The sequence below is a fragment of the Synechococcus sp. A15-44 genome (assembly GCF_014280115.1).
Taxonomy (GTDB): domain Bacteria; phylum Cyanobacteriota; class Cyanobacteriia; order PCC-6307; family Cyanobiaceae; genus Parasynechococcus.
Genome location: NZ_CP047938.1, coordinates 386,560 through 438,703 on the forward strand (window position 1 = coordinate 386,560; position 52,144 = coordinate 438,703).

66 protein-coding genes, 5 tRNA genes and 2 rRNA genes (2 of these 73 running past the window's edge) are annotated in these 52,144 nt (G+C 60.8%); 24 read left to right on the top strand and 49 right to left on the bottom strand.

Going from position 1 to position 52,144, the window contains the following annotated elements:
* A protein-coding gene (locus tag SynA1544_RS02030; RefSeq protein ID WP_186515406.1) for a ribonuclease D crosses the window boundary here: on the top strand, positions 1-50 show its 3' portion. 595 nt of this gene lie to the left of the window's left edge; the window shows 50 of its 645 coding nt (coding positions 596-645); the start codon falls outside the window, past its left edge; the stop codon is at positions 48-50.
* A 9-nt stretch (positions 51-59) separates the two neighbouring features.
* On the opposite strand, the gene SynA1544_RS02035 is transcribed toward SynA1544_RS02030, so the two are convergent.
* Both SynA1544_RS02035 and SynA1544_RS02040 read right to left on the bottom strand, forming a co-directional pair.
* On the bottom strand, positions 60-317 hold the full coding sequence (locus SynA1544_RS02035) for a hypothetical protein (RefSeq protein WP_006850096.1): 258 nt from the start codon (positions 315-317) through the stop codon (positions 60-62).
* A 19-nt stretch (positions 318-336) separates the two neighbouring features.
* Entirely contained in the window at positions 337-1,557 is a 1,221-nt protein-coding gene (locus SynA1544_RS02040; RefSeq protein ID WP_186515407.1) for a lipid-A-disaccharide synthase-related protein, read from the bottom strand.
* A 54-nt stretch (positions 1,558-1,611) separates the two neighbouring features.
* Between SynA1544_RS02040 and SynA1544_RS02045 the strand changes: the two genes are divergently transcribed.
* A tRNA-Cys gene (locus SynA1544_RS02045) sits at positions 1,612-1,682 on the top strand.
* Between the two features lie 11 nt (positions 1,683-1,693).
* Here the strand turns inward: SynA1544_RS02045 and SynA1544_RS02050 are convergent.
* Positions 1,694-2,152: a hypothetical protein gene (locus SynA1544_RS02050; RefSeq protein WP_186514655.1), complete on the bottom strand. Its 459-nt coding sequence runs from the start codon at positions 2,150-2,152 to the stop codon at positions 1,694-1,696.
* A gap of 14 nt (positions 2,153-2,166) precedes the next feature.
* Positions 2,167-2,325, bottom strand: a complete 159-nt coding sequence (locus SynA1544_RS02055) for a hypothetical protein (RefSeq protein WP_186514656.1) — start codon at positions 2,323-2,325, stop codon at positions 2,167-2,169.
* On the opposite strand from SynA1544_RS02055, the gene SynA1544_RS02060 reads away from it, so the two are divergent.
* Positions 2,324-3,340 (top strand): aldo/keto reductase, encoded by a 1,017-nt coding sequence (locus SynA1544_RS02060; RefSeq protein ID WP_255477680.1) that lies wholly within the window; start codon positions 2,324-2,326, stop codon positions 3,338-3,340. The two genes, SynA1544_RS02055 and SynA1544_RS02060, sit on opposite strands and share 2 nt — an antisense overlap.
* A 9-nt stretch (positions 3,341-3,349) precedes the next feature.
* On the opposite strand, the gene SynA1544_RS02065 is transcribed toward SynA1544_RS02060, so the two are convergent.
* On the bottom strand, positions 3,350-3,982 hold the full coding sequence (locus SynA1544_RS02065; protein ID WP_186514657.1) for a histidine phosphotransferase: 633 nt from the start codon (positions 3,980-3,982) through the stop codon (positions 3,350-3,352).
* Between the two features lie 118 nt (positions 3,983-4,100).
* Complete coding sequence (purM, locus tag SynA1544_RS02070; protein WP_186514658.1) at positions 4,101-5,138, bottom strand: phosphoribosylformylglycinamidine cyclo-ligase; 1,038 nt, start codon at positions 5,136-5,138, stop codon at positions 4,101-4,103.
* Between the two features lie 322 nt (positions 5,139-5,460).
* Between purM and SynA1544_RS02075 the strand changes: the two genes are divergently transcribed.
* Positions 5,461-6,000 (top strand): septal ring lytic transglycosylase RlpA family protein, encoded by a 540-nt coding sequence (locus SynA1544_RS02075; protein WP_186514659.1) that lies wholly within the window; start codon positions 5,461-5,463, stop codon positions 5,998-6,000.
* The gene (locus tag SynA1544_RS02080) at positions 5,997-7,514 is read left to right on the top strand and encodes a bifunctional pantoate--beta-alanine ligase/(d)CMP kinase (RefSeq protein WP_186515409.1); all 1,518 of its coding nucleotides are present in this window, start codon (positions 5,997-5,999) and stop codon (positions 7,512-7,514) included. Before SynA1544_RS02075 ends, SynA1544_RS02080 begins: the two co-directional genes overlap by 4 nt.
* Here SynA1544_RS02080 and SynA1544_RS02085 read toward each other — a convergent pair.
* The 9 genes from SynA1544_RS02085 to SynA1544_RS02125 all read right to left on the bottom strand — a co-directional run bounded on the left by SynA1544_RS02085 (position 7,498) and on the right by SynA1544_RS02125 (position 13,093).
* Entirely contained in the window at positions 7,498-7,977 is a 480-nt protein-coding gene (locus tag SynA1544_RS02085; protein WP_186514660.1) for a low molecular weight protein-tyrosine-phosphatase, read from the bottom strand. The genes SynA1544_RS02080 and SynA1544_RS02085 overlap by 17 nt on opposite strands.
* Positions 7,974-8,615: a HEAT repeat domain-containing protein gene (locus SynA1544_RS02090; RefSeq protein ID WP_186514661.1), complete on the bottom strand. Its 642-nt coding sequence runs from the start codon at positions 8,613-8,615 to the stop codon at positions 7,974-7,976. The genes SynA1544_RS02085 and SynA1544_RS02090 overlap by 4 nt, the downstream gene beginning before the upstream one ends.
* Positions 8,616-8,617: 2 nt before the next feature.
* Positions 8,618-9,454 carry a HEAT repeat domain-containing protein gene (locus tag SynA1544_RS02095; RefSeq protein ID WP_370594085.1) on the bottom strand — a complete coding sequence of 279 codons (837 nt, stop codon included), beginning with the start codon at positions 9,452-9,454 and terminating at the stop codon, positions 8,618-8,620.
* A 111-nt stretch (positions 9,455-9,565) separates the two neighbouring features.
* Complete coding sequence (gene cpcA / locus SynA1544_RS02100) at positions 9,566-10,054, bottom strand: phycocyanin subunit alpha (RefSeq protein WP_186514662.1); 489 nt, start codon at positions 10,052-10,054, stop codon at positions 9,566-9,568.
* Positions 10,055-10,097: 43 nt separating this feature from the next.
* Positions 10,098-10,616, bottom strand: coding sequence for a phycocyanin subunit beta (locus SynA1544_RS02105; protein WP_186514663.1), 519 nt, complete (start codon positions 10,614-10,616; stop codon positions 10,098-10,100).
* A gap of 173 nt (positions 10,617-10,789) precedes the next feature.
* Positions 10,790-11,566, bottom strand: coding sequence for a phycoerythrobilin:ferredoxin oxidoreductase (locus tag SynA1544_RS02110; protein WP_186514664.1), 777 nt, complete (start codon positions 11,564-11,566; stop codon positions 10,790-10,792).
* Positions 11,563-12,270 carry a 15,16-dihydrobiliverdin:ferredoxin oxidoreductase gene (locus tag SynA1544_RS02115; protein ID WP_186514665.1) on the bottom strand — a complete coding sequence of 236 codons (708 nt, stop codon included), beginning with the start codon at positions 12,268-12,270 and terminating at the stop codon, positions 11,563-11,565. The genes SynA1544_RS02110 and SynA1544_RS02115 overlap by 4 nt, the downstream gene beginning before the upstream one ends.
* Positions 12,270-12,881 carry a phycobiliprotein lyase gene (locus SynA1544_RS02120; RefSeq protein ID WP_255477681.1) on the bottom strand — a complete coding sequence of 204 codons (612 nt, stop codon included), beginning with the start codon at positions 12,879-12,881 and terminating at the stop codon, positions 12,270-12,272. Before SynA1544_RS02120 ends, SynA1544_RS02115 begins: the two co-directional genes overlap by 1 nt.
* Positions 12,881-13,093, bottom strand: coding sequence for a hypothetical protein (locus SynA1544_RS02125; RefSeq protein WP_186514666.1), 213 nt, complete (start codon positions 13,091-13,093; stop codon positions 12,881-12,883). Before SynA1544_RS02125 ends, SynA1544_RS02120 begins: the two co-directional genes overlap by 1 nt.
* A gap of 382 nt (positions 13,094-13,475) precedes the next feature.
* Between SynA1544_RS02125 and cpeB the strand changes: the two genes are divergently transcribed.
* The 3 genes from cpeB (at position 13,476) to SynA1544_RS02140 (ending at position 15,352) form a co-directional block, all read left to right on the top strand.
* On the top strand, positions 13,476-14,036 hold the full coding sequence (gene cpeB, locus SynA1544_RS02130; RefSeq protein ID WP_186514667.1) for a class 1 C-phycoerythrin subunit beta: 561 nt from the start codon (positions 13,476-13,478) through the stop codon (positions 14,034-14,036).
* A gap of 54 nt (positions 14,037-14,090) precedes the next feature.
* Positions 14,091-14,585: a class 1 C-phycoerythrin subunit alpha gene (cpeA, locus tag SynA1544_RS02135; RefSeq protein WP_006042151.1), complete on the top strand. Its 495-nt coding sequence runs from the start codon at positions 14,091-14,093 to the stop codon at positions 14,583-14,585.
* A gap of 137 nt (positions 14,586-14,722) precedes the next feature.
* Complete coding sequence (locus tag SynA1544_RS02140) at positions 14,723-15,352, top strand: HEAT repeat domain-containing protein (RefSeq protein ID WP_186514668.1); 630 nt, start codon at positions 14,723-14,725, stop codon at positions 15,350-15,352.
* On the opposite strand, the gene SynA1544_RS02145 is transcribed toward SynA1544_RS02140, so the two are convergent.
* Entirely contained in the window at positions 15,340-16,236 is an 897-nt protein-coding gene (locus SynA1544_RS02145) for a HEAT repeat domain-containing protein (protein WP_186514669.1), read from the bottom strand. The two genes, SynA1544_RS02140 and SynA1544_RS02145, sit on opposite strands and share 13 nt — an antisense overlap.
* Positions 16,237-16,313: 77 nt before the next feature.
* Between SynA1544_RS02145 and SynA1544_RS02150 the strand changes: the two genes are divergently transcribed.
* Positions 16,314-16,739, top strand: a complete 426-nt coding sequence (locus SynA1544_RS02150; RefSeq protein ID WP_186514670.1) for a DUF2656 family protein — start codon at positions 16,314-16,316, stop codon at positions 16,737-16,739.
* 4 nt (positions 16,740-16,743) lie between these two features.
* Here SynA1544_RS02150 and SynA1544_RS02155 read toward each other — a convergent pair whose 3' ends face one another.
* A complete protein-coding gene (locus tag SynA1544_RS02155) occupies positions 16,744-16,995 on the bottom strand; it encodes a hypothetical protein (protein ID WP_186514671.1) in 252 nt (83 codons plus the stop codon).
* Between the two features lie 167 nt (positions 16,996-17,162).
* Between SynA1544_RS02155 and SynA1544_RS02160 the strand changes: the two genes are divergently transcribed.
* The gene (locus SynA1544_RS02160) at positions 17,163-18,446 is read left to right on the top strand and encodes a HEAT repeat domain-containing protein (RefSeq protein ID WP_255477682.1); all 1,284 of its coding nucleotides are present in this window, start codon (positions 17,163-17,165) and stop codon (positions 18,444-18,446) included.
* Here SynA1544_RS02160 and SynA1544_RS02165 read toward each other — a convergent pair.
* From SynA1544_RS02165 to SynA1544_RS02220, 12 genes are all read right to left on the bottom strand, one after another.
* Complete coding sequence (locus tag SynA1544_RS02165; protein WP_186514673.1) at positions 18,436-18,747, bottom strand: CpeR family transcriptional regulator; 312 nt, start codon at positions 18,745-18,747, stop codon at positions 18,436-18,438. The genes SynA1544_RS02160 and SynA1544_RS02165 overlap by 11 nt on opposite strands.
* Positions 18,748-18,768: 21 nt before the next feature.
* Positions 18,769-19,380: a chromophore lyase CpcT/CpeT gene (locus SynA1544_RS02170; protein ID WP_186514674.1), complete on the bottom strand. Its 612-nt coding sequence runs from the start codon at positions 19,378-19,380 to the stop codon at positions 18,769-18,771.
* 15 nt (positions 19,381-19,395) lie between these two features.
* Entirely contained in the window at positions 19,396-19,932 is a 537-nt protein-coding gene (locus tag SynA1544_RS02175) for a phycobiliprotein lyase (protein ID WP_186514675.1), read from the bottom strand.
* Between the two features lie 293 nt (positions 19,933-20,225).
* Entirely contained in the window at positions 20,226-20,966 is a 741-nt protein-coding gene (locus SynA1544_RS02180) for a phycobilisome rod-core linker polypeptide (protein ID WP_186514676.1), read from the bottom strand.
* A gap of 46 nt (positions 20,967-21,012) precedes the next feature.
* Entirely contained in the window at positions 21,013-22,632 is a 1,620-nt protein-coding gene (locus tag SynA1544_RS02185) for a phycobilisome rod-core linker polypeptide (protein WP_186514677.1), read from the bottom strand.
* Between the two features lie 115 nt (positions 22,633-22,747).
* Positions 22,748-23,632 (bottom strand): phycobilisome linker polypeptide, encoded by an 885-nt coding sequence (locus SynA1544_RS02190; RefSeq protein WP_006042138.1) that lies wholly within the window; start codon positions 23,630-23,632, stop codon positions 22,748-22,750.
* 131 nt (positions 23,633-23,763) lie between these two features.
* Positions 23,764-24,447: a pentapeptide repeat-containing protein gene (locus SynA1544_RS02195; protein WP_186514678.1), complete on the bottom strand. Its 684-nt coding sequence runs from the start codon at positions 24,445-24,447 to the stop codon at positions 23,764-23,766.
* A gap of 4 nt (positions 24,448-24,451) precedes the next feature.
* Entirely contained in the window at positions 24,452-25,207 is a 756-nt protein-coding gene (locus SynA1544_RS02200; RefSeq protein ID WP_186514679.1) for a phycobilisome rod-core linker polypeptide, read from the bottom strand.
* Between the two features lie 71 nt (positions 25,208-25,278).
* On the bottom strand, positions 25,279-25,854 hold the full coding sequence (locus SynA1544_RS02205; RefSeq protein ID WP_186514680.1) for a phycobilisome polypeptide: 576 nt from the start codon (positions 25,852-25,854) through the stop codon (positions 25,279-25,281).
* Positions 25,851-26,276: a hypothetical protein gene (locus tag SynA1544_RS02210; protein WP_186514681.1), complete on the bottom strand. Its 426-nt coding sequence runs from the start codon at positions 26,274-26,276 to the stop codon at positions 25,851-25,853. Before SynA1544_RS02210 ends, SynA1544_RS02205 begins: the two co-directional genes overlap by 4 nt.
* A gap of 19 nt (positions 26,277-26,295) precedes the next feature.
* Positions 26,296-26,898: a chromophore lyase CpcT/CpeT gene (locus SynA1544_RS02215; RefSeq protein ID WP_186514682.1), complete on the bottom strand. Its 603-nt coding sequence runs from the start codon at positions 26,896-26,898 to the stop codon at positions 26,296-26,298.
* The gene (locus SynA1544_RS02220; RefSeq protein WP_186514683.1) at positions 26,895-27,551 is read right to left on the bottom strand and encodes a TVP38/TMEM64 family protein; all 657 of its coding nucleotides are present in this window, start codon (positions 27,549-27,551) and stop codon (positions 26,895-26,897) included. The genes SynA1544_RS02215 and SynA1544_RS02220 overlap by 4 nt, the downstream gene beginning before the upstream one ends.
* Before the next feature lie 119 nt (positions 27,552-27,670).
* Here SynA1544_RS02220 and SynA1544_RS02225 point away from each other — a divergent pair, with 119 nt between their 5' ends.
* Complete coding sequence (locus SynA1544_RS02225) at positions 27,671-28,111, top strand: hypothetical protein (RefSeq protein WP_255477683.1); 441 nt, start codon at positions 27,671-27,673, stop codon at positions 28,109-28,111.
* Here SynA1544_RS02225 and SynA1544_RS02230 read toward each other — a convergent pair whose 3' ends face one another.
* The 11 genes from SynA1544_RS02230 to psbB form a co-directional block, all read right to left on the bottom strand.
* Positions 28,112-28,351: a hypothetical protein gene (locus SynA1544_RS02230; RefSeq protein ID WP_186514685.1), complete on the bottom strand. Its 240-nt coding sequence runs from the start codon at positions 28,349-28,351 to the stop codon at positions 28,112-28,114.
* A 22-nt stretch (positions 28,352-28,373) separates the two neighbouring features.
* Positions 28,374-28,446: transfer RNA gene (locus SynA1544_RS02235), tRNA-Phe, on the bottom strand.
* Positions 28,447-28,476: 30 nt separating this feature from the next.
* Positions 28,477-29,121 (bottom strand): ComF family protein, encoded by a 645-nt coding sequence (locus SynA1544_RS02240; protein WP_255477684.1) that lies wholly within the window; start codon positions 29,119-29,121, stop codon positions 28,477-28,479.
* Positions 29,122-29,175: 54 nt separating this feature from the next.
* Positions 29,176-29,451 (bottom strand): DUF2470 domain-containing protein, encoded by a 276-nt coding sequence (locus SynA1544_RS02245; protein ID WP_011363472.1) that lies wholly within the window; start codon positions 29,449-29,451, stop codon positions 29,176-29,178.
* Positions 29,452-29,631: 180 nt separating this feature from the next.
* Positions 29,632-30,870, bottom strand: coding sequence for an FGGY-family carbohydrate kinase (locus tag SynA1544_RS02250; protein WP_186514686.1), 1,239 nt, complete (start codon positions 30,868-30,870; stop codon positions 29,632-29,634).
* A 4-nt stretch (positions 30,871-30,874) separates the two neighbouring features.
* Positions 30,875-32,110 (bottom strand): methionine adenosyltransferase, encoded by a 1,236-nt coding sequence (metK, locus tag SynA1544_RS02255; protein WP_114987395.1) that lies wholly within the window; start codon positions 32,108-32,110, stop codon positions 30,875-30,877.
* Between the two features lie 23 nt (positions 32,111-32,133).
* Positions 32,134-32,907 (bottom strand): HAD family hydrolase, encoded by a 774-nt coding sequence (locus SynA1544_RS02260; RefSeq protein ID WP_186514687.1) that lies wholly within the window; start codon positions 32,905-32,907, stop codon positions 32,134-32,136.
* 5 nt (positions 32,908-32,912) lie between these two features.
* Positions 32,913-34,004 carry a 30S ribosomal protein S1 gene (locus SynA1544_RS02265; RefSeq protein ID WP_186494608.1) on the bottom strand — a complete coding sequence of 364 codons (1,092 nt, stop codon included), beginning with the start codon at positions 34,002-34,004 and terminating at the stop codon, positions 32,913-32,915.
* A 158-nt stretch (positions 34,005-34,162) separates the two neighbouring features.
* The gene (gene nrdR, locus SynA1544_RS02270) at positions 34,163-34,645 is read right to left on the bottom strand and encodes a transcriptional regulator NrdR (protein WP_186515413.1); all 483 of its coding nucleotides are present in this window, start codon (positions 34,643-34,645) and stop codon (positions 34,163-34,165) included.
* A gap of 213 nt (positions 34,646-34,858) precedes the next feature.
* Positions 34,859-34,954 carry a photosystem II reaction center protein T gene (locus SynA1544_RS02275; protein ID WP_011128841.1) on the bottom strand — a complete coding sequence of 32 codons (96 nt, stop codon included), beginning with the start codon at positions 34,952-34,954 and terminating at the stop codon, positions 34,859-34,861.
* Positions 34,955-34,975: 21 nt separating this feature from the next.
* Positions 34,976-36,535 carry a photosystem II chlorophyll-binding protein CP47 gene (gene psbB, locus SynA1544_RS02280; RefSeq protein WP_186514688.1) on the bottom strand — a complete coding sequence of 520 codons (1,560 nt, stop codon included), beginning with the start codon at positions 36,533-36,535 and terminating at the stop codon, positions 34,976-34,978.
* Between the two features lie 182 nt (positions 36,536-36,717).
* On the opposite strand from psbB, the gene SynA1544_RS02285 reads away from it, so the two are divergent.
* Positions 36,718-37,194, top strand: coding sequence for a 2Fe-2S iron-sulfur cluster-binding protein (locus tag SynA1544_RS02285; protein WP_186514689.1), 477 nt, complete (start codon positions 36,718-36,720; stop codon positions 37,192-37,194).
* 59 nt (positions 37,195-37,253) lie between these two features.
* Complete coding sequence (gene psbM, locus SynA1544_RS02290; protein WP_025362091.1) at positions 37,254-37,358, top strand: photosystem II reaction center protein PsbM; 105 nt, start codon at positions 37,254-37,256, stop codon at positions 37,356-37,358.
* Position 37,359: 1 nt separating this feature from the next.
* On the opposite strand, the gene SynA1544_RS02295 is transcribed toward psbM, so the two are convergent.
* Positions 37,360-38,208, bottom strand: coding sequence for a universal stress protein (locus SynA1544_RS02295; RefSeq protein WP_186514690.1), 849 nt, complete (start codon positions 38,206-38,208; stop codon positions 37,360-37,362).
* 82 nt (positions 38,209-38,290) lie between these two features.
* On the opposite strand from SynA1544_RS02295, the gene SynA1544_RS02300 reads away from it, so the two are divergent.
* From SynA1544_RS02300 to SynA1544_RS02320, 5 genes are all read left to right on the top strand, one after another.
* Positions 38,291-38,695 carry a thioesterase family protein gene (locus SynA1544_RS02300; RefSeq protein ID WP_186514691.1) on the top strand — a complete coding sequence of 135 codons (405 nt, stop codon included), beginning with the start codon at positions 38,291-38,293 and terminating at the stop codon, positions 38,693-38,695.
* Between the two features lie 109 nt (positions 38,696-38,804).
* Positions 38,805-39,821: a DNA-processing protein DprA gene (locus tag SynA1544_RS02305; protein WP_186514692.1), complete on the top strand. Its 1,017-nt coding sequence runs from the start codon at positions 38,805-38,807 to the stop codon at positions 39,819-39,821.
* Complete coding sequence (gene prmC, locus SynA1544_RS02310; RefSeq protein ID WP_255477685.1) at positions 39,818-40,705, top strand: peptide chain release factor N(5)-glutamine methyltransferase; 888 nt, start codon at positions 39,818-39,820, stop codon at positions 40,703-40,705. Before SynA1544_RS02305 ends, prmC begins: the two co-directional genes overlap by 4 nt.
* A gap of 28 nt (positions 40,706-40,733) precedes the next feature.
* Positions 40,734-41,333: an L-threonylcarbamoyladenylate synthase gene (locus tag SynA1544_RS02315; protein WP_186514694.1), complete on the top strand. Its 600-nt coding sequence runs from the start codon at positions 40,734-40,736 to the stop codon at positions 41,331-41,333.
* On the top strand, positions 41,330-41,503 hold the full coding sequence (locus SynA1544_RS02320) for a hypothetical protein (RefSeq protein WP_170951286.1): 174 nt from the start codon (positions 41,330-41,332) through the stop codon (positions 41,501-41,503). Before SynA1544_RS02315 ends, SynA1544_RS02320 begins: the two co-directional genes overlap by 4 nt.
* A gap of 9 nt (positions 41,504-41,512) precedes the next feature.
* Here the strand turns inward: SynA1544_RS02320 and SynA1544_RS02325 are convergent.
* From SynA1544_RS02325 to ctpZ, 7 genes are all read right to left on the bottom strand, one after another.
* Positions 41,513-41,584: transfer RNA gene (locus SynA1544_RS02325), tRNA-Thr, on the bottom strand.
* Positions 41,575-41,829 carry a helix-turn-helix transcriptional regulator gene (locus SynA1544_RS02330; protein ID WP_186509837.1) on the bottom strand — a complete coding sequence of 85 codons (255 nt, stop codon included), beginning with the start codon at positions 41,827-41,829 and terminating at the stop codon, positions 41,575-41,577. Before SynA1544_RS02330 ends, SynA1544_RS02325 begins: the two co-directional genes overlap by 10 nt.
* Positions 41,826-42,134: a cell division topological specificity factor MinE gene (gene minE, locus SynA1544_RS02335; RefSeq protein ID WP_006851856.1), complete on the bottom strand. Its 309-nt coding sequence runs from the start codon at positions 42,132-42,134 to the stop codon at positions 41,826-41,828. Before minE ends, SynA1544_RS02330 begins: the two co-directional genes overlap by 4 nt.
* Positions 42,135-42,138: 4 nt before the next feature.
* Positions 42,139-42,951, bottom strand: a complete 813-nt coding sequence (minD, locus tag SynA1544_RS02340; RefSeq protein WP_006849989.1) for a septum site-determining protein MinD — start codon at positions 42,949-42,951, stop codon at positions 42,139-42,141.
* A 56-nt stretch (positions 42,952-43,007) separates the two neighbouring features.
* Positions 43,008-43,646, bottom strand: coding sequence for a septum site-determining protein MinC (gene minC / locus SynA1544_RS02345; RefSeq protein WP_186515414.1), 639 nt, complete (start codon positions 43,644-43,646; stop codon positions 43,008-43,010).
* A gap of 7 nt (positions 43,647-43,653) precedes the next feature.
* Complete coding sequence (locus tag SynA1544_RS02350; protein ID WP_186514695.1) at positions 43,654-44,919, bottom strand: HD domain-containing protein; 1,266 nt, start codon at positions 44,917-44,919, stop codon at positions 43,654-43,656.
* Positions 44,916-46,193: a carboxyl-terminal processing protease CtpZ gene (gene ctpZ, locus SynA1544_RS02355; RefSeq protein WP_186514696.1), complete on the bottom strand. Its 1,278-nt coding sequence runs from the start codon at positions 46,191-46,193 to the stop codon at positions 44,916-44,918. Before ctpZ ends, SynA1544_RS02350 begins: the two co-directional genes overlap by 4 nt.
* Positions 46,194-46,260: 67 nt before the next feature.
* On the opposite strand from ctpZ, the gene petB reads away from it, so the two are divergent.
* Together petB and petD are read left to right on the top strand one after the other, a co-directional pair.
* Positions 46,261-46,917, top strand: coding sequence for a cytochrome b6 (petB, locus tag SynA1544_RS02360; protein ID WP_011363493.1), 657 nt, complete (start codon positions 46,261-46,263; stop codon positions 46,915-46,917).
* 39 nt (positions 46,918-46,956) lie between these two features.
* Positions 46,957-47,439: a cytochrome b6-f complex subunit IV gene (gene petD / locus SynA1544_RS02365; RefSeq protein ID WP_006851144.1), complete on the top strand. Its 483-nt coding sequence runs from the start codon at positions 46,957-46,959 to the stop codon at positions 47,437-47,439.
* A gap of 76 nt (positions 47,440-47,515) precedes the next feature.
* Here the strand turns inward: petD and SynA1544_RS02370 are convergent, their stop codons facing one another.
* On the bottom strand, positions 47,516-48,973 hold the full coding sequence (locus tag SynA1544_RS02370; RefSeq protein WP_186514697.1) for a glycoside hydrolase 100 family protein: 1,458 nt from the start codon (positions 48,971-48,973) through the stop codon (positions 47,516-47,518).
* A 683-nt stretch (positions 48,974-49,656) separates the two neighbouring features.
* Between SynA1544_RS02370 and SynA1544_RS02375 the strand changes: the two genes are divergently transcribed.
* The 4 genes from SynA1544_RS02375 to SynA1544_RS02390 form a co-directional block, all read left to right on the top strand.
* Positions 49,657-51,142, top strand: a 16S ribosomal RNA gene (locus SynA1544_RS02375).
* 184 nt (positions 51,143-51,326) lie between these two features.
* Positions 51,327-51,400, top strand: a tRNA-Ile gene (locus SynA1544_RS02380).
* 9 nt (positions 51,401-51,409) lie between these two features.
* Positions 51,410-51,482: transfer RNA gene (locus tag SynA1544_RS02385), tRNA-Ala, on the top strand.
* A gap of 433 nt (positions 51,483-51,915) precedes the next feature.
* Positions 51,916-52,144 (top strand): 23S ribosomal RNA (locus tag SynA1544_RS02390) (it continues 2,639 nt past the right edge of the window).
* Together the 16S and 23S rRNA genes with 2 tRNA genes alongside form the textbook arrangement of a ribosomal RNA operon.

The window sequence follows — 52,144 nt, forward strand, 5'->3', positions numbered from 1 at the left end:
TGGTAGCCGAGCTGGATCGGCTGCGCTTTCACCAGATCTTTGAGCACTGAGGTTGGGGCTCAGTCTTCCAGCATGAAATTGCCGTCGCCTTCGCTGTTCTCGAGCAACGCGTCCAGCTGACGGGCGTGGTCACCGTTGTCCTTATCGAGGGCGGCCAGCATGGATTCAGCCATGGCTCGCCGTCCCTCCACATCGCGATGTCCTTCTCGGGCCGCGGCTTGTTCCACCTGGCGCCGGGCACTGGCGAGGCTGATGCTCAGTCGACTCGCCAACTGGGCACAAAGTTTGACGAGGGTGGGGTCTTGAATCGCGGCCATCGCAACCAACCGAAGATCTTCAGTATCCGTTGAAGCGATCCAGGATCAGGCGTGCCAGCTGATCGCTTCCCCCTGCTGGCCCCATCCGCTGCGTGCCGATCCGTCCCAGGTGGGAGCGGAGTGTCGGGTCGTCCAGGAGAAATTCGAGCCGTCTCGTGAGCTCGGATTCATCAGAGCAGGGACGAACCGCACCCCCCAGCAGGCGGCTTTGACGGCGAGCGAAGCCCGGCTTGAACTGCGGTCCTGGTCCCGGCAGGGACAGGGCCGGAATGCCCAGCCCCACCAGTTGTTCCGTCGCCGTTCCGGCGGTGGCGATGCCGGCTTCTGCCCAGCCGGCCCATTGGTCAAAGCAACCTCGCCCGATCAGCACCAGGCAGGCTCCTTTCACCCAGCAGGCTTCGGCACCCAGTTGGTCCGAAGGCGGAAGGCTGCGTCGAAACCCCAGTTGCTGAAAACTGTCGTTCAGGGCTGTTGCGTCGGGTTGGGCGCCTACGGCCACGAGCAGTGCCATCGGCACACGGCTGGGCAGGGCCATGGCACTGCGCACCAATCGCTGCAGGTTTCGCTGGGCCTCCGGCATGCGACTTCCGCAGAGCAGAAGCACCCGGCGGCAGCGGTCCAGAGCCGATGGCAACGGTTGGATCCGCAGCCCATCCATCATCGGATTGCCCGGCGCCAGGGCATCCACCCCCTTGCGTTGCAGGCCACGGGCCGTGAGGCGATCACGCATCGCCACCAGCCGACAGCGCCGCGAGTGCATCAAGCGCCATTCCCAGGGATCCCACTCACTGCCTTTGAGCCGGTGGTAGCAGTCGCTTTTGCTCCGTCCGGGTCCGCTGAGCCAGGTGTAGTCGCTTTTGGGAGTGCCGATGAAGCCGAAGGGGGCGCCACTGCTCCAAGCCATGAGCAGCGGCAACAAATCGCCGACGGCAACGATGGGTTGGTGTTGATGCCCCAGGCGGCGCACCAACCGCCATTGGGCCCAGCTCAAGCTGGGGAGGCCGGCACCGACGTCTGCCAGCAGGCCTCTCAGGCTTTGGTTGCTGAAGCCACCGCTTGGCAAGGCCGCTTTCGGCCCCATGCGCTTCAACCATCCTTGCTGAACAGCAGCATCAAACACCCGGCCTGTACCCACCAGGGGAAGCACGGTGAGGGGGCGTCGCGGCTCACGCCGATGCACGGCTTGGATGATCCGCAGGGTGATCAGGTCTTCGCCGTGGCCGTTGCAGAGAAACAGCAGAGAGCCAGGGGCATGGCTGATACGATCCTCTGATGGGAGCGGCTGTTCCCCGGCGGCGGCATGGCCAAGTGGTAAGGCAGAGGATTGCAAATCCTTTATCCCCAGTTCGAATCTGGGTGCCGCCTTTGAATCCTCATCACAGTTGAGCCTCCGCGCTCAAATTGGGAATGTTGCGTGAGTGACTCTCGCAGCCGATGGTCTCTGCATCAATCCAGCAGCGTCCTTGGGCGGTGCGGGTTGCCGGAAGGCCCTTGGGAAGTCCTCGGTCATCAAAGCGGACCCATGACGTGCTGAGCAGAGATGCGCTCCAGCTGCGGCGATCCAATCGGCAGCCTGAGCGGTCACAGCGGAGCGGACTGTCTTGGTCTCCTTTGAGGCTGACGAAGCTCAGCTGATAGCTCCCCCCTGTTTTCGCATCGTCTCCGATGAAGCGAAGCCTCAGCCCGCTGCTTCCGTTCATCGCGATCTCGAGCCGTTCGCAATCCAAGGATTTGCTGTCGACCACGATGCGGCAGCTTGAAGGCCTGTGTTCCAAGCGGCCAAAGGCCAGGGTTGGGTTGGTCGTTGCCGGCACGGCGAGCAGCAGTGAAGCCATCAACAGCTGGATCATCAGTAATCGCTGTCGGCGACGCACATGCCCAGGCAGCGAATGCCGTTGCTGGCAGTCCTACGGCAGTGGTTGCAGAGGATGCGTTCCTCGTCTGCAGTCGATCCCTCCGCCCTCTGATCGGTCGATGTCGCAGGTTCCTTGGCGGGGGATGCGGTCATGACGCAGCAGGACGGGACGAAGGCGATCATGGCTGGAAGCAGCATCGCCCTGTTGAACGGCATCGGTTTTGGCACCTGGGCCTGGGGCAACAAGGCGGTCTGGGGATACGACGCCCAGCGGGATGACGCTCGACTTCGCGCCACATTCCGACAAGCCCTCAGCTCGGGGATCAACTTGATCGACACCGCTGATTCCTACGGAACGGGGAGCCTGAATGGACGCAGTGAGGAGCTTCTGGGCGAATTCATTGCCGAGTTGCCAGCCCTGCGGCGATCACAGTTGACGGTGGCCACGAAGTTGGCCCCTTTCCCCTGGCGATGGGGCCGTCGGGGTTTCGATGCCGCCTTCGAGGCCAGTCGAACGCGGCTCAAGGGGCAGCTCCGGCGCGTGCAGTTGCACTGGAGTACAGCGCGTTATGCCCCGTGGCAGGAGGCAGGTCTTCTCGATGGCTTGGCAGATCTTGTGCTGTGTGGTCGGGTCGATGAGCTGGGGCTCTCCAACCTGGGTCCCCAAAGCTTGGCGTTGATCCACGGTCGCCTGGCAAAGCGTGGTGTTCCTCTGCGCAGTGTTCAGGTGCAGTGTTCACTTCTGGCGCCTGCGGATGATCAGCTGCTCGAGTTGATTGCCGTCAGCAGGGACCTTGATGTGGAGGTGTTGGCCTACAGCCCTCTGGCCTTCGGCGTTCTTGGTTGTGCTCCTGGGGCTGAAGAGACGCTTCCTGCCACGTGGTTGAGACGCCGCCTGTTTCGGCGACTGCTGCCGGCCAGCCTTGAGCTGCGCTGTGAGATGCAGGCCATCGCGATCGAGCGAGGGGCATCGATGGTGCAAGTTGCCTTGAACTGGTGCAGAGCTCTGTGCACAACGCCGATCCCAGGACTGCGAACTCCTGATCAGGCCAGGGATGTCGCGGCTGCACTGCAGTGGTCGATGTCGTTGCAGGAACGTCAGCGGTTGAATGAGGCCCGATGCCGCTGCCGCGAGCGAATGCCAGCCAATCCCTTCCAGAGTCGCTGAGCGAGCTGCTCAGGCCTCCGAGGCGGATTCAGGGGCGGGGCTCACCACCACCGGGAGGCTGTCACTGTCGTTGCGAATCGGGACGACTTTGTCTTGCGAGGGTTCCAGGCGAGTGGGGGCTGGGGCAGTGTCCTGTTGCTGGGCACAGGCGGCGAGGGCTTCCTGCAGCAAGGAATCAAAGGTTGCCCCAGGCAGTCGATGCCGGGCGACCTCCAGAAAGGTGCGCGGAAGCGATTCGCCAGCAGCGCTCCTCAGAGCGGGGTTGTTCTGGCGATGTTCCTGCTCGTCCTGAATTGCCCGGATGAACCTGCGTGTGACATCGCGCTTGGTGGACGCCTTGATCAGGGTGTCGCGCTCCTGAGGACCATGACTGAGCTCCTGCTCCATGTCTTGAATCCGCCGTTCGAGGCTTTCCAAAACCTCCTGGGCTTCCTTGCCGATGTGAGCCAGTTGCCCATCCGAAAGGTGGGGCATGTCGGCCACGAACACCTTGCCGTGATCCCGGAGCGTGAGAAAAGTTGGTCGTGGACCCTGCCTGTAGCCCTGTTGCCTGTCTTGGCCTGAAGGCAAAGGACGCCTTGGAGGAACCGGACCTGCAGAGGATCGACGGCGCGTAATGCGCTGGGGCTTATCAAAAGGCATTGAAAAAAGATGTATTGACGCCGCTATCGGAAAAGGTTCCGATGTGCTTCCGGGCAGCCTATTCGATCCCGCTTGGGCTGTCGGTCTGATGCAGGGAACCCGTCTGAAACTGACGCAATCAGGCGGGAATCCCTTCCAGGTTTGGGGTGCTGCCAGGGGCGTTGGAGGTCACCGTGCCAATCACCCAGGCCTGATGTTGCTTGATGCGGCACTGCTCGATCACAGCGTCTTCATTGCCCGCCGGCACCACCAGGCAGAAGCCGATGCCGAGGTTGAACGTGTGCCAGAGGTCCCGTTCAGGAATGTCTCCTGCCTCCTGCAGCCAACGGAACAGGGGTGGTCTCGTCCAGCTGGTGGCATCGATGCGAGCCGAACAGCCGTCCGGCAGGCACCGCGGCAGGTTTTCCGGTAGCCCTCCGCCGGTGATGTGGGCCATGCCATGGAGCTCGCATCCGCTCTGCAGCAGGTGTTGCACCAGGTCGGCATACAAGGTTGTTGGTGCCAGCAGATCGCGAATCAGCGGTCGCTGGTCGTCGCCATACACGGTGTTTGCATCCGCATTGGCCCGTTCCAGCACCTTGCGCACCAGGCTGAAGCCATTGCTGTGCACGCCGCTGCTGGCCATGCCGATCACGCTGTCGCCGGGCTGGATCCGCTGGCCATCAATGAGCTCGTCCTCCTCGACGACAGCCACACAAAAACCAGCGAGGTCATAGCGACCCTCGGGGTAGAACCCTGGCATCTCAGCCGTTTCGCCGCCGAGCAGGGCGCAACCGCTTTGCCTGCAGCCATCGGCGATTCCCTCCACCACCTCGGCCATCGCTGACGGCGCCAGTGCGCCGGTGGCCATGTAATCCAGAAAAAAGAGGGGCGCTGCTCCTGAGGTGATCACGTCGTTGACGCACATCGCCACCAGGTCGATGCCCACGCCGTGATGGCTGCCGTGTTCCTGAGCCAGTTCCAGTTTGGTTCCAACGCCATCGGTGCCTGATACAAGCAGGGGTTTGCGAAGTCCTGTTGGAAGACGCATCAGTCCCCCAAAACCACCAAGGCCGCCGATGACCTCCGGTCGGTGGGTGGCTTCCACAGACGCCTTGATGCGCTGCACGAACGCGCGCCCGGCCTCAACGTCAACTCCAGCGCTCTTGTAATCCATGGAACGAATCCGGTTCTCTGATCCTGCAATGCCGCGGAACCTGTTCCGCTTGGGTTGCCGGCACAAATTCTGATTGGTTGCGCTTATGAGCTATCGGCTCGCGGCTTATGCATTGGGGCTTGCGTTTCGGCGTTGATCCGCCAGTTGGAGCGGGGTTTGATGGCGCAGTTGGGTTTGGGATGTTGTGCCGATCATGCTGATGGGCCCCGTTTTTATCTTCAACCGTTTTTTTTAAGTTCATGAGGAACTTTTCTTTTGATAGGTCACCTGGCGTTCGAAACCTGAGAGTTCAGGTTCGAAACCGTTGGGCATGCCGCTATGCATGCGAGTCCTTCTGACGGTGGCGATGCTCTCCGGAGCGATTTCAGGCAGTGCAGCGCTGTTGCCCGTCGTGGCCAGTGACTTCCTGTCCCTCGATGGGGCAGAGCCGATTGATCCTCTCGATTTGGTGATCGAACCCACGGCCCCTGAACTTCAGGCAACGCTTTCTTCTGACGAAGTCAAGTCTGTCGTTGCGCCGCCCGCCGCTGAACTGCCTAAGCCGAAGCTGAAGGTCGTTCCTCAGGTGGTGAAGGTCATCACTGGTGAAGCCAGCTGGTACGGACCTGGTTTCTACGGCAACCGCACGGCCAATGGCGAGGTCTACAAGCCCGGCACGATGACGGCGGCTCACCGCACGCTTCCCTTTGGAACGAAAGTGCGCGTCACCAACCTCTGGAATGGCCGCACGGCCGTGATTCGCATCAATGACCGCGGGCCTTTTGTGGATCACCGGGTGATCGACCTCGGCCATGGAGCCGCTTCTGATCTTGGCTTGGTCGCCTCTGGAATCGCCCAGGTCAAGCTTGAGGTGTTGCGCTGAGCCTCGTTGTTCTTTCAACGCAGGTTGAGCTGGATTGCTTCCGGGCCAGCCTCAATGGACCGCTGCAATTCGTCCCAACGATGGGCGGCCTGCATGAGGGCCACGGTGAATTGATTCGCCTGGCCTCAGAGCGGGGTCCTGTTCTGGTGAGTGTGTTCGTCAATCCACTCCAATTCGGGCCCACTGAAGATTTTGATCGCTATCCGCGAACCCTCGAAGCGGATCAGGTCTTGGCCGAACGCTGCGGGGCTGATGCCCTATGGGCTCCGGCTGTCGACGCGGTCTACCCCGGCGGATGCCAGTCAGCGGTGTCGCGCTCAGCACCGACAGACCTGCAGGCTCATCTTTGCGGAGCCTCCCGTCCAGGTCATTTTGATGGTGTGGTCACGGTCGTGGCCCGCCTACTTCAGCTCGTGGAGCCGGCCTGTCTCTGGCTGGGCGAAAAGGATTGGCAGCAGCTGGTGATCCTGCGCCGGTTGGTGGCCGATCTTGATCTGGAGGTGGCGGTACGGGGTGTTCCCACCGTTCGTGAACCCGACGGTCTGGCCTTGAGTTCCCGCAACCAATACCTCTCAATGGCTGATCGCGCTCGAGCCGCTGCTCTGCCGGTGGCGTTGCGCTCTGCGAAGCCAAACGATCCTGAGGCATCGGTGCGCAGGAGCCTCCGTGATGCAGGGCTTGAGGTGGAATATGTAGAGAGGGTCGACCCCTTCACGCTTCAGCCCTGTGGCTCTGCAACAGCCATCTCGTTGTTGGCCGCGGCAGTGCGCTGCGGGACGACCCGTTTGATCGATCATGTGTTTCTGATGACCCGCCAGCCTCTCGTTGCCATCGATGGCCCTGCCGGTGCTGGCAAAAGCACCGTCACCAGAGCCTTTGCTGAGCGGATGGGGCTGGTTTACCTCGACACCGGCGCGATGTACCGGTCGGTGACCTGGTTGGTGCAACAGAACGGTGTGGACCCCCAAGATGCAGCGTCGATTGCGCCGCTGTTGAACGAGCTCGACCTTCAGCTTCGGTCGTTGCCCGGTGGCGGCCAGCAGGTGTTGGTCAATGGGCAGGACGTGAGTGAAGCGATTCGCTCGCCTGAGGTCACAGCTTCGGTTTCGGCTGTGGCGGCCCACCGTTGCGTCAGGCAAGCGCTGACTGCTCAACAGAAAGCAATGGGTGCCAAGGGTGGCTTGGTGGCGGAAGGTCGCGACATCGGCACCGCTGTTTTCCCGGATGCTGATCTGAAGGTGTTCCTGACGGCCACGGTGGGTGAACGGGCCCGGCGCCGTGCTCTGGATCTGGAGCAGCGGGGATTCCCGGTGCCTGAGCGATCTGAGCTCGAAGCCCAGATCGCTGAACGGGATCATCTCGACAGCACGCGCGAGGAAGCCCCCCTGGTCCAGGCGGAAGATGCGGTGGAGCTTGTGACCGATGGCATGAGCATTGAGGCTGTGATCGATGCCCTGGTGGCGCAGTTCCGCTCTCGGGTGGCCGAAGAAGCGTGGCCTACGCCGGCGGGCTGAGCTCGTCCAGCAGGTTGGAGCAAGCGTCTTCGAGCAGGTCGAGCACATGCTCGAAACCCGCCTCGCCCCCGTAATAGGGATCAGGAACCTCCGTTTCAGAGAACCGGCGGGCGTAGCTGAGCATCGGTTTGATGCTGGCCGTTGCTTGTGCCCCAGCTTCCCTGGCCAGTCCTTGCACGGCGGTGAGATTGTCGTCGTCCATGGTCAGCACAAGATTGAAACTGGAGAAATCGTCGAGGCTGATCTGCCGTGCGCGGCTGGGCAGCTGAATGCCGCGGCGGTTGGCTGCAGCCTGCATGCGTTGGTCTGCTGGATTGCCCACATGCCATCCACCCGTTCCGGCGGAATCCACCACGAACTGATCACTGAGCCCACGCTCTTCAAGCAGATGCAGGAAGACGCCTTCGGCCGCTGGTGAGCGGCAGATGTTTCCGAGGCAGACGAACAACAGTTTCTGGGTCATCCGGCGTTGAGGCGTTGGAGGGCCAGTGCGGCCCGAAGGCGCACCACCTTGACATCTTCCTTGGCGTCCGAATTCAGCTGTTCAAGAGCTTCAAGGCCAGCGTTGCGCAGCGCATCCGGGCAATGCTCGTCGTTGAGCCGGCGTTCCAGGCCAACCGTCACGGCGTAACGCACAATCCATTCGCCATCACCTGTGGCTTGGATCAGCCCCGACAGGCAGCGCTGTCGTTCTGCATCAGCTTGCTCAGCATCACTGAGTTTCAGGTTCCCGAGACCGCAGGCGGCTGCTCGACGCACGCTTGGCCCAATGTCTGCGGCGAGAGCCCGCTCGAGCACAGATAGGCCTCGGCGATCACCGATGCCCGCGAGGGCCCGCACCGACCAAGCCCTGGCTCCGTAGTTGTAGCCATCCAGGTTGTCGAGGATGGTGTCGACAACCGGTTCGCCGATCGCGATCAGCCCATCAACGGCGGCAACTGCCGCACCGGGATTGTTGAAGCCGAGGATTTCCAACAGGCAGGGTGCACTGTCCGGATGGCCTGTGGCGGCAAGAGCTTCGGTGGCCTCCAGCAGTCCATCGGAGGTGTCTGCCCTGACCACTGCATCGATCAGGGTCTGAATTTCAGGGGGAGTGGTCATCGTCAGAGCAGGGCGTCCATGGCATCCAGTACGGCTTCATCGGGAGCTGGGTTGTCCGCTTGTTCGGCGAGACCTCGCAGCGCAATCAATTTCAGGCTGTTCTCCGCCAGCGTGTTGCTGATCGCGTCCAGGGCCGGGTACCAGCCGGTGGCACCAAGATCCATCAGGGCCGCTCGGCGGACCTGCAGCTGGTCGTGGTGCAGCAACGCAACCATCCGCTCTCCCCATTGGGATTCACCCGTGAGTTGGAGCAGAGCCCTGCAGGCGGAACTGCGCACCACAGGACGCTCGTGGTCGAGGAACAGATGCAGCACCTGGAGCACCTGATCTTCAACTACACCAATGTCCCCCAAGGCTTCAAGCAGGGCATCGCAGGGTTCCTTCAATCGTGGCGTGCCTTCCTCTCGGGCTCCAGCCACAGCAGGCCCACTGGCCAGCCGTGCCACAAGAAGTGGAACGGCTGCTGTGGCGTTCAGCTGTCCGAGTGAGCGAGCTGCTGCTTCCCGCAATCCATGGTCGTCGTCGTTGAGGGTCTCCAGCAGATCGGGAATCGCTGGAGCGGCGATCGGACCAAGCTTCCCAAGGGCGCGAGCGGCGTTGCGAGCCACCGCGTTCTCCTCCACATCGTCTCCCAGTTGCCGCGGCCGACGTTGCTGAAGCGCTTTCCTCAACAGGATCACCGCTTGGGGAAGCTGGCTGCGTTGACGACCCAGCCACCAGGCGGCGTAGTACTGCGCTGAAGGATCGTCATCCAATTGCAGACGCCTGAGGGCCTCAGGTTCATCGATCGGATCGCCCGCGCCGCTTTGCGTGGCATCGGCTCCCGGTTGCATCGCCATGGCGGAGCTGGTCTTCAATGTTGATGGTGCCATTGGCATGGCAAAAGAAAGGCCCCCCTTGCGGGAGGCCTGAACTTCACTGGCATTCAAAGCTGCCAGCTGATCGTTCGATCAGACCAGAGCGTTGATGGCGTAGTCGAAGTAGTTGTTGGCTTCGGTGGCAGCCTCACCACTCAGGCCATGGTTGGCCTTGATGTACTTCAGAGCTTCCACGTACCAGGAGGGGGAGAGCTCGAAGGTGCGGTTGATCTCATCGAGACCAGCGATCAGGTAGTCGTCCATGGGACCGGTGCCACCAGCGACCAGGCAGTAGGTCACCATGCGCAGGTAGTAGCCGATGTCACGGGAGCACTTGGCCTTGCCTTCCGGGGTGGAGGCGTAGGTCGGTCCCTGCATCTGGGTGGTGTAGGGGAACTTGCTGTACACGGCCTGTGCAGCACCGTTCACCAGGGTGTCAGCCTTGGTGGTGAGGGCCTTGGCAGCCTCGAGAGCAGCCTTGGCGCGGTTGAAGCGACCGAAAGCACCCTGGATTTCGGTGTTGCTGAGGAAGCGACCCTGGGAGTCGGCGGCGGCAACCGCTTCGGTGAGGGGGGTTTTCATGAGTCTGAAAAAGGTGGTGTGAACGTCTGAAACCGGGTCGCGATCAGGCGACGGCGGCGGCAGCGCGGTCGAAGTAGGTGCCGATCTCGCTCATCAGCGCGGTGCAGTCACCGTTGGTGATGCCGGCCTTGTCGTTGGCGATGGAGATGGCGGCGTCCTTCATCAGGTTCACGCCGGCAGCCACTGAAGCACCGGGGGTGCCCAGAGCCAGGTAGGTCTCACGCAGACCGTTCAGGCAGCGGTCTTCCATCACGGAAGCGTCGCCGGTGAAGATCGAGTAGGTGACGTAACGCAGGATGATCTCCATGTCGCGCAGGCAAGCAGCCATGCGACGGGAGGTGTAGGCGTTGCCGCCGGGGGCGATCAGGGCAGGCTGCTGAGCGAACAGCTGGCGGGCTGCGTCGGCAACGATGCTGGAAGCGTTGCTGGTGATGCGGTTGACGGCATCCAGGCGCTTATTGCTTTCGGAAACCATCGCGGCCAGGGCGTCGATTTCGCTGGCGTTGAGGAATTGGCCCCGGGCATCGGCCTGGGCGACAACCTTGGTGAAGGCGTCGAACATGTTGGTGCTCCTGTGGACTACGTCTGGAGAAAGTCTTCAGACAGGGATGGGTGCCGGGAGGCAGGTCGCATCCCGTCGGAAGAGATTCTGACCAACGGCTCGAGACGCCCTCGACAGCTGTTCATAATGCTTAACTCCGCTGCAACAACAAGGAAGTTGAGCGTTCATTTCGATCAGAGATCGAAGAGCACGTCGTGGATGTACGCCTCGGTCCACTCACTTCCGTAGAAGCGGCTGAGCATGCCGCGGGCCGGATCCTTTTCGGCGCGATAGGCCGTGTAGCGCTTCTGGCCTCCCAGGAGCAGGTCCGCGCGGGCATCGTCCACAGGCTGTGCTTCGTCTACGAGTGAGAGATAGAGGTTGAGGTATTCCTCGAAGGCCGGACGAATCACCGCTTGGATCAGGGCATCCCCTTCATCTCCAAGGGGGATCCTGGTCCAGAGAAAGGCGGGTGAGAAGTAGGGCTTGGCTTCATCGGGGATGGGACCTCCATCCGGCAACTCTGCCTTCCATCGATCAAAGATCGGCATCAGCCGATGCCAAACCGCTTGCGTGTGGGCGTCGTCTTCTTTCAGAGCTGGTTGCAGATCGAGCGCTAGCAGATGGCCATTGGGCAGTGTCACCAGATCGGCCCCGAAAAAGGGGAGGTCGTAGCGGCAGCTGGGATTGATCACAAAATTGAGCACGGATGCGGACGCACCGGCTTCAACGCAGGCCGCTCTCACCTGCCGAAGCTTTTGTGTGGAACAGGCCCAGGTGGCGGTGGTCACCGGAACTGGTTTGGCTTTGGATCCGGTGGTTCCGTGCTTCTCGAGAAAATCCGTTGGCACCGGATAGGCCTCGGGTGTCAGCGGTTCCAGAGCTGCGATGGCCTGATCGAGGAAGGGTTGCCAGCGCCAACCGTCGATGCGAACGGGGGCAAGGCTGTCGCTGCGGGTGGAGGCGGTCATGCGGGCTGGCTGGCAGGGAAGAGGAAGTCGTGGAGGAAGCGGTCCGACCAGTCTTTGCCGAAATGGCTGGTGAACAAGCCGTGGGCTGGATCCCGTTCAGCGCTGTACACGTCGTAGGCCTGCTGAAGCTTCAGCACGCTGTCTGGCTCAAGAGCACTGCTGCTCGCTTTGGCTTGATCATGCAGCGACCAGTACGCCGCTAAAAACGGCGTGAACGCTTTGGGCAGTGAGGTTTCAGCCTGCTCAGCACCGCCCCGGCAGAACAGCAGCCATGGGGAGAAGTATTGATTGGGGTCAAACGACCGCATCGTCTCTTCTCCGCTCAGATCAGGGAACTGATCGTGCAGTGCTTTCAGGCCGTTGTAATGACGATCGAAATAGGCGGGTTCCTGGGATAACGGCTGGAAGTCGAGGACGGCCACCAATTTCTGGCGCGCTCCGAACCACAGCAGATCGATGCCCAGCAGCGGGTGATCGTGATCCGGTGATGGGTAGGCAACGGAATTCAGCACCTGGAGGCTGTCCCCGGCATCGAGCCGCGTGACTCTCCAGCGCCGGAAACCGGGCACTTGCCAGAGCCAACTGTTGATGTGGCTCCCGGTTTTTGTGGATTGCTGATGGGCAAGCCCTTCAGGCACGGCAATGGGCTCACCACCTCGGCTGCGGATGCCGTTCTCCAGTTCCTGCAGGAAGGGGTCAAACATCAGCCGGGCTCCGTTGCATCGTTGTCTGCCTGCAGGGCTTCAGCTTGCTGGCGCAGTGCTGTGAGGTCGTCGGCTGAGGGGCAGCGAAATTCCGTGCAATAAGTCGTCATCGAGACGCCATCCAGGCACTGCACGGAGCTCACCCGCATGCGCAGGTCATCGGTGACGAACCAGCAGCGTTCGATGCCCACATTGGTGTCGTAGCGGGTTGTGATCGTGAGCACCCCGTCATCGGCGAAGGCGTACGTGCTCACCACCGATTGCTTCTCCACATAACCCTTGTCGCGCAGCAGGAATCCTCGGCGGGGGTCGTCTTTGTGTGGCGCGTCAATCAGCACGGCCGCGTGGTCGTCGCTGCGGGCCCCTTCTTTGAGATTGCTTTCCCACCAGAACCGCGCCCCACCTGCAGCGTCTGACGTGGCGACCCCGAGATTGGAGCAAATCTGCGTCAGCACAGGGTCGCTGCTGTCGAACGGTTCGATCACGAGGTTGGAGTCAGCGAATTCGTCGTCCTGGTGATCCAGATGGTGCACGGCCCGGCGGGTCATCCAGGTGCCGCGACTGGCGGCGAAGAAATCCGCCATGCACATCGGTGGGGTCAGTTGAGGCATCAGCTCCCCTGCTGTGCGATCTGATCCTGCAGTTGCTGAAGGATGCCTTCGATGCGTTGCAGTTCGGGGTGGTCGGCCAGGGTGGCGTCGATTTTCTTCTGGGGCAGCTTCAGTTTTTGACCCATGCCGATCACGTCTTGCTTCAGGCGATCGCGGTAGGCGGTGAGCTCCTCAATGGATTCCTTGAGTTCCTGGGCGGACGCGTCGGTCATGGTTTGGGCAGGAATTTGTGGAGCCTACGGGCTGCAGAACAGCCCATTAAATAGATGGGTCAAAGATGAAGTGAATTGGAAGATCCCGTTGTTTTGTTCTCGGGCTGCGCGATAGAGGGGACGGGAACTTCACTGCTTTTTGAGTGGAGCACTGGAGTCTGCAATGTCTTTGTCTCTTCCATGACGAAGCTTTGCGTGATCGGCCCTGCATGAGGGGATCGGCTGGAGAAGCGGATTAATTTTGCTGTGCGCCGGACCTTCCGAGGTCCAGCACGAAGCCACCAAACCTTCGACCCTCGGGTTGAAGCCAATGGCCAGAGCTCCTGAACGGGTCCTGACTGCTGGATTGGCGGCTACCAGCCCCTAAATGTCCTGCTTTCCAATGCTCGACGCATTCTCCCGCGCCGTCGTTAGCGCCGACGCTAAAACTGCTCCCATCGGTGGCGGTGAACTGGCTTCCCTGAAGGGCTTCGTTGCCGAAGGCAACAAGCGCCTCGACGCTGTGAACGCCATCACCTCCAATGCCTCCTGCATCGTTTCTGATGCTGTGACCGGCATGATCTGCGAGAACACCGGCCTGGTCCAGGCTGGCGGCAACTGCTACCCCAACCGTCGCATGGCTGCTTGCCTGCGTGACGGTGAGATCGTTCTCCGCTACATCTCCTACGCCCTGCTGGCTGGCGACGCATCCGTGCTGGATGACCGCTGCCTGAACGGCCTCAAGGAGACCTATGTGGCTCTGGGTGTGCCCCTTCAGTCCGCTGCTCGCGCTGTGGCCATCATGAAGGCTTCCTCCACGGCTCACATCAACGAGACCAACACCACCGGCACCAACCCTGTGGAGACCCGTTTCCGCAAGATGGAAACCGTCCAGGGTGACTGCTCTGCTCTGGTTGCAGAAGCTGCTTCCTACTTCGACCGCGTGATCAGCGCCCTCAGCTGAATCAGCGAGAGATAACTCTCTTTTTCAAAGCACACTTCAACTAAGGGTCTCATCATGAAATCCGTTGCAACAACCGTTGTGACCGCCGCTGACGCAGCTGGTCGCTTCCCTTCCCAGAACGACCTCGAAGCCGTTCAGGGCAACATCCAACGTGCCGCTGCCCGTCTGGAAGCCGCTGAGAAGCTGGCTGCCGGTCTGGACGCCGTCACCAAGGAAGCTGGCGACGCCTGCTTCAACAAGTACCCCTACCTCAAGCAGCCCGGTGAGGCTGGTGAGAACCAGACCAAGGTGGACAAGTGCTACCGCGATCTGGGCCATTACCTGCGCCTGATCAACTACTGCCTCGTGGTTGGTGGCACCGGCCCTCTGGACGAGTGGGGCATCGCCGGCGCTCGTGAGGTGTACCGCACCCTGCGTCTGCCCACCGCTCCCTACGTGGAAGCTCTGACCTACACCCGCGACCGCGCTTGCGCTCCTCGCGACATGAGCCCCCAGGCTCTGAACGAGTTCAAGGCTTACCTCGACTACGCCATCAACGCTCTGTCCTGATCAGGTTCTGATTCAGTCGAACGTTGAAAGGAGGCCTTCGGGCCTCCTTTTTTTTGTCTTGTTGAGATCATGGGCTTGGCAAGTCCGAGCCCTGATCTGCGTTTTAGGGTCGCGTCTTCATCGCTTGAATCGCGGACATGGGTGCTGAACACGACGCCGTGCCCGACCTCGATCGGTTGTTCGCCGATCTGGCTCACCCCAATCCCTACATCCAGACCGAGGCCTTCACGGCGATGGCGGAGCATTGGCAAGCCGAAGCCATGCCGCGTTTGATTGCTCTGTTGGACCAGCCCGATGTGTCGCTGCGGCGGGCTTCCGTACGGGGGCTTGGTGCATTCGGCGAATGTGCCATGCAACCCATCGCCGAATGTTTTCGCTCCAGTGCTGATGGCACCGTGCGGGCCAGTTGTGTGAAGGCCTATGCCCAGTTGGCCTCCAACTACCCCGGGCTTCCCTTCAGCGAGGAGGCGATGCAGGTGCTTCGCGATGGGCTTCAGGACAGCTCACCGGTGGTTGCTGTTGCTTCGGTGATGGCTCTCGGTCAGGTGGGGCAGCAGGCCGTTTCGTTGCTGTTGGAGATCAGTCGCGGTGACAATCCGGCCCAGGGTGTTGCTGCGGTGAATGCCTTGGCTGAGATCAACGACCCTGCTGTTGAACAAGGGTTTGAAGAGCTGCTCGCCGACCCAGGGATCGATGGCTATGTGCGTGAAACACTCACCTCCGCTTTGCTGCGTGTGCGCGATCTCAAGGCGCGTCAGCCGTCCTGATCCAGCTGGTTGATGGCGAGTTGAAGCACCGCTTTCACGTCGGCTTGTTGTTCCCGTTCCAGTTGCTGGGACAGGTTTGCGATGCTGCCCTCCGCCTGCAATTTCATCAGGGAGAGGGCCGCATTTTTACGGACCTGACCTTGTGGATCGCTGAGTAAGGGTTCCAGTCGGGGGACGGCCCAATCGGGGCTGTGCAATTTGCCCAGCAGGGTGGCCGCTTCAGCGCGAACGTCGGTTTCGGCATCGGTGAGCGCATTTTCCACCAGCTCTCGGGCGGCATCGTCCCCCAGGGCTTGGATCTGATCGCCGAGGGCTGCAATCGCAGCACAACGAATTTCCGCATGCTCTGATGTGGCGGCCTTGCGCAGTGCCTCCGGCGCACGGGCCCCCACGAAGGCCAGCCCCCAGCTGGCCAGACCCAGCTGCATGGCGGTGCTGCTGGGATTGATCAGAATCTCGAGCATTCCATCAATGGCTTCTTCCCCCACGGCGGCCATCGCTCCCACGGCGGACCCCTGCACCACCGGATCCGGATCCTGCAGCAGGGCCTTCTGCAGCACGGGGAGTGCCCGGGGGTCTTCGATCAAGGTGAGTGTTTTGGCTGCTGCGCGCCGCACCGTGACGCTTTCATGCTCAGCCAGGGCTCGACACAACGACGGCACGGCAGCCTTGCCCACCACGCCAAGGCTCTCGGCAAAGGTGAGACGCATCAGGCCGCGGGGATCACCCAGACCGGCCACCATCCGCTCGATGCTTTCACCATCGGCAGCAGGCACCTCGCCGTTCCGCAACTGCTGCTTCAGTTCTTTCGCCAGTTCACTGGCTTCGTCTTCGTTCAGCTGTTGGCTTTGCCCGTTAACGGACAGAGACGGAAGGTCACTCATGACCGTTGCGCACCGGTGGCCATGAATTATCGAACTTTGTCCTCTCGCTTTAGGGTCTTCGTCACAGAGCTAGAGCCATGACCTGCTTCGTCCTTTCCCACAATTTGCAGGTGCAGTCTGAGAATTTACCGGCCTTGTCTGCTGCTGAACTGGCTGCCGGTTTGCAGGCCAATGGCAATTGGATCAGCACGGTTGAACCGCTTGATCACCCCCATTGGTTGGTGAAGCTGGAGGCAGAGGGCAGTGCCGATGAGCTGGCCGATGCTTTGGTTCGCACCTGGCGGTCCTTCCGCAAGGCATGCGGACACTCAGAGGATCACAACCTGCTGGCCCTTGGTGGCCGCAAGGACACTGCTGGTGCCCCTGGTTCACCGCTTCAAGAGGGCAGTTGGGGCGTGGATGTGGTGGAAACCATCGATGGCCCTGCTTTCCTGCAGGCCATCAACTGGGAGGGTTTGAAACAGGGTCGCCCAGCTGATGGCGTGTTTGAACGACGCGCCTAGGGCGTCACTTTTTGTTCCGGCGTCTCCGCTTGGACGTTTCTTTGGCTGGGCTAGCGGCCTCTGCCGAGGGGGTTGGCTGGACCTCTGCCGTTGCCGTGTCTGCAGCCTGTGCCCGCACCGACAAAATCTGGATGCCGCGTTGATGCATCAGCTGAAAGTTGCGGCTGAGCAGGTTGAAGGGCACACGTTGCTGCCGCGCGCTGCGCAGGGGCGTATCAACGCCGATGCCCGTGGCCACGTGCAAGGAGTTCGCCAAGGAAGGCCCCATTTTTGTGCTCGAAATGACTTGTGTCAGGTTGCCCTGACTTAGTGATTGTTTCCAGCGCATGGACACTTCTTAATGCAAGCGCCACTGCGGCCATCGGCGCTGCAGAGTCGTGGTCTGTTTCTGCTTGGGCGGGCGCTGCCGCCGGGATTATTTTCGTGAGCCGCTTCGACAACATCCATCAGGGCTTGTCCCACGAGGAAGCTCTGCGCATTCTCACGTTGCCGATCGATCAATTGGATTCCGCCAGTGACTACTACATGGCGGTGTCGCACCTGATCAACTTCCCGGGTGAGCCCACCCAACGCGCCCTGATTGAGCTGCTGAACGACCCGGATGAGCAGCAAGCCAAAAAGCTGGCGCGCCGCAAAGCCGTTGAAGTGTTGGGCCGGCTGAAGGTGGACGAGGCAGCTCCTGCCATTGGCCGCTGCTTGGACAGTGATGACCCCTACCTGGTGGAGAACAGCGCCTGGGCGTTGGAACAGCTCGGGAGTGCATCAGCAGCCCTGCATGAGCGCATGACTGCGTTGTTGCAGGACCCTGCACAGAACAGGCGTGTGCTGATTCAGAGCTTGGCCGGGTTGAAGGTCACGGCGGCGTTGCCCGCGATTGAAGCGCTGATCGATGACGACGTTCCTGGGGTGCGCGGTGCCGCACGCTCGGCGTTGGCGCGGTTGACGGGGCGGGTGGATCAGGTGGCAGCCCTGGAAGACCACCTCACGCTGCCCAACCAAATGGACCGGCATGCCGCCATTCAGGATCTGATCGATTGTCAGGCCGTTCAGTGGCTGCCCAGCATCCTCCAGGCCCCGGTTTCGCCGGTGTTTCGCATGCGCGCGCTTAATGCGCTCTGGCCCGAGGCTGCCCTCACCTGCGAAGGGCTCGACCTCGTCGAAGCTGTTGATCGCCTGTTGCTGGATCGTCCGGATGATCTGGTGTTGGTGCATCGCTACGACGCCACGCCGGCCGATGATTTCCTGATTCAGGAATTTTTCGGCACGGATTTCAGCCGCGCTTACCTCGGGCTGACCACGGTTCGTTCCCGGCCAGCCCTGTTGCTCTGGCCGTTGCTGAAGCAGCGCTGGGTCGACGAGGCTCACAACGATTACGGCGCCCACTATTTCTTCATCCGCTTGTTCACCGCGGTGCGCGACTGGCCGGACGATGCCCTGAAGACCATCACAACGTGGTTGCTGGAGGCGGTGGACACGCGCCGACCCCAGTTCATGAAGTCCAAGCCCGCGGCACTGCTCGGCTTGGCAGCCCTGGCTCCAGAGGTGTGCCGACAGCACCTCAGCCGTTGGTTGGATCCTGAAGCCACATCCTTCTGGGAGTGCCGCTATGCCGCCGTGATGGCCATGGATCAGCTGGGTGTTGTGCCTGACTCGGATGCCGATCCGCATCCGTATGTGTCGGCCCGTTTGGCCCGTGTCAAGAACTGATCTCTGAGTAGCGGGTTTTGTTGGCCCCGCGGCTGGCCCAGTACTGCACCAGTTCTTCCCCGCCGGGGCGGGGAACACTGGCGATGGCGCGCAGAATCTTGAAGGAGCGGTTGGGACCCATGGGCCAATTGCCCACAGCCTTCACTTCACGAACACGGCCTCCCATCGATCCCAGGCAGCTCTCGAAGCGTTCGAGTTGGGCCTGATCAACGGTTTCGAAGATGAAGTCGGTGCCCTGACAGATCAGATGCTGGGATCGGATCCAGGTTCTCAGTTGTTTTTCGGCAGAGCTTGCAGGCATGGTTCAACAAAATTGCCTGGCTCAGTCGTTGAGCCCCTTGAGCCAATCTTCATTCAGATCGTCGGCCAAGGACGCGACCCGTTGAAACTGCAGCATGCCGTGCTCTGACCCCCAGACCAGGTCATCGCTGTCTGGATCGAAGCCTCGGTCACGGCTGCTCCAGGAGTGCGCATCCACTCGCACTTCACTCACCAGATAGGTCAACCGTCCATCCCGAGGAACCAGGCATCCTTTCCCTGGCTCAACCCGGCCTTCATAAGCATTGTCTCCACAACTGTGGAAGTGCATTGCGCAGCCGCAGCGCGCTTGAAGCGTGTCGGGCTGGATGGCCGCCAGCAGGGCGGGGTGTTGGGGCGCACCGGCGACCCGTTCCGGTTGCGCCATGCCGAAGTTCTCCACCACGTGAACGCCGTTGTTGCCTGCGCGCAGCCGGTGCACGCCCTGGCGATAGGGGCGCCAGGGATCATGGTCATAACTCTGCTCTGAATAGAACCCGGGACCCTTCAGCACATCCCAGGGCAGCGGCATGAAGAAGATGTTGATGTGCGCGAATTTGCTCGGGTCGTTCTGGGCTTGTTCCCGGTTGCTGTAGTGGCCGCAGAGTGTGCGTGCGAAGAGCAGGGAAGGATGCATCGGTACCAGGCAGGCTCAGGCAGACAACCGCCTCACCTCGGAGGCGAAGGAGGTTTGCAGCACCCCGGATCCTTCGGAGGTGCGCAGCACTGAGGAGCGGCAACGCACGTGTTCGGACACAAACCAGATGCGCTCTTCAGCGATCGACTGCCCGTAGCGGGTGTTGAGCACGAAGGTGCCATCCGAGAGGAAGCGATAGCGGGAGATCGCCTGTTCTGCTTCGGCGTAGCCCACACTGCGAAGCAGTTGCCCTTCCGTGTCGTTGTCAGGCACCGGAACGAGGATGCAGGACCCCGCCGAGACCTCGGACGGATCATCGGGCTCCCAGTCGCTTTCGGCATGCCACTCCATCAGGAACGGCGCTTCGGGTTCTCCTGAAAGGGCAGCCGTCTGCTCCTGAATCAACTCCTGAACGCGTTCGTCGTCGAGCTTGAGCCGCTGGATGCTGATCTGGCTCAGCACCTCTTCAAATTGCTGAAAAGCGAGGGAATGGCCGCTTCGCATGGAGCGCCATTGACCCTCGCTGCGTTCGACGAACGTCGCAAGATTCATTGAGGACAATCAGCCTTTGATTTCCGTGTTCGCATTGGAATCGGTGCGCGCTGTTTGCACCATGTGCACCATGGATTCCACCATCATCGACATCGCCATCGGCACGCTGGCGGTGGATGGCCCGTTGGTCTGGCCCGGCCGTTCGTTGTGGTTGCTTTGACGAAGCAGGGGCATAGGACCAATCGAGGGTGGGTCGTCTCGACCCGGACAGAACTAAAAAAGCCCGGAAGCTTGGCTTCCGGGCTTGATCATGCAATGAATTGCAGGCCTGTTGGGGCTGAAGGCCTCAAGGATTAAGTGTTCGCAATAGAAAGAATGCGACCACCACGCTTCTGAATGGCCTGGATGCTTGTGGTGAGGGAGCTGTAGGGAGCCGAGGTGCGCTGCACCGAACGGCGACGCACACCCACAGGGGATGCCGTGGTCCAGGTGATGGTGTAGCGCTTGCTGTCCCGGTTGCCGGGGCCAGGGGTCTTGGGTCCGGCAGCAGGGGCAGCATTGGTGCCGATGCTGGAAACCAGAATCGAAGACGTGCTGCCGTCAAAGCCTGCGAAGCCGGAGTCCATCGCCACGGAGCGGGTGTAGCTCACGTTGCTCTGCCCCAGTTGGCTGCTGTTGCCGCGCATGGCGGGAACATCGTCGACACCGAAGGCGTCGAGGTACTCGTGGCTGTAGGTGTAGCTGTTGATTTCAGCTTCGTAACCCTCGATGGCGAGGCGCTGAACGTGCTCACTCAGCTCGGCCTGGCTGTGGGGGGCACGACCCAGGAGGTGCTTGAAGTTGAGCTCAACGAAGCGATAGGGGCCGTTCTTGTCCAGAAACAGACGGCGGTAGGTGTCCGACTGGGCGAAGGCGGTGACCAGGCCCTGAACAGTGAGGTCGCCATTCACGTAGAGGCTTTCGGCAGAGCTGCAGCGCTCTTCATCCATCAGGTGGGCGTTGCCGAATACCTGGCGGTAAGCCGCGCGGATCACGGCCTGCGCATCAGCCTGGCGCAGGTCGGAATTCGCGGTGTTCACAGTGGCTTCAGTCATCAATCGACGTGGTGTAGGGGTAAAGGAGAGGGTTGATGAACAGTGATCAGATCACTTCGGTGATCGACACGATCCGGCCACCGCGGCGGTGGATGTAGCCCAGCTGGGATGTCATGTCCTTGCCCGACACGAGGTAGCTGGCATTCGGCGTGCGCTGACGGCCACCCGCCGGCTGGGCTTGAACCACGATCCGGTAGCGCTTGCCGGTGGGCTCGGTTGTGCCGGATGCAGCGCCGATGCGGTTGATCCGCTGGGTGGTGCTGTTCCAGTTGTTGGGGGAGCTGTTCGTTGCAACCGAGGTCACAAGGGTGGAGCTCGACTGGACGGTGTCGCTGGAGGCGTAACCCTGGGACAGCGCCAGGTTGCGGTTGAAGGCCACCTGGGAGCGACCGTTCTCGGTGCTCACGCGCTGGAAGGGAATCGTGTACTCCCCAAAGGCTTCCTGATACTCGTTGCCATCGAGGTAGCTGTTGATCTCAGCTTCGTAGCCTTCGTTGGCCAGACGCTGGATGTGCTCGCTCACCTCGGCTTGAGACACGGGCGCGCGTCCGAGCAGGTGCTTGAAGTTGAGCTCAACGAAGCGGTAGGGGGCGTTGCTCTCGAAGAAGCGACGGCTGTATTCCGCAGAGAGGGCGATGGCGCGGACAAATTCACGGGTGCTGAGGGTGCCCTCGGTGAATTTGCTTTCAGCGGTGAGGCTGCGCTCGCTTTCCATCAGATGGGGGTTGCCCATCACCTGGCGGTAGGTGGAGCGGATCAGGGCGTTGATCTGATCAGCGGAATCGCCCTCGCAACGTTCGAAGGTTTCTTGAACCCGCTGGCCAAGGCCAAAACCGACGTAGAGGTCTCCCCGCATCGGAGCGTTGTCACCACCATCAGCGGTGCTGCGCTTCACCGGTGCAAAGACACCGCGTGCGCTGCCGCTGCCGGTGAAACCACCAGCCACGGACGAACCGCTGCGGTACACCTGAGCCGGCGGGTTGATGCGGATGCTGTAGCCCTGGGCCAGGTTGCTCAGCAGCTGACTGCGGCTGCCGATGGCCGTATCGCTGCCAGCAAAATTTTGCTCGAGGGCGGCGATGCGGTTGAAGCTGGCCTGGGGCTGACCGGCCTGGCTGTTGAAGCTGCTCGGGTAGGGAACGGTGTCTTCCCCGAAGGTTTGGATGTACTCGTCGGAATCCAGGATCCCGTCGATGGCGGCATCGAAACCACCGTTGGCCATCAGCGTCACCTGGGCGGTGATTTCCGCTTCGTTGACGGGGCCGCGGCCCAGCAGATGCTTGAAGCTCAGTTCAACAGCACGGTGGGGGCCAACCGCCTCGAAGTAGCGGGACCGGTAAAACTCAGATTTGGCGATGGTGCGGACGAACTCGCGCACACTGATGTCGCCGTTGCGGAGCATGGATTCGGCGCTGGTGGCACGCTCGCTCTCCATGGGTTGCACGTTGCCAAACACTTGGCGGTAAGCAGCCCGCACGGTGGCGGCAAAAGCGGTTTCGTCGTCTGCAGCAAAGAAATCGACGGAACCCTTGGTGCCCTGATTGCGGAAGTCGCCGTTGCTCACGGCTGCACTGCCGGAGGGGGTGCGGGTGCGGGAGTAGGAGACGGGGCCGGGGATCAGTTGGGTGGCGCCGAAGCCAAGGGCGTTAGAGCTGTTGGAAGACATGGGAGAATTGGTGTTGGAGGGCCTTGTTTGGGAAAGCAGGCGTTACTCCCGGAACCTTCTGGCTGGTGTCACCATCCAGAAGGTTCTGCTATGGGAGAGGGACTGAGGGTGTACCTCAGTTCGCGGGGGTGATGCTGGCGATCGTGCCGCCTTCGGCATGGATGCGCTTGAACTGCTCGGAGAGCTTGTCGAAGGGCACGTAGTACACCCGGTTGGAGCGGGTGTAGCGGGAGATGCGCCGCACGTTGTTGGCGCTGTACCCGGTGACTTCCACCCGGTAGGTCTTGCCCTGATCGGTGGCGCCGCTGCCCAGGCGGGTGGCAGCGTCCTGCAGGTTCTTGGAGGGACGGAAGCTCCAGCCCTGGGTTTCGCTGGAGGATGGGGGGACCACCGCCATGGGGCGGTTCTGGTAAGCGTTGCCGCCAAGCTTGCTGGTGATGCCGGAAAGGTCGCCTTTCAGGCTGCTGCTGCTGTTGCCCCGCAGCAGCTGGAAGCTCCAGGTGAACTCCTGCATGGTGGTGCAGCTTTCGGTCTTCCAGCCGCGCTGGTAAGGCACCGTCCACTCACCAAAGGTGTTCTGGTAGTCGTCGGAATCGAGGAAGCTGTCGATGTCGGCGTCGTAGCCCTTGCTGTCCAGGCGCTCGGCATGGGCACGCATCTCATCGAAGTCCACGGGTGCGCGTCCCAGCAGGTGGCGGAAGGCCAGTTCGATGTAGCGGTAGCGGGCGCAGGTGTCGAAGAAACGGCCGCGGTACAGCTCGCTCTTGGCAACCATGCGCACGAACTCACGCACGCTGATTTCACCGAGCTTGAACTGGGATTCAGCCACGAGCTGACGCTCGCTCTCCATCACGTAGGCGTTGCCAAGCACCTGCTTGTACACCGCATTGATGATCTGTTCTTTCTTGGCGTCGTCATCCCCAGGGATCAGCTCGAGCGGAGCTTCGCTTTCCTGAGAGAAACGCTCAACCCCGAGGAGTGAGGCAGGACCGAAGGGCATAGGAGGAGACGCGTCGTCGCGACGTCATGCTCCGATGAAAACCTGTCTGTGTGGCTTGCTTCTTTATAAAGCTCAATCAAATATGTCCGAATGTTGCGTGACATGACGCTTTCGGCCGCTCCCGGCGGGTTTCAGGCCTCCAGCGAGGTGCGGGTTGTTTGTCGGGTGCGCGGGTTCCAGGTGTCGAGCTCGGCATAGGGGCGCGTGAGCAGGGCGGCCCGTTGCGATTCGAGGCCGATGGTTTGTGAAAAGTCTGCGCCGGCCATGGATTCGGCGCCATCCAGGCCCGCTTCGCTCAGATCAGCGCCCCGGAAATCGGCGAAATCCAACTGGCAGCTGCCAAAGCGGCTGCCTCGGCAGAGGGCTCCTCGCAGCAGGGCATGGCGCAGATCGGAGCCAACGAAGCGAACGCCATCCAGGAGGGCTCCACTGAGATCGGTGCCGCTGAGATAGGCCCCCATCAGCACGGCACCACGCAGATCCATGCCGCGCAGGTCGGTGTTGTTCAGAAACACGCCGCTGAGGCGAGCGCCTGGGCCAACCGCGCCGCTGCTGCGCAGGTCAAACCCCTCGGGCACCTGGGTTTTGTGGTCGTAACGGGCGAGGCGCAGATCCGCACCACTCAGATCGCAGCTGGAAAGATCAGCGCCGCGTAGGTCGGTTCGGCAAAGATTGGCGTCGTGTAGGTCGACGTTGCTCAAGGTCACGTCGCGCCAGTCGGCGCCACGGGCATCCACTGGAGAAGTGAGCGCATCGCTTGCGCGGGTCAGTTCCGGCGGATGCCAGGTGGTGAGATCGAGGGGTGTCGCCGTCAACGGATCAGCTGCGCAGCATCGAGAAGGCGATGGTAAGGACCACGCGGCCCAGTTCGAAGCCGCCCACCAGGGCGAGGCCAAGCCAGAGCTTCAGCGCGAAGGCCGGTGGCTGGCCGTTGACCCAGGCGGCCGATGTTTCCAGCTGCTGCATCTGGCCGGCTTGAGCACTGGGAGCACGGTTCTGAAGCGAGTCGCGCCAGTCGGCTCCGTAGCGCGGGAATTGCTGGTAAATCGGCGTTTCACCCATGGATCGACCCGGCAGCACGCGCGACCGCTGCTGCGGCACCAGGTCGTAGCCGAAGCTGTCCATGTATTCGGCACTATCGAGCAGGGCATCGACAAAGGCGGTGAAGCCCTTCTCGCCGATCACGATCGACCAGGCCCGGCGTTCGGCGTCGCCATGAGTCGGCCGGCCGAGCACACGGCCCACCACCTGATCCACCATCCGGTAGTTGGAGCTGCACTGGTAGTAGCCCTGCTGGAACCGTTCGGAGAGCAGCAGGCCGCGGATGAAGTCGCGCACCGTGATGTTGCCGTTGCGCAGTTGCGATTCCAGGAAGGGTTCCCGGTCGCTGCGCATGGCATGGAAAAACACCTGCCGGTAGGCGCGCTCGATCACGGCATCGATTCCACTCACGGCCGTGGCGTCGCCGGCGGCAGATGGATAGAGCTGAGCCTGAACGGTGCTGGTGTTGCCGGCCAGGTTGCTGACGCGACCGTTCTGCGTGCTGAGCGGGTACCCAAGGAGCGGGATGGCCATGGCGTGCGCCGTGAGTAGAAATACTTGGCGGAGATCTTCTCTCGGGTTGCCCCCTCAAGGCCGGTCTCTTATCAGCTCTTAACTGCAGTTTTGTTGAGCTGCTCTCTCAGGTGTTGGAAGCAGGCGTCGATCAGCTGACAGTCGTTTGATCGTGAGACCCCCTCCAGCGCAAGCGCTTTGAGCTGGTCGAGGGCGATGTTCATCCCCTCGATGGGCACGTTCATTCGTCTGTACAGCTCCCTTAGGGCGGCCATTCCGCTCGGGTTTGTAAAGCAGCTTTGGTTGCAGGCCACCGCGTAGGTGATCACGCGTAGAAAGTTCCAGCAGTCGCGCCAGCAGGCCTCAGCCCTGTCCTGCGGGTGAAGAGCTCCTCCCGGTTGCACCAGGTGCGGCTGGGTTTCAAGCAGATGTCCCCGCGCCTGGTTCACCAGTTGATCCGAGCGTTGGATCAGGCTGCCGGGGAGCGACGCATCAACGCCGGAAGCCTGGCAGATCGTGGCCAGCTCATCGGTCGTGAGCTGGCGTTGGGCTTGATCAGCACGCTCAAGAATGCTGCGCGTGGCCTGCGGCAAATCTTGGTTGATGCTCAGCCCCTGAACCTGTGCGGTTTGCACCAGGGTCTTGAAGTCGATGTTTTGCAGGGTCAAGGGTTGACCTTGGCCACCGGTGTGGCGATCAGCCAGCCGTGGCGTTCCAGGTAGAAGGCCCAGACGAGGTCGTCTCCCAGGCCAGGGCAGCGGGTGATGGCTGCTTCCGTGAGTTCTGTTGGTACCCCCAACTGCGACAACAGCCAGCCGACGGCGTCTGGGCTTGACGCCGTTGCTGTGCGGATGGCTGATCCAACAACCCAGGTCAGGCGAGTGTCTTTTAGCTCTCCGCTGCTGCCTGCGCACGCCAACAGCAAATTGGCAGGAGCGGTCTGCTGCTCAAACGTCTCTTGCCAGAGGGCGATGTTGTCGTCGAGAAGGTTGATACGAAAACAACCCTCGCCAACCGGCAGATCAAGCTCGCCACTCGGGCCGGCTTGCTCCTGCAGGGCAGAAATTCTCGGATCAGCCAGCGCGCTCATCGAGAACCATCTTCAAAACTCAATGTAACCAGTGTTCCGGAATTTCCTCGCTCCAGTCACCGGTGCGTGTGAATCGAAATGCTCCCGCGATCGAGCCCCAAAGATGCTCATGGGTGTCCGGGTCGTAGCCCCGGTCGATGGTCTCCATTCCCTCCGGGTTGAGCACAAAGCTGCTCACCAAATAAGTGGTGCGGTCCTTGCGCTTCACCAGGCAGCGGCAGCCAGGCTCGACGGTTCCTTCAAAACCGTTGTCGGCGGTTGAAACGAGGTAGGTGCAGCCCTCAAGCAGAGAGAGATCGTCCTCTTTGATCTCGAGGATGCGCTCGGGATCCTCCACGGCACCGCCGAAGCGCTGGCCATCTTTGATGTTGAAGTTGAGGATCACCAAACCCCGCTCGGGGCAGATCCAGGGCCGCAGCACGCGGATGCGATAGGGCTCGTTCGGGGCAATGGCGTAGGCCTGCTCCAGCAGCAGGGAGCCCGGAGCGAGTTGAGGTGCCGGCCGGAACCGCACCAGGATGTGGGCGTAGAGGGGGGGATTGTCGAAGGCCTGCTGCTGGTTGCTGAAGCTGCCGCTCAGCATCTTCAGCAGGGCGTTTCGAGACGCTGTTTGATCGCTCATCGTGCTGGTGTTTCTGAGGCGCTGGCCGATTTCCGCTTGAGCAATCCGGTGACTGTCGCCAGGGCAAACATGGCCAGCAGAGCCAAGCCCAGGGTGAGGCTGGCGCCCTGAGCGGCGCCTGCTCCGACGGCTACGAGGATCGAATCGCTGATCAGCACACTGATCAGCAGGGCCGGAGCGAACAGACGCCAGTGGGTGCGGCTGATCCCGATCGCATAGCTGAGGAAATCAAACAGTCCGGTCATCAGCAGGCCTGTCATCAAAAAGAAGTTGCCTTCCAGCTGGTTCTTGCTGAAGCCATCGATGCGCTTCATCGCGCTGGCCCCCACCAGTCGGCTCACCGGTCCGCGTCCCCAGCGGCGGGCAATGAAGAAGGCCGCGCTGCAGAACACCAGGTCCGACAAGATGATCGTGAGGTAGCCCGCTTTGAAGCCCAGCAGCGAGCCGGCCAGCAGCGAATACACCGAACTGGGCAGCGCCGGCAGGATGATGCTCACCCCCCGTAGAAGAAACAGGCCGAGGGGGGCCCAGATGCCCATGTCGTTGACGGCGCTTTGCAGCGGTGCGATGCCGTAACGCTGCAGATAGACGACGGCAACAATGAAGATGGCGACCCAGGCGCTGACCTTTAGCCCTGTCTTCAGCCTGGACATCTCTTCAAGCGCTTGAAAGCCCCCGGGAATGTAGGCCAGTCGTGGCTTTTCCCAGGGCCGTGGACACGAAGCTCAGCATCGATACCATCAGCGAAATTTCTCAACACGAGGCCAGCCCGGTGACCAGCACCTCCCCGCGCACCGCGTTCGAGCAACAGCTGTGCACCCATTTGCTCAGCCTCAGTGAAGTGGTGGAAACCTTGGCGGACCGCTTGATGGAGCTGGAGACGCGGTTGGCCGACGTTGAAGGGCAGCAGCTGGTGGATGCGGAGATCGCTGCGGTCAGTGATGACGCCGGAGAATTGCTCCTGGCCAGCGAAGAGAAGGTGCGGATGCTTCGGGATCGTCTGACCCCAGGCGAGGTGTTGGCTCTCCATGCTGATTCCCCCGCCGAGGACGTTCCAGCAGACGAAGCTCACGAGGTCTCAGAGACCCCTGAGATGGAGATGGGGGTGGAGATGGATGGCGACCGTGTCGAGGACGAGGCCCTCAATGACGACACCATCACCGATGACACGGAATACGTGGATGATCCCCAGATCGATCTGCTCTCCGCCTGATCAGGCCAGTTCCAGCAACCTGATCCGGAAGGCGGCCACCTGCCTCGCCATGTCCGGTGAACTGATCAGAAAGGGATGATCGGCCATCGCCTCGAGAACAGCTTCGAGATGATCGTCCTGGCTGAGCTCAGCTTTGTTGCTGCCTCGCAGTTGCTTCCAGGTGCGGTCGAACACCATGGCAAAACTGTCCGCGTTGTCGAAAACGCGATCTGTGCCTGCATCTGGAGAGATGAATGACACGGCAGTTTTGGCATCAATGTGATGCCAGGACCCAGATTTGAACTGGGGACACGGCGATTTTCAGTCGCCTGCTCTACCAACTGAGCTATCCCGGCGCGCCGCCGAAGCGACCCGAGAATCTTAAATCACCGCCTGCGCTCCCTTGCGGGGGTTCGTCCCAGGCAGATCAATCCAGCCACGCGGTGGCCAGCAGCTTCAAGGGCCTGACGGGCAGCCAATGCGGTGGATCCGGTTGTGAGGATGTCGTCCACGAGCCAGACCGAGCTGTGGGCTCCTTGTTTGTCCATGGGGAAGGCCTGGAACGCCCCGATCAGGTTGGTTTGGCGTTGGCGTCTGTTCAGATGGTGTTGGCTCAACCCGGCACGGGTGCGCTGCAGCAGCTCTGCCGTCGGCCGGCCCAATCCCAGGGCCATGCGCTGCGGCAGGGGGTTGGATCGTTGCTGCTTCCAGCTTGGAATCGGCACCAGCACGGCTGTTGCAGGAAGGGTGCATCGCTCAGACAGCAGCTGAACCAAGGCCGCAAGCGCTTTGCCTTGGCGCGGTTGACGCAGCTTCAGCAGCAGCTGGCGCAGCTGGCCTGCGTAAGGCCCGAGAGCGCACCACGGCAAGGGCAGCAAGCCCTTGAGTCCCTGACCAGGGAGAGCAAGGGCATCGAGGCACGTGGTGCAGGGAGCCGTCGGCGGCAGTGGGCTGTCCCAAGGTCCATCGCAGATCGGGCAGCGGGGCTCGATCAGCAGGGTTTGGGCAAAGCTCAGGAGCGCGCGATGCACAGCAGGTCGGTCGCTGCAACGAGCGTTCCACTGTTCGGCTCAATCGCTCCGAGATCAGGCGCCTTCTTTGGGCATCGCCCGCAGCATCGCCACCAAGGTGCGGTGGGCGTCTTCGCTGTCGGTGAGGGTGTGATCGAAGGCAATGCTGACGCTGGCGCCATCCACCTCCAGTTCCATGGTTTCTGCTTTTACAGACACCATGCGTGCTGCAGCGGGATTGCTGACGCCGCCGTAGTGCTTGGCGTAGGCGAGCACCGCTTCGGCATGGTCGTCGTTCATGTGTTTGCAGATCCGTGTGCTGACGGCATCAGTGAGGGGGTCTGCAGGCATTGGGATCAAACAGGTGAATGCAATCTTTGCAGTGATCGGCTCAAGCGAAGCGCTCGATCAACAAAAGGCCGAGGCGAATGCCGCTGAAGCCCACGTACCCGGCCAGAACGACGAAAAGGCCGATGGCCAGACCATCGCGGAGCTTGGTGGGCATGGGGGTGGGGCGTGATGCCGGAATTCTCACCCGACCAGTGCCTGTTGGGCCAGTCGCGCCACCCCTGCAGCAGGGGGAGTTTGGCAACTCGTTACGGCGCAGCCGAGGCGGCGTTCCCGGAGCCGTCGCCATTGGGGATTGCGCGCTCCACCGCCGATGCTGATGATCCGCCTGGGTGCAGCAGCACCCAGCTCGTTCAGGCGCTGCCAACCCTGCGCTTCGATCTCGGCGAGACCTTCCAGCAGTCCATGCAGATACAGGGCATCGCTCACCGGCCGTGGTTCAAGCACCGGCAGCAGCTCTGGATCATCCACAGGGAAACGTTCCCCCGGGGCGGGAAGCGGCCGCAGGCGGAGTCCGCTGTCGGTGTTCGGGTTGATCTGGCGGCTCAGTTCGCTGAGTTGGTCGTCGCTGTAAAAACGCCGCAGCACACCGGCCCCTGCATTGGAGGCGCCTCCACAGAGCCAGCGTCCCCCCACGCGATGGCTGGTGACGCCCGGGGCGTGCAGGGGCGTCTCGGTGAAGCACTTCATCACCAGGGTGGTTCCCAGCACGGTGATCCCATCTCCGGGACCGGGATCGGCGGCGAGGACGGCGGCATTGGAATCCGTTGTGCCGGCAACGACGATCAGATCGTTCTCCAGGCCTAAGGCCTTGGCCTGCTCCGGTGCGATCATCCCGAGAATGCTGCCGCTGGGACGGATTTCAGGTAGTGCCTGCCGCCAGGACTGTTCGGCAAAACGGGCTGGCCAGCTGTTGGTGATCAGATCCCAACCCAGACGCAGGTTGTTGCCTTCTTCTCCCCAGCTCCAATCGTTCAGCAGCCATCCGCTGATCCAGTCGGCCTGATGCCGCAGCAGGATCGCCTCGCCATGGCAGTTGAGGAGCCGCAAGGCCCGGGCCAGGCTGCCGCTGCAGCTGGCGGCTGGACTACCCGGATCCACCAAAGGCTGCAGGGCTGACTGCAGTTCAGGGCAGCTCTGGGAGTAGGCCAGTGCTTTCCCCAGTGGGGAACCATCGCGATTACAGGCCAGCAGCGTGCCGGAGGTGCCATCCACGGCGAGGGCTTGCAGCTGGGATCGCAGCTGGGCTGGGATTGCCCTGATCAGATCCCCACAGCCTTCGCGCCAGCTGTGGGGGTTGGCGAAGTCTCCGCCGTAGGCCTGGGATCGGCTGTCGAGAACCGCGCCGTTAGCGGCAACAACGGCTGTGCGGATTCCGCTGGTGCCCAGGTCGATTCCGAGCACCAGCGGTGAATCCGTCATGGCTTCAGGCCGCGGCGACCTGCTTCAGCTCCTGGCTTTTCGCTGTCACGTCTTCCCAGGGGGCGTTGAGGTCGTTGCGCCCGAAATGGCCGTAAGCCGCAGTGTCCTGATAGAAACGGCCGCCCCGTTGTTGGGGCAGGTTGCGCAGGCCGAAGGTCTCGATGATGGCGCCGGGGCGCAGATCGAAGTGTTCCTGCACCAAGGCGGTGAGCGCATCGTTGGCCAGTGCGCTGGTGCCGAAGGATTCCACCAGGATCGAAACGGGCTTGGCTACGCCGATGGCGTAGCTCAGCTGCACTTCGGCCCGTTCGGCGAGCCCTGCGGCCACAAGGCACTTGGCCACATAGCGCGCGGCGTAGGCGGCCGAACGGTCCACTTTGGTGGGGTCCTTGCCGGAGAAAGCACCACCGCCGTGGCGGGCATAGCCGCCGTAGGTGTCCACGATGATCTTGCGGCCGGTGAGGCCGGCATCGCCCTGAGGGCCGCCCACCACAAACTTGCCGGTGGGGTTCACCAGATACTTGGTGGCCTCACGGGAGGGCTTGAGGGCCAGATCGGCGGTCGCCGGCTCCACCACATGGGTCCAGAGGTCTTCGGTGATGCGCTCGCGGATGCCCTGCTCATCACTGATTCCGTCCACTTCAGCGGTGTGCTGGGTGGAGATCAGGATCGTGTCGATTGAGACGGGCTTGTCGTTTTCGTAGACGACGCTCACCTGGGTTTTGCCATCGGGAAGTAGGTAACCCAGGGTTCCGTTGTGGCGCACTTCGGCCAGGCGGCGCGACAGCCTGTGGGCCAGGCTGATCGGCAATGGCATCAGTTCGGGCGTCTCGTTGCAGGCGTAGCCGAACATGATTCCCTGGTCGCCGGCACCCACCAGATCAAGGGGATCACCGGCGTGGTCGTCGGCCTCATTCACGCCCTGGGCGATGTCGGGGGACTGTTGGTCGAGGGCCACCAGCACCGCACAGCTGTTGGCATCGAAGCCACCGGCCCGGGCGCCGCTGTAACCGATCTCCTTGATCACGTTGCGCACCAGGTGGATGAAATCCACCTGCGCCTTGGAGGTCACCTCACCGGTGATCATGCAGAGGCCGGTGTTCACAACGGTCTCGCAGGCCACACGGCTGGCGGGATCCTGGGCCAGCAGAGCATCCAGAACGGCGTCGCTCACCTGGTCGCAGATCTTGTCGGGATGCCCTTCGGTTACGGATTCAGACGTAAAGACGTAACGGCTCATTCGGCGCTCCAGATCGCGAGACTTTACGAGTTGGTGCTTACGGAGAGGTGATCCCAGCTGTGGAGGAGATGCTGGGCTGATGGCAGTTCCGGAGCACGCTTCCAGCCACCGGTGAAGCCGATCACGCCGCCGATACCGGCTTCGAGGGCCATCTGAAGGTCGGTCTCCGCATCGCCAACCAAGGCACACCGTTGGGGTGGCAGGCCAAGCCTGTTGCACAGCTCCAGAACGGCCTGTGGATCGGGTTTGCGCGGATGGTCATCAGCACTCCAGATGCCGGCAATGCCTGCGCCGAGCTGATGGTGACCCAGGAAGTCTTCAATGCCTGAATGGGTGTCGTTGCTGATCACAGCAGCGGAGACGCCCTGCTGGTGCAGGTTCCGCAGCAGTTGCCCAGCCCCGTTGATCAATGGGCTTGGGGTTGTGTCGATCAGGCCGTCCTGGTCAACCGCGTCGAAGCAGGTGTGGGCCAGGGAGAGAGCCTGGGGCCATGAGCAGCCCAACAGGCAGAACACCGTTGCCGTCGAGGCGATGTTGTCCTGCCTGGAGGCCACCGCCAGGGTCCCGCCGGGATCGAGCATGCTTTGGCCAACACCGAACGCTCTGAGCAGGGTGTGGCTCAGCTCAGAGGGGTTCAGCGCAGGGGCTTGTTCCTGAGCAACCTTGACGGCTTTGTTGATGCGTGCGTCTGCTAAGGCCAGCAGATGCGGCTCGCTATGGGAAAGGGTGCCGTCCTTATCGAACAGCACCCCTTGGAAATTGCCGATGGGATGTCCCTTCAGCAGCAGTTGGGCCATCAGGCTCAGATCATCATGGAGCTGATCGGATCTTCGCCCTCTTCGGCCTGCTCCATCAGCATCTGCTTGTAGCGAGCGGCCATTTCCTCGGCTTTTTCGAACACCTTCTGGGGGTCGGTGAGCATGTCGCCGGGTTCGGGCTCGAGAGCCTTCGTGGACAACGAAATCCGGCCGCGCTCGGCATCCAGATCGATGATCATCACTTTCATCTGATCATTCACGTTCAGCACCGAGTGGGGGGTCTCGATGTGCTCGTGGCTGATCTCGGAAATGTGCAGCAGACCGCTGACACCACCGATGTCGATGAAGGCGCCGTAGGGCTTGATGCCGCGGACAGTACCCACCACAACTTCGCCCACTTCCAGGCGATTCATCTTCCGCTCCACCAGGGCGCGGCGGTGGCTGAGCACCAGGCGGTTGCGCTCTTCGTCCACCTCGAGGAACTTCAGAGGCAGGAAGTCGGCAACCAGTTCTTCCTTCGGCTTGCGGGTGCTGATGTGGGATCCGGGGATGAAGCCCCGCAGACCTTCAACGCGGACCAAGGCACCACCACGGTTGGTGGCAAACACTTCGGAGTAGATGGTGGCGTCTTCCTTCTGGAGCTGGCGGACCCGCTCCCATGCCCGCTGGTATTCGATCCGACGGATCGACAGGGCCAGCTGACCATCTTCGTTCTCCTCACTCATGATGAAGAACTCGCGGATCTCTCCGGGCTGGAGCACGTCGCTCAGGCCCTCGACCCGGTTGATCGACACCTCTTGCAGAGGCATGAAGGCAGCCGTCTTGGCGCCGATGTCGATCATGGCGCCCTTCGATTCCAGGGCGAAGACCGTGCCGTTGACGATGTCGCCAGGCTTGAAGTTGTAGTCGTACTTGCTGAGGAGAGCCGCGAACTCATCGATGGTGAATCCGGCATCGTCCAGGCTGCGGCTGGCGGCGCGGCTGCTTGGATCATCCGCGGTGGGGACGTCTTCAGGAATGCTCAGATCCTCACCCTCAAACGCCTGTTCGGCGGCGGCGGTTTCTGCAGAGGCTTCTGTGGCGTTCGCGTCCTGAACCTGATCCTGGATCTGTTCTTCTGTCGGAGTCGCAGACATGGGGGGCTGGCGGTCTACCTCAGGTGGGTAGTTCGAAAAAATCGCATGGAACGCCCGCCGACGTTTCATGGAGAACTACTGACTTTACAGACCTGGCCGACGGCTTCAGTGCAGCGATGCCGCCTAGTGGTTCAACGCACTGAAGTCAACGAACCGATTCAACGAACTGTGGCCAGGTTGTTCTGTTCCTGATCGGCGTTCAGTGTTTCCAGGGTCGACACGAAGTCGTCAATGCCACGGAACTGGCGGTAAACCGATGCGAAGCGGATATAGGCCACTTCGCTGATCTGCTTGAGATCCCTCAGCACAAACTCACCGATTTCAGTGCTGCTGACTTCCTTGCCGTTGCGTTGCTGGAGTTTCAGTTCGAGCTCTTCCACGAGGGATTCGAGCCGAGATGTGTCCAAGCCTGTTTTCTCGCAAGCTCGATTCAAGCCGTGCAGCAACTTGCTGCGACTGAAGATTTCCCGGTTGCCGTTGCGTTTGATCACCGTGATCGGAACGGTCTCCACCCGTTCGTAGGTGGTGAAGCGAAATTCACAGTTGAGGCATTCACGCCGTCGTCTCACGCTGCGTCCACCATCCGCTGCCCTGGATTCGAGAACGCGACTATCTGTGTTTTGGCAGGAGGGGCACTGCATCCCCGAGGGCATCAATTAGTTGCACCAACTGTAGACAGTGATTTGAGACTTGAGAAGGGCCTCGTGGACATCAGTCTCATTTGAGGATTGCGTCGACGGCTGTTGCTGACGTGAGACTGCTTTGATCCGCTCGTGTGGACGAGACCGGCTTGCGACGGCGGGTGATGGAAAGCATGAAAAAACCCCGCCGAGGCGGGGTTTTGGGAGATTAAATCACTTACCGATTTTCGGCGGATCGCGGAAGGCGATTGCGAAGAAGAGGGTGGCAATCGCGAGGGTAAGGATGAGGACGTAAGCGAAGCTTTCCATCGTGTTGTTCCTAGAGGGCGATCAGTTGAGAGGAGTTCCAGCGGGGGGAACGTAGCCCTCGGGCAGGCGACGGGTGGACTTGTCGCCCAGTTTTTGGAACAGGCCGAATTCCACCTGATCGCCGAGGTCGGGATCAATACCAGCGAACACGTCGCGGTACAGGGTGCGGGCACCGTGCCAGATGTGGCCGAAGAAGAACAGCAGCGCGAAGGTGGCGTGGCCAAAGGTGAACCAGCCGCGTGGCGAGCTGCGGAACGTGCCGTCAGAGTTGTAGGTCTCACGGTCGAAGTCGAAGGCTTCACCCAGCTGAGCCTTACGGGCAAGACGCTTCACGTCGGCAGGGTCAGTGAAGGTCTGGCCATCCAGTGCACCACCGAACACCTTGGCGGTCACGCCCTGTTGTTCGAAGGAGAACTTGGCTTCCGCACGACGGTAAGGAATGTCGGCACGGACGATGCCCTGCTCATCTTCCAGAACGACAGGGAAGTTCTCGAAGAAGTTCGGCAGACGACGGACTTCGAGGTTGCGACCTTCTTTGTCGCTGAATGCAATGTGACCAACCCAAGCGGTTGCCAGACCATCGCCGTTCACCATCGGACCCACGCGGAACAGACCGCCCTTGGCAGGGCTGTTGCCGACGTAGTCGTAGAAGGCAAGTTTCTCAGGGATGGCCTCGAAGGCTTCTTCCTGGGTCGCGCCATCGTCCATCGCGGTTTGAACGCGACGGTTGATCTCAGTTTTGAAGTAGCTCTGATCCCACTGATAACGGGTGGGGCCAAACAGCTCGACAGGGGTTGCTGCAGAGCCGTACCACATGGTTCCAGCCACGATGAAAGCGGCGAAGAACACGGCTGCGATGGCGCTGGCCAGAACGGTTTCGATGTTGCCCATCCGGAGCGCTTTGTAGAGACGCTCGGGCGGACGAGTGGTGATGTGGAAGATGCCGGCAATGATGCCGACGATGCCAGCAGCAATGTGGTGGGCAACGATGCCACCGGGATTGAAGGGGTTGAAACCTTCGGGGCCCCAAGACGGTTGAACAGCCTCGAGGTGACCTGTTAGCGCATAGGGGTCAGAAATCCACATCCCTGGCCCGAAAACGCCAGTGAGGTGGAAAGCACCGAAGCCGAAGCAGCCGAGTCCAGCGAGAAGCAGGTGGATTCCGAAGATCTTCGGCAGGTCGAGAGCAGGCTCGCCGGTGCGGGGGTCCTGCCAGATCTCAAGGTCCCAATAGGTCCAGTGCCAGATGGCGGCCAGCATCATCAGGCCGGAGAAAACGATGTGAGCGGCAGCGACGCCCTCGAAACTCCAGAAGCCGGGATCAACACCCGTTTCACCAGTGATGCTCCATCCACCCCAGCTGCCGGTCACGCCAAGGCGGGACATGAAAGGCATCACGAACATGCCCTGACGCCACATCGGGTTCAGGACAGGATCAGACGGATCGAAAATGGCCAGCTCATAGAGAGCCATGGAGCCGGCCCAGCCGGCTACGAGGGCTGTATGCATGAGGTGCACAGCCAGAAGGCGGCCCGGGTCATTAATGACAACGGTGTGCACCCGATACCAGGGCAATCCCATGGGTCAGGTTCGGGGGACAAGACTGCTTATGCAGCCAGACATGGGCGATCGTAAGGGCTTCAGTCCATCGGGCGGGGGAAAAGTGACCTGCCCGCAACGGTCAGTGACATGAAAGTCAGGACCCTGCTGTTCACAAAACGCAATGCTTCGGCCCATGATGGGGGTTGGTTGCTTGTGAGCTCATGCCCGTTATCCGGTTTGTTCGCGAAGGGCGTGATGTGGAGTGTTACCCCGGTGAGAATCTGCGTGAGGTGGCCCGTCGCGAGGGCATCGAGCTCTACGGCCTGAAGGGGCAGCTGGGCAACTGCGGAGGGTGTGGTCAGTGCATCACCTGCTTCGTTTCTGTGGTGGACGAAAACAACGCCGATGCGCTGACGGCACGCACTGCCGTCGAAGACAGCAAGTTGCGCCGCCGACCCCAGGAGTGGCGCCTGGCATGCCAGGCCCTGGTGGAGAAGTCCGTCATGGTTCTCACCCGGCCTCAGGTGAGGCTCGCCAATGCCGATTCGAGATTGGCTGCCGCCAGGCAGGCCCCGCTGCCGGCGGGTCCCACGGCATGGCCAGCGCCTCCGGCCAGTGAGCTCGATGAGGAGGACCAGGATGGGGGCGATGGCGACGGCCGAGATGCCAAGGCTGCTACCGCCGGTGACGAGGCCTAGGGCAGACGCTCCCCAGGCCTCTTGTCGGTGATACCTTCGCCTGGATCCCTCCAACGGCCATGGAAACCAACGATCTCGGATTCGTCGCCAGCCTCCTGTTCATCCTGGTTCCGGCGATCTTCCTGATCGTGCTCTACATCGGCACGCAGAACAACGAGGCCTGATTCAGCCTTGTTCAGGCTCACGCACCAGCAGCACAGGGGCTGGTGCGTGCACTCGGATGTAGTCGCTGACTGATCCGCCCAGAAGCTTGTCCAAATCCACCAGTCCTCTGGCGACAAGAGGACGTCGGTCCTGAGAGGCTATGACCACCAGGTCGGCGTTGCATTCCGATGCAGCCAGGCAAACGCTGCGACCGATGTCCTTCCCTTCGGCGTGGATGGCTTTCATGTCGACGCCGAAACCCCTGGCCCGCTGAACAGCGGCGTCAAGAACATCGTCTGCTTTTGTGCGGCCTCCCCGGGAGGGTGCTGACTCCTGGCGTACGACATGAACGCCGGTGAGCGTTCCGCCAGGGATTTCACGCACCAGTTCGCAGGCCGTGCGCAGAGCGTCGTCCCCAACGCCTGTTCCGTCGATCGTCACCATTACGCGGTTGACATGCTTGACGTAGAGGTCGTCCCGCACCAGCAGCATCGGCCGCGTGGACAGCTGAAAGACGTATTGGCTGGTGCTGTTGGCCAGGATCGATTGAAGCCGTCCCAGGCCGCGGGATCCCATCACGATCAGGTCGGCCTGAACCTCATCGGCAACCTTGAGCACGGTCTGCTTGGTGTCGCCCTCGCGAATCAAGGTGCTCACGCTCGACGGGCTGAGTCCCATGCGCGTGATTGCGCTGTTCAAGAGGTTTTCTGCTTCGTCGCGATGGCCGTCGGATTGCGACTTGCTTTGCTCCGACACCACATGCAGCAAATTGATTTTTGCGGCCTTCAGGCTGGGAATGTCCTGGAGCATCCGGATCATTTCCTCGACGTGACCCTTGCCCGAGTCGGCAATCAGAAGGTTCCTGAACACAGGTGGATGAAGCAGTCTCTGCGGAAGCCTATGGGTGGTTGCCTCCGTGGAGAGAAGCTGATGTCACAGCGTTACGCGGATCATGTACACCCTGACCAAGCGTGTGCTGCCACAGCACACCGATTACGCCGGTGTGATGTGGCATGGGGCCTATGTGCAGTGGCTTGAGGAGGCCAGGGTTGAGGCGCTCCAGGCTGCGGGCCTTGGCTATGCCGCCATGACCGCGATGGGTGTCGATATGCCGGTGGTGTCCCTTCACCTGGATTACCGCCAGCCGCTCCGGCACGGCGACGAAGTGTGTGTTGAAAGCCGATGCCCTGGTCAGCAGGGGGTGCGCTGGCCATGGATCTCACGCTTTGTCTGCGGAGACGCGGTGGTTGCGGAGGCGTCGGTGAATCTTGTGATGGTGCGTGAGGGGCGCGTGCTCAGGCGCGTGCCGGCGCAGCTGCAGGAGGTGATGGATCAGCTGGTGCGCCAATCGCTCTGAATCGAACCCTGAGCCACCGCTGCCGTGCTAGTACACATGTACTTGCTCGGGGCTGGTGCGGGGGTGGTGGTGGCTCTGGACCTGTTGCCCTGGCTTGGGCAACGCCCGCATGGCTGATCTGCGCAGGCTCTGCCGCGATCAAGCCATCGGCCCTGATCAGCTCTGGGGGTGGCCGATCGAACGCTTGGGCCAGGCGCTGGCTTGGCCGGCGCACTGTTTGCGCGACGTTGAGCGTTACAGGTTCGAGCGCGGGGCTGCTCCGAAGCTTGACGTGCCTGCTTGTGCCCTTTTGCCGGGTGATCCTGATTGGCCCTGTTGCTTGGATGATCTGCACTCACCCCCTTCCGGGCTCTACGTCGAAGGGGATCGATCGCTGCTCCGGCACATCCATGCCCGCACGGCCATCGCGGTGGTGGGTACGCGTTCCGCTTCGGACCATGGTCTTGCCATGGCTGAAGAGCTGGGCCGTGGTCTGGCCGAGGCGGGTTGGCCCGTCCTTAGTGGGCTTGCGGAAGGGATTGATGCTGCAGCCCATCGCGGCTGTTTGGCCAGAAACGGTGCACCCATCGCGGTGTTGGGGACACCCTTGGACCGTGTCTATCCAGCCCACCACCGATCGTTGCAACAGCAGGTCGGCAGGCAAGGGCTGTTGATCAGTCCGAGTCGGTCCGGCTGCCGTGTGCGCCCAGGGCACTTCGCGGCGCGGAACCGTTGGTTGGTGGCCTTTGCCCAGGCGCTTGTGGTGGTGGAGTGTCCGCAACGCAGCGGAGCATTGATTTCGGCCCGCTGGGCGAGCCGGATGCAGTGCCCCATATGGGTGGTTCCGGGGGATGCCCGCCGTTGGTCCTGTCGGGGCAGCAATGCCCTGCTTCGCGATGGTGCAACTGCCTTGATTCACCCTGAGGATCTGCTCGCTTCCATTGGCGAGGGCCCGTTGAGGTCAGAGGAGTCACGCGGCAAGCATCAGCGGTTGATGGAGGCCATTGGCTCAGGGGCGACCTTTGATCAGCTGGTGCTTCGTTTGCAGTGCTCCCCCGCTGAGCTGGCCCCCCAGCTTTTGGCGCTCGAATGTCGGCGCGAACTGCTGTGTGAATCTGGATTGCATTGGCGCAAGCCTCGGCCTTGAGAGACTGCACAACCGTTGCCGGCACTGATGTGTTGCAGTGGCGGCGCCGACAACTCGCCCGGGGTGGCACCGCGGCTGATCTGGATTGGTTGCTTGATCTGGCCGCTGGTCTTCGTTGGGCCAGCCTGCAACGGCTGCTGCTGGACCCCACGCGCACCGTCGCCCTGGAGAAGTCTTTTGAGGCGCTCTCTGAGCTGTGGGAGCGTCACCTTCATGGGAATGTTCCCCTCCAGCACCTGGTTGGGCTCTGTCCCTGGCGGGATGTGCTGCTTGAGTCGTCGCCTGCCGCCTTGATTCCCCGTCAGGAAACGGAACTGCTGGTGGATCTGGCCATGAGCCAGTTCAAAGCCACCCCTCCCGCTCGTTGGGCTGACCTCGGCACTGGTTCAGGAGCCATCGCTGTGGCTCTGGCCCGTGCCTGGCCCACGGCACCAGGGCATGGCGTCGACCTCAGTTCCGATGCCTTGCAGTTGGCAGAACGCAATCTTGAGCGTTGCGCCCCGCATCACAACTGTTCGCTGCACCTCGGGTCGTGGTGGTCTCCCCTCAAGAGCTGGTGGGGAAGCCTGGATTTGGTGGTCAGCAATCCTCCATACATCCCCAGTGCTGTGGTTGACGGTCTGGAGGCTGTGGTGCGTGACCACGAACCTCACTTGGCGTTGCTTGGGGGAGCAGATGGCTTGGATGCGATCCGCAGCGTGGTGGATGGCGCCCTAATGGGGCTGTCGCCCGGGGGCTGTCTACTACTCGAACACCACCACGACCAGAGCGCTCAGGTGACGCAGCTGCTGCGGGATGCCGGCTTGGTGGAGGTCAGAGCGGCCGCTGATCTTGAGGGGACCCTTCGCTTTGCGCTTGCTTGCAAACCTGCCGCATCAAGCTGATGCAACGCCTGTGATGAAGGAAGGATTCATGCCTGCTCCGGTTCTGGCCGCCTCCGACCTGGCGCTGCGGCTTCGTGCCGGTGAAGCCGCCATCATTCCCACCGACACGCTGCCGGGCCTAGCGGTGCTTCCCGATCAAGCCCAGACCCTCTGGCGCTTGAAATGCCGACCAGCCGATAAGCCCCTCATTTTGATGGGTGCATCCGTCAATGACTTGCTCCACGAGGTTGAGGGGCCCTGCCATCGGGAGGTTGAAGCTTTGGCTGAGCGCTATTGGCCTGGAGCGCTCACGCTGGTGTTGCCTGCCCGTGATGACGGTGCAGGCCGGTATCTCAACCCCGGTGGAACAACCCTGGGCTGCCGCATTCCGGCCTGTGAGCAGACCCGCGCACTGCTTCAGATCAGCGGGCCGTTGGCCACCACCAGTGCCAATCGCTCCGGTGAACCCGCCAGCATGACCGCAGCAGAGGCGGCTCTGGTTTTCCCTGATGTCGCGCAGCTGGGTCCGCAGCCCTGGCCTCAACCCTCGGGCCAGGCCAGCACGGTGTTGGTCTGGGTGGAGGACGGACGCTGGCGCCTGGCGCGCCGGGGTGCTGTGATTCCAGCAGGGGTTGAGGTGCTCGAGTGATTTCGCTTGTTGGGCTCTGCCTGCTGGTGATGGCCTTGCTTCATTGGGTGCTGGAACCCCTTGAAGCGGTCTTCACCTGGACGCTTCAACTGAATCTTCTCCCCTGGCTGTTGGGGGTGTTCTTCATCTGGCTGCTGGCGGGCGAATCAGACCGCAGTACGTCGCCCTGATCCAGATCAAGCCGGCTAACGGATTTGAACCGATGGCCTTCGCTTTACAAAAGCGCTGCTCTACCGCTGAGCTAAGCCGGCATGGGCTGCATCGTACCGGCTGCCAGGCGATTCAAGGCGGGGTCTTGATCGCTGATCAGCCAAAGCACCAGCTCGAGTCGATTGCGACATCCGCTTTTCCGGAGTGCCCTGCTGATGTGGCACTCAACGGTGCGATGACTGATCACCAACCGCTGGGCGATGGCTCGGTTGTTGAGGCCTTCGAGCAACAACAGCACCACCCGCTGTTCAGCGGGGGTGAGGAGGTTCGGGATTCGAGGTTTCAAGCTTGAGCAGGTTGCTGCTCAGAGGGTTCCACCTTTGCGGGTTGGGCGATCGGGCGACGGATCGGCAGGTTGGCCACCAGGGCGGTGACGCGATCTTCCGTCTCGAGGCTCACATCACCTTCAGCGAGGTCGATCTCCACGTAGCGGGCCACCACTTCGAGGATCTCGCGCCGCATTTGTTCGAGCAGCTCCGGATTGAGGTCACTGCGGTCGTGGGCCAGCACCAACTGCAGCCGCTCTTTGGCTGTTTCTGCACTGGCGGGCTGACGGCGCAGGAGTTTGTCGATGAATTCCTTGAGTGTCATCGCCTCAGAAAATCCGGGTTTGCATCAGCTTGCGCATCCTGGCGCGGAGGCCGCGGCGGGCCTGGGAGGGGTCCATCAGAGGAATGTCTTCACCCTGAAGCCGTTGAGCGATGTTGCCGTAGGCCTGGGCCGCTGGGGACGAGGAATCACTCAGGGTCAAGGGTTCACCGCGGTTGGTGCTCACGATCACCTGTTCGTCTTCAAAAACAAGCCCCAGAAGAGGTAACGCCAGAATGTCGGTGACGTCGTCCACTGAAAGCATTTCCTGGTTCGACATCATCTTCGGCCGCACCCTGTTGAGCACGAGCTGCACCGGCTGAACGCCCTGGGTGTTCAGAAGCCCGATCACCCGATCAGCGTCCCGCACGGCGGCCACTTCCGGGGTGGTGATCACCACTGCTTCTCGGGCTGCGGCCGCGGCATTTTTGAACCCGTCTTCGATGCCTGCCGGGCAGTCGATCAACACGTAATCGAACTGGCGTTCCAGCAGCGCAACGATGGCCTGCATGTCCTTGGGCTTGAGCCACTCGAGCATCCGAGGGTTGCCCGCAGGGAGCAGGGCCAGATTGGGCTCCTGCTTGTGCTTCACCAGGGCTTGCTCCAGCCGGCAGGTCTCGGCCAGCACCTCCTGAGCGGTGTAGACGATGCGGTTCTCCAGGCCCAGGAGCAGATCGAGGTTCCTCAGACCGAAGTCCGCGTCCAGGACCACGGTCTTGGCGCCTTGGCGAGCAAGGGCGATCCCAAGGTTGGCTGTGGTCGTTGTTTTTCCGACACCGCCTTTGCCAGAACAGATGAGGATGGTTCGGGTCGTCGACACCAGGGTTCTGCTTTGGTGCGGCCAGAATAATCTGGCTTTTGGGCCTGACAACGACGTCAGCGTTTTTGAAAGCTCTGGATGACGGCGGGTTCAATGGCGATCACGCCATCCTTGAGCTCGGCCTGTTCGGCCAAACCCGTCTGGGGCAGATCCTCGGGGCCTCGGGCGACAACGTCAGCAATCCTCAGTTGCAGTGGCCGCAGCTGCAGGGCAACGATTTTCGCGGTTGTTGACCCCTCACATCCGGCATGGGCCACGCCCCGCAGGCGACCCCACACCAAAACATCAGCGGCTGAACTGATCCGCGCTCCGGGATTCACATCGCCATAGAGAAGGATGGTGCGCTCGCTTTGGAGATGGTCACCGGAGCGCAGGGTTCCGTGGTGAAACAACAGTTCGGAAGGGGCTGTCGTCACAGGATTGGGCTGGGGTTCACGGCTGGACGGCGTGTTGGACCGGCTTGCGTCCAGTCCCAAGGCTGAAGCACTCACAACGGTCTCGGCTGCCTGGCCGGTGATGCGTCCGAGTTGATGGCCTGCTTCGCTCACGGCGGCGCACAAATCAGCGAGGTCGCTGCAGGTCAGGACCCAGTCCCCGCAATCGAGATCAACAATCGGCTGGGAACACCTGCTCAGCAGATCCGGCAAACGATCCCTCCAGTGATCAAGGCGCTGGTCGGGAAGCCTCAAGGTCATGGCTGCTTCACGCTGCTGCTGCTCGGGGCCATTCAACGTCCATCTCCTGCCTGAGCTCGTTGCTGATGTCGCGGGGGTGAATCAACCAGGAGGTTGCCGCCGGGGTCGCCAGACTTGCGACCAGGGGAGAGGCTTTCTCCAGGGCTTGGAGTTGTTGCCCGTCCCAGAGGCGCAAGCCGCCTCGATAGGGGTGGTACCCGCGCAGCTGTTGATGACGCAATCCGCAGCAGAGTTCAGGGTCGTGGCCATGACGATCGGCCAGACGCCTTGCTGTTGCGAGCAATTGCAGTTGATCCGCCGGGGAAAGATGTTCAACGGCCGTTGCTTTGAGCAGGCGTCGATCCAGGAAACGCCCACTCAGTTCAGCCAGGGCTGCTGGCGCTTCGGCTTGCCAGCGCTGGAGGTGGTAGCCGGTGCGTTGGTCATCGTTGGCGAGGAAGTCCTCCAAGGGAATCTGGTCTGGTTGCCAGAGCCAGTTGGCCATCACCTCATCAGCCCACACCTGCTCAGGCCCCAGTTGTCGTGCCGTCAGGATGAGTTTTTCCAGCAGCCAGTTGCACACCACATTCAACCGGTGGTTGTAGACGCTCCTGTACATGAGGTTTCTCACCACCAGGTAGTGCTCCACAGCCATCAGACCCTTGGGATGAATGGCCATGTCCCCGTCAGGGGCCAGGGTCAGTGCTCCCAGGATGCGGTCGAGATCCAGTTGCCCGTAGCGCGTTCCGGTGCTGTAGCTGTCGCGCAGGAGGTAATCCAGTCGGTCACAATCCAGCTGACTGCTGACCAGGTGTTTGATCAGGGGGTGAGGGCTGCGTCCATGCTCCAGCAGGTTCGCCACCGCCTCAGCCGTGCCGGATGCATGGCTCTCAAGACAGTCATGGATCTCTGGGTGATGCCGGATCACCCGCGCGGACCACGCTTCATGGCGCAGGCCAAACATCTCTTCGCCGGTGTGGCTGAGGGGGCCATGGCCAATGTCATGGAGCAAAGCAGCTCCGTAGAGCAGCCCCCGATACGTCTCCAACTCGGGTGCCAACGGCAGCATCCGCTCAAACGCACGGCGTGCCAGATGAAAGACCCCCAGCGAGTGGGTGAATCGACTGGATTCAGCGCTGTGAAAGGTGAGGTAGGCCGGACCCAGCTGGCGGATGCGTCGCAGGCGCTGGAATGGCGCCGTGTCCACCAGGTCCATCACCATTCCCTCGGCTGGGGCTTGGCGGTCAAGACCAATGCCGCGATGCAGAGGGTCGTGATAGGTCCGCTGGCTCATGCCTCGGTGTCGTCAGCGGGTTGTTCCAGCAGGGCCTCCATCCATTGCTCAGCTTCCGAGAGCCAGCGATCACCGTCACCGCCGGGGTTCAGGGGTTCTGGATCTGATAACCCACGATCGGGAGCGATGCCTTCCCCTTGGATGTCCCGTCCACTCGGTGTCACGTAGCCAGCAACGGTCACGGCGAGGCCGCTGCCATCACTGAGGTTGGTCAGCGTTTGAATCAGCCCTTTGCCGAACGTCTGTCCTCCGAGAAGGGTGGCGCGTTCGTTGTCCTGAAGGGCGCCAGCCAGGATTTCACTCGCACTGGCCGTCCCTCCGTTCACAAGGGTGACCATCGGTCCGTCGTACACCGTCTGAAGACTGGCCTGGATGGTGTCATTGATGCCCTCGCGGTTGCGGGTTTCAACGATGGCGCCACCGGAAAGGAAGTCGTCGGCGACCGCCAATCCAGCGCTCACCAAGCCGCCTGAGTTGTTGCGGAGGTCGAGCACCAATCCTTCGATCTCTTTGTTTTGCAGTTCTGAAAGGGCTTCTTTCACCTGTTCGGGAACTCCTTCGCTGAATTGGGTGATCCGCAGATAGCCAAGGGTGTGGCTGCCGCTGCGCAAGCGTCTTGTGCGCACCGGCCTGAGGTCCACGCTGCGGCGTTCCAGGGTCAGCTCGTTTGTTTCACCGCTGCCGTTGTCCAGCGTCAGCACCACCTGCGAACCCACGTCTCCACGCAGCGCTGCCACGGTTCCTTCCAGACCCAGATCCACCACGTCCTTGCCGTCAACAGACAGCAATTGCGTGCCACTGGTGATCTCCGCCTCGCCGGCAGGTGAACCCTCGAGGGCAGAAATCACCACAACACCATTGCTGCTTTCATCCGGCCCGAGTTGCAAGCCCACACCGCTGAGGCTGCCGTTGGTGCTGTTCTTCAGCGCCGTGTAGTCCTCTGGACGAAGCAGCCGCGTGTAGGGGTCGCCCAGCTGAGCCAGCATCGATTCGATGGCTGCATAGGCATCGTTGCTGCTCTCGATGCTGCGTTCCATGGCCTTCTGTCGTTGACGCTTCCAACGCACCGCATCAAGTTGCTCTGGGTTCCAAAAGCCCTGGTTCACAAGCCGCCAGCTGTCCACCACGAGCTGTTGTGTGTCGCTCAGTGCAACGGCTGTGCAGGCGCTGCCCAGCACCAAAAAGCAGCAAAGAGACGCTGCGATCAGTTGCCTCAGCGCCTGAAAACCTCTGCGCCGCAGCCAGTCTGAAAGATCGTTAACAGTTGGATACATCGCGGTGGGTTCGCCTCAGTGGCAGAAGCGTGCTCAGTAGACTTTCGCAACTCGAGCCCGCTTGTGCATGGCGAACTCATCACCGGTTTACGACTGGTTCCAGGAACGTCTGGAAATCCAGGACATTGCTGACGACATTGGTTCCAAGTACGTGCCCCCCCACGTCAACATCTTTTATTGCCTGGGGGGCATCACGTTGGTGTGCTTCCTGATCCAGTTCGCGACTGGGTTCGCGATGACCTTCTATTACAAACCCACCGTTGCTGAGGCTTACAAGTCGGTTGAATACCTGATGACCGACGTCAGCTTCGGTTGGCTGATCCGCTCTGTGCACCGCTGGAGCGCATCAATGATGGTGTTGATGCTCATCCTCCATGTGTTCCGCGTGTACCTCACCGGCGGCTTCAAGCGTCCCCGTGAGCTCACTTGGGTCACAGGCGTGACCATGGCAGTCATCACCGTGTCCTTTGGTGTGACCGGTTACTCCCTCCCCTGGGACCAGGTTGGTTACTGGGCCGTGAAGATCGTCTCCGGCGTCCCTGCTGCCATCCCTGTTGTTGGCGATTTCATGGTGGAACTGCTTCGCGGTGGCGAAAGCGTTGGCCAGGCCACGCTCACTCGCTTCTACAGCCTTCACACCTTCGTGATGCCCTGGCTGCTGGCGGTGTTCATGCTCATGCACTTCCTGATGATCCGGAAGCAGGGCATTTCTGGTCCCTTGTGATCTGCGTTCCTACTGTTCCCTCAACACCTGGACTAAACGATGCACATTCTCAAGAAGCCTGATCTCTCTGATCCCAAGATGCGGGCCAAGCTCGCCAAGGGCATGGGTCACAACTATTACGGCGAGCCTGCCTGGCCTAACGATCTCCTCTACATCTTCCCGGTGGTGATCCTCGGCACCATCGCCTGTGTGGTTGGTCTGGCCGTCCTGGATCCAGCCATGCTCGCTGACAAGGCTGATCCCTTCGCCACCCCTCTGGAAATTCTTCCTGAGTGGTACCTCTACCCCGTGTTCCAGATTCTGCGGGTTGTTCCCAACAAGCTTCTGGGTATTGCTCTGCAAACCCTGGTTCCCCTGGGCCTGATGCTTGTTCCTTTCATCGAGAGCTTCAACAAGTTCCAGAACCCTTTCCGTCGTCCCGTGGCGATGACTGTCTTTCTGACCGGAACCCTTGTCACCATCTACCTCGGTATTGGTGCAGCACTTCCGATCGACAAGTCCCTCACCCTCGGACTGTTCTGATCCGTTCTTTGAGTTCAGCTCATAGACCCCGGCTCGTAGAGCCGGGGTTTTTTTGTGCCATGGCTGCGGTGGTTCGTCAGTGACCCATCGATTCGTCGAGGTTGAGCATCAGCACGTCGTCTGGGTTGACGTGGAGAAAGTGGTGCATCAGCAGAAAACCAACGATGGTCCAGGTCTGATAAGTGCGTGATTGCTGTCCAACCCAGGTTCCCGTGGGGCCATCGAAATATTCAGCCCACTGCTGACGGGGCAGTTGGTTGAGATGGCTCCAGTAGCACTCGTCCAACAGCGTTTTCATTTGCCCCATCAGCAACACGTCGGCCTGGGGATTCAGCCGTTCGTGCAGAAGGATGGACGCACCAAAAAACCAGAGCAGGCTCGGCCAGTGGCCACCGTTGTGATAACTCCAGGGCCAGTTCTTGGGGTCGGAGCCCGTTTTGTTCTCCCATTCCACGCCCTCCATGGGGGGATGACAGATGCGCATCGGCATCTGGGCCATGAGGTGGTCACGGTTGTGCAGCACCAGTCGGAACAGGGCCCGTTGCTGTGGCGCGGTCAGTAACCCGAACAGTGATGCCAGGGAATTTCCCAAGGAGTAGAAGCGGAAATCCGGTCGTCCGGTCCGCATGTTGCCGATCATGTAACCGCCACGGTTTTCGAGCCAGTCCTGCAACCAGTCGGGGATGACCTGGGGTTGAACGTTGAATTCGTTGTGGTGCTGGTTTTCGCCGTACTGCTCCGTGGGCCGTCGCCGAAGCACCTGCATTGTTTTGCTGGTCACCCAGTAGTGCTTCAGCAGGAACTGCCGCAAGTCATGGGTCCATTGCCGGCTCAGCCGCAATCGTTCCCCCAGAAGAACGCTGTTCTCGTGGCGTTGGCAGAGTTCCATCAGCCCAACGCAGCTGCGCAGCGCTGCGAAGAGCAGCACCTCCACTTCCAGTGGAGCGCCCCACACGTCCATGGGGCGATCAATCATGAACGCGCAGTCCGGAACGAACAGCACTGGTGTGCCTTCGAAGCTGGGGTGAAGAACCAGATCCAGCAGCAGTTGCAACCCCCGTTGCACTTCCGGACTCCGGCCAAAGTCGACGTCCCCACTGCGTTTGACGTAAATCCAGCAGAGAATCGGCCACCAGAGGCTTGCATCGACCGAGGTGATTCGACCAATCGAGCGTTGGCCGTAGTCCGCGACCAGTTCTCCCTCTTCCTCCACAAAACTGGTGGGGAAGACACCGCGGGTTTGAACGTTGGTGCTTTGGAGCTGGAGGCTGACGCTCAGGAACTGCTTCACGATGGCGAAGCGTCCTTCCAGCATCAGGTAGATCATCACTGGGACGTTGTCCCGCAGGAAGATTTCGCCGTAGTTGAGGGCGTCGTCAGAGCGGCGATGTTCCATCGCGGCAACGCTGCCGGCGAGTTCCCCTTGAACGCCAATCAGCGTGGCTTCGAAGTGTTCCCGTGCTTTTTGCAGCACCTGCCCTTCATTTGAGTTGGGGCGGAAGCGCTGGCTTTGTTCGGTGAAACGCGTTGGCATCGCGGTGTCCTCCAATTGAAACGTAGTTCTGGCAACGGGTTTCGCCAGTGGAAGCAACCCTTCAGATGTTCCGTGGGGTGTGCCTATTGCGAGAGCGGGGGATGTGGTGTTATAGTTTTGTCTTGCGCGGGAGCCGAGAGGCTGCTGTGCAGGCTGAAGCGCTTGAGGCGAAAGTCTTGATGTGTCTGAGGCGACTTACGAGACCAGAAGGGAGCGATCCCACGGTGTTGTAAGTTCATCAAGCGGTCGCGAGAGGCCGCGATGACCAACCAACCGATCTCCTGAGAGGGAGTGAAGAGAGGTTTGGTCGCACCTGGACAATTGAAAAGTTTAGGAACTGACGCTTTTATCGCGTTTGGATCTGAGCCGAACCGCGAGGTGAGGTGAGGGTTCGAATGAAAGAGCGATGAAGGTGTGAGGTCCCGTCAAAAAATTTCGTTGCGAAGAAGCAATTCGCTGCAACGGGAGGGTTTTCACGAGCTCTCTTGTTGCCGGTGTGCGAATTGTGGAGCAACAACCGGATCTGAGATCCCGGAAAGTCATTGACAGAGAAATCTAGAGATGCACTCTTAAGAACCCTTTTGTGTCAGCGAAAGGAGGCCTCAACTGTTGCCAGTTTTCACTGAGTAATGGGTGACGCAAATCATTTTGAGGACGTGAGAACGTCTAAGAGGAAATGATCTACAACGGAGAGTTTGATCCTGGCTCAGGATGAACGCTGGCGGCGTGCTTAACACATGCAAGTCGAACGAACCTTCGGGTTAGTGGCGGACGGGTGAGTAACGCGTGAGAATCTGCCCTCAGGAGGGGGACAACAGCTGGAAACGGCTGCTAATACCCCATATGCCGCGAGGTGAAATGAATTTCGCCTGAGGATGAGCTCGCGTCTGATTAGCTAGTTGGTGTAGGTAATGGCTCACCAAGGCATCGATCAGTAGCTGGTCTGAGAGGATGATCAGCCACACTGGGACTGAGACACGGCCCAGACTCCTACGGGAGGCAGCAGTGGGGAATTTTCCGCAATGGGCGAAAGCCTGACGGAGCAACGCCGCGTGAGGGATGAAGGCCTCTGGGCTGTAAACCTCTTTTATCAAGGAAGAAGATCTGACGGTACTTGATGAATAAGCCACGGCTAATTCCGTGCCAGCAGCCGCGGTAATACGGGAGTGGCAAGCGTTATCCGGAATTATTGGGCGTAAAGCGTCCGCAGGCGGCCCTTCAAGTCTGCTGTTAAAAAGTGGAGCTTAACTCCATCATGGCAGTGGAAACTGTTGGGCTTGAGTGTGGTAGGGGCAGAGGGAATTCCCGGTGTAGCGGTGAAATGCGTAGATATCGGGAAGAACACCAGTGGCGAAGGCGCTCTGCTGGGCCATCACTGACGCTCATGGACGAAAGCCAGGGGAGCGAAAGGGATTAGATACCCCTGTAGTCCTGGCCGTAAACGATGAACACTAGGTGTCGGGGGAATCGACCCCCTCGGTGTCGTAGCCAACGCGTTAAGTGTTCCGCCTGGGGAGTACGCACGCAAGTGTGAAACTCAAAGGAATTGACGGGGGCCCGCACAAGCGGTGGAGTATGTGGTTTAATTCGATGCAACGCGAAGAACCTTACCAGGGTTTGACATCCTGCGAATCTCTTGGAAACAGGAGAGTGCCTTCGGGAACGCAGTGACAGGTGGTGCATGGCTGTCGTCAGCTCGTGTCGTGAGATGTTGGGTTAAGTCCCGCAACGAGCGCAACCCACGTCTTTAGTTGCCAGCATTTAGTTGGGCACTCTAGAGAGACTGCCGGTGATAAACCGGAGGAAGGTGTGGATGACGTCAAGTCATCATGCCCCTTACATCCTGGGCTACACACGTACTACAATGCTACGGACAAAGGGCAGCAAGTTCGCGAGGACAAGCAAATCCCATAAACCGTGGCTCAGTTCAGATCGTAGGCTGCAACTCGCCTACGTGAAGGCGGAATCGCTAGTAATCGCAGGTCAGCATACTGCGGTGAATACGTTCCCGGGCCTTGTACACACCGCCCGTCACACCATGGAAGTTGGCCACGCCCGAAGCCGTTACTCCAACCCTTGTGGAGGAGGACGTCGAAGGTGGGGCTGATGACTGGGGTGAAGTCGTAACAAGGTATCCGTACCGGAAGGTGCGGATGGATCACCTCCTAACAGGGAGACAACACAATGATTTTGATGCCTGAGTGCTTTTATTCTTAGGCCGAAATCCTGTCACCTTAGGTCGATCGGTACCTCAGCTTTGAAGTCATGGATCAGCAGCAATGTTGATTGCTTGATGGAGATTTTCAGTTCCTAAACTTTGTCTAGGTCACACCCCAAAAGGGATGAGACTCCTGGGCCATTAGCTCAGGTGGTTAGAGCGCACCCCTGATAAGGGTGAGGTCCCTGGTTCAAGTCCAGGATGGCCCATTCGGTGTTGGGGGTTTAGCTCAGTTGGTAGAGCGCCTGCTTTGCAAGCAGGATGTCAGGAGTTCGAGTCTCCTAACCTCCACTGACCGAACTTGATTCCCATCTCCAATTTTTTGGAGTTGAGCTCGATTGGAGTGTGATTTAGATGTGTCCGCTGGATGACCCCAGCTTCCTGTCATTCCAAGTTTTAGGTTAAAGCCTTGAATTTGGTTGATAAGATGCTGGGCTCGGATCAAATGATCAAGCAATTGATGATTTGATTTGAAGTTCTAGCAGAACCTTGACAACTGCATAGGTGAGTCTGGAAAAACAAAGCATCTTACAGATGCATTGTTTTGAATCTGATCTTCTGAAAGGGAGATTGGATCTAGAACAATGAAAATTCTTTTGAGCAAGAGCCGAGACTCTTGAGCGTTCTTTGATTGGTGTCGAGCCAATCAGAGTTTGATCTTGTTTTTAGCAATAAAAACTTGAAAATCTGCTTTCAACGGCGGTAAGCGTTCAAGAGGTTAATTGGTCAAGCTACAAAGGGCTCACGGTGGATACCTTGGCACACAGAGGCGATGAAGGACGTGGTTACCTGCGATAAGTCTCGGGGAGCTGGAAGCACGCTTTGATCCGGGAATTTCCGAATGGGGCAACCCTTAATACGGCCAGCTGAATCCATAGGCTGGCACGAGCCAACCCAGCGAACTGAAACATCTTAGTAGCTGGAGGAAAGGAAAGTAAAAACGACTCCCTAAG

What these genes read in the sequence shown, in the direction of transcription:
- SynA1544_RS02035 (WP_006850096.1), bottom strand. Translation starts at nt 317, where the DNA reads ATGGCCGCGATTCAAGACCCCACCCTCGTCAAACTTTGTGCCCAGTTG.
- SynA1544_RS02050 (WP_186514655.1), bottom strand. Translation starts at nt 2,152, where the DNA reads ATGGCTTCACTGCTGCTCGCCGTGCCGGCAACGACCAACCCAACCCTG.
- SynA1544_RS02060 (WP_255477680.1), top strand. Translation starts at nt 2,324, where the DNA reads ATGACGCAGCAGGACGGGACGAAGGCGATCATGGCTGGAAGCAGCATC.
- SynA1544_RS02055 (WP_186514656.1), bottom strand. Translation starts at nt 2,325, where the DNA reads ATGACCGCATCCCCCGCCAAGGAACCTGCGACATCGACCGATCAGAGG.
- SynA1544_RS02065 (WP_186514657.1), bottom strand. Translation starts at nt 3,982, where the DNA reads ATGCCTTTTGATAAGCCCCAGCGCATTACGCGCCGTCGATCCTCTGCA.
- purM (WP_186514658.1), bottom strand. Translation starts at nt 5,138, where the DNA reads ATGGATTACAAGAGCGCTGGAGTTGACGTTGAGGCCGGGCGCGCGTTC.
- SynA1544_RS02075 (WP_186514659.1), top strand. Translation starts at nt 5,461, where the DNA reads ATGCGAGTCCTTCTGACGGTGGCGATGCTCTCCGGAGCGATTTCAGGC.
- SynA1544_RS02085 (WP_186514660.1), bottom strand. Translation starts at nt 7,977, where the DNA reads ATGACCCAGAAACTGTTGTTCGTCTGCCTCGGAAACATCTGCCGCTCA.
- SynA1544_RS02090 (WP_186514661.1), bottom strand. Translation starts at nt 8,615, where the DNA reads ATGACCACTCCCCCTGAAATTCAGACCCTGATCGATGCAGTGGTCAGG.
- SynA1544_RS02095 (WP_370594085.1), bottom strand. Translation starts at nt 9,454, where the DNA reads ATGGCGATGCAACCGGGAGCCGATGCCACGCAAAGCGGCGCGGGCGAT.
- cpcA (WP_186514662.1), bottom strand. Translation starts at nt 10,054, where the DNA reads ATGAAAACCCCCCTCACCGAAGCGGTTGCCGCCGCCGACTCCCAGGGT.
- SynA1544_RS02105 (WP_186514663.1), bottom strand. Translation starts at nt 10,616, where the DNA reads ATGTTCGACGCCTTCACCAAGGTTGTCGCCCAGGCCGATGCCCGGGGC.
- SynA1544_RS02110 (WP_186514664.1), bottom strand. Translation starts at nt 11,566, where the DNA reads ATGACCGCCTCCACCCGCAGCGACAGCCTTGCCCCCGTTCGCATCGAC.
- SynA1544_RS02115 (WP_186514665.1), bottom strand. Translation starts at nt 12,270, where the DNA reads ATGTTTGACCCCTTCCTGCAGGAACTGGAGAACGGCATCCGCAGCCGA.
- SynA1544_RS02120 (WP_255477681.1), bottom strand. Translation starts at nt 12,881, where the DNA reads ATGCCTCAACTGACCCCACCGATGTGCATGGCGGATTTCTTCGCCGCC.
- SynA1544_RS02125 (WP_186514666.1), bottom strand. Translation starts at nt 13,093, where the DNA reads ATGACCGACGCGTCCGCCCAGGAACTCAAGGAATCCATTGAGGAGCTC.
- cpeB (WP_186514667.1), top strand. Translation starts at nt 13,476, where the DNA reads ATGCTCGACGCATTCTCCCGCGCCGTCGTTAGCGCCGACGCTAAAACT.
- cpeA (WP_006042151.1), top strand. Translation starts at nt 14,091, where the DNA reads ATGAAATCCGTTGCAACAACCGTTGTGACCGCCGCTGACGCAGCTGGT.
- SynA1544_RS02140 (WP_186514668.1), top strand. Translation starts at nt 14,723, where the DNA reads ATGGGTGCTGAACACGACGCCGTGCCCGACCTCGATCGGTTGTTCGCC.
- SynA1544_RS02145 (WP_186514669.1), bottom strand. Translation starts at nt 16,236, where the DNA reads ATGAGTGACCTTCCGTCTCTGTCCGTTAACGGGCAAAGCCAACAGCTG.
- SynA1544_RS02150 (WP_186514670.1), top strand. Translation starts at nt 16,314, where the DNA reads ATGACCTGCTTCGTCCTTTCCCACAATTTGCAGGTGCAGTCTGAGAAT.
- SynA1544_RS02165 (WP_186514673.1), bottom strand. Translation starts at nt 18,747, where the DNA reads ATGCCTGCAAGCTCTGCCGAAAAACAACTGAGAACCTGGATCCGATCC.
- SynA1544_RS02170 (WP_186514674.1), bottom strand. Translation starts at nt 19,380, where the DNA reads ATGCATCCTTCCCTGCTCTTCGCACGCACACTCTGCGGCCACTACAGC.
- SynA1544_RS02175 (WP_186514675.1), bottom strand. Translation starts at nt 19,932, where the DNA reads ATGAATCTTGCGACGTTCGTCGAACGCAGCGAGGGTCAATGGCGCTCC.
- SynA1544_RS02180 (WP_186514676.1), bottom strand. Translation starts at nt 20,966, where the DNA reads ATGACTGAAGCCACTGTGAACACCGCGAATTCCGACCTGCGCCAGGCT.
- SynA1544_RS02185 (WP_186514677.1), bottom strand. Translation starts at nt 22,632, where the DNA reads ATGTCTTCCAACAGCTCTAACGCCCTTGGCTTCGGCGCCACCCAACTG.
- SynA1544_RS02190 (WP_006042138.1), bottom strand. Translation starts at nt 23,632, where the DNA reads ATGCCCTTCGGTCCTGCCTCACTCCTCGGGGTTGAGCGTTTCTCTCAG.
- SynA1544_RS02200 (WP_186514679.1), bottom strand. Translation starts at nt 25,207, where the DNA reads ATGGCCATCCCGCTCCTTGGGTACCCGCTCAGCACGCAGAACGGTCGC.
- SynA1544_RS02210 (WP_186514681.1), bottom strand. Translation starts at nt 26,276, where the DNA reads ATGAGCGCGCTGGCTGATCCGAGAATTTCTGCCCTGCAGGAGCAAGCC.
- SynA1544_RS02215 (WP_186514682.1), bottom strand. Translation starts at nt 26,898, where the DNA reads ATGAGCGATCAAACAGCGTCTCGAAACGCCCTGCTGAAGATGCTGAGC.
- SynA1544_RS02220 (WP_186514683.1), bottom strand. Translation starts at nt 27,551, where the DNA reads ATGTCCAGGCTGAAGACAGGGCTAAAGGTCAGCGCCTGGGTCGCCATC.
- SynA1544_RS02245 (WP_011363472.1), bottom strand. Translation starts at nt 29,451, where the DNA reads ATGCCTGCAGACCCCCTCACTGATGCCGTCAGCACACGGATCTGCAAA.
- SynA1544_RS02250 (WP_186514686.1), bottom strand. Translation starts at nt 30,870, where the DNA reads ATGACGGATTCACCGCTGGTGCTCGGAATCGACCTGGGCACCAGCGGA.
- metK (WP_114987395.1), bottom strand. Translation starts at nt 32,110, where the DNA reads ATGAGCCGTTACGTCTTTACGTCTGAATCCGTAACCGAAGGGCATCCC.
- SynA1544_RS02260 (WP_186514687.1), bottom strand. Translation starts at nt 32,907, where the DNA reads ATGGCCCAACTGCTGCTGAAGGGACATCCCATCGGCAATTTCCAAGGG.
- SynA1544_RS02265 (WP_186494608.1), bottom strand. Translation starts at nt 34,004, where the DNA reads ATGTCTGCGACTCCGACAGAAGAACAGATCCAGGATCAGGTTCAGGAC.
- nrdR (WP_186515413.1), bottom strand. Translation starts at nt 34,645, where the DNA reads ATGCAGTGCCCCTCCTGCCAAAACACAGATAGTCGCGTTCTCGAATCC.
- SynA1544_RS02275 (WP_011128841.1), bottom strand. Translation starts at nt 34,954, where the DNA reads ATGGAAAGCTTCGCTTACGTCCTCATCCTTACCCTCGCGATTGCCACC.
- psbB (WP_186514688.1), bottom strand. Translation starts at nt 36,535, where the DNA reads ATGGGATTGCCCTGGTATCGGGTGCACACCGTTGTCATTAATGACCCG.
- SynA1544_RS02285 (WP_186514689.1), top strand. Translation starts at nt 36,718, where the DNA reads ATGCCCGTTATCCGGTTTGTTCGCGAAGGGCGTGATGTGGAGTGTTAC.
- psbM (WP_025362091.1), top strand. Translation starts at nt 37,254, where the DNA reads ATGGAAACCAACGATCTCGGATTCGTCGCCAGCCTCCTGTTCATCCTG.
- SynA1544_RS02300 (WP_186514691.1), top strand. Translation starts at nt 38,291, where the DNA reads ATGTACACCCTGACCAAGCGTGTGCTGCCACAGCACACCGATTACGCC.
- SynA1544_RS02305 (WP_186514692.1), top strand. Translation starts at nt 38,805, where the DNA reads ATGGCTGATCTGCGCAGGCTCTGCCGCGATCAAGCCATCGGCCCTGAT.
- SynA1544_RS02315 (WP_186514694.1), top strand. Translation starts at nt 40,734, where the DNA reads ATGCCTGCTCCGGTTCTGGCCGCCTCCGACCTGGCGCTGCGGCTTCGT.
- minE (WP_006851856.1), bottom strand. Translation starts at nt 42,134, where the DNA reads ATGACACTCAAGGAATTCATCGACAAACTCCTGCGCCGTCAGCCCGCC.
- minC (WP_186515414.1), bottom strand. Translation starts at nt 43,646, where the DNA reads ATGACCTTGAGGCTTCCCGACCAGCGCCTTGATCACTGGAGGGATCGT.
- SynA1544_RS02350 (WP_186514695.1), bottom strand. Translation starts at nt 44,919, where the DNA reads ATGAGCCAGCGGACCTATCACGACCCTCTGCATCGCGGCATTGGTCTT.
- ctpZ (WP_186514696.1), bottom strand. Translation starts at nt 46,193, where the DNA reads ATGTATCCAACTGTTAACGATCTTTCAGACTGGCTGCGGCGCAGAGGT.
- petB (WP_011363493.1), top strand. Translation starts at nt 46,261, where the DNA reads ATGGCGAACTCATCACCGGTTTACGACTGGTTCCAGGAACGTCTGGAA.
- petD (WP_006851144.1), top strand. Translation starts at nt 46,957, where the DNA reads ATGCACATTCTCAAGAAGCCTGATCTCTCTGATCCCAAGATGCGGGCC.
- SynA1544_RS02370 (WP_186514697.1), bottom strand. Translation starts at nt 48,973, where the DNA reads ATGCCAACGCGTTTCACCGAACAAAGCCAGCGCTTCCGCCCCAACTCA.